The sequence below is a fragment of the Faecalimonas umbilicata genome (assembly GCF_004346095.1).
GTDB lineage: Bacteria > Bacillota > Clostridia > Lachnospirales > Lachnospiraceae > Faecalimonas > Faecalimonas umbilicata.
The window spans coordinates 1-46072 of record NZ_SLZV01000026.1 but is presented as its reverse complement, the minus strand read 5'-3'; the positions used below and the strand labels follow the sequence as shown (position 1 = coordinate 46072).

General features: G+C 40.9%; 47 protein-coding genes. 8 read left to right on the top strand and 39 right to left on the bottom strand.

The annotated features are described in order from the left end of the window. Positions 1-81 precede the first annotated feature (81 nt). On the bottom strand, positions 82-267 hold the full coding sequence (locus EDD74_RS11800; RefSeq protein WP_116440868.1) for a hypothetical protein: 186 nt from the start codon (positions 265-267) through the stop codon (positions 82-84). Positions 268-444: 177 nt separating this feature from the next. Here EDD74_RS11800 and EDD74_RS11795 point away from each other — a divergent pair, with 177 nt between their 5' ends. Then, positions 445-1509: an undecaprenyldiphospho-muramoylpentapeptide beta-N-acetylglucosaminyltransferase gene (locus EDD74_RS11795; RefSeq protein WP_008977145.1), complete on the top strand. Its 1065-nt coding sequence runs from the start codon at positions 445-447 to the stop codon at positions 1507-1509. Between the two features lie 58 nt (positions 1510-1567). Here EDD74_RS11795 and EDD74_RS11790 read toward each other — a convergent pair whose 3' ends face one another. Both EDD74_RS11790 and EDD74_RS11785 read right to left on the bottom strand, forming a co-directional pair. Then, a complete protein-coding gene (locus tag EDD74_RS11790; protein ID WP_116440867.1) occupies positions 1568-2116 on the bottom strand; it encodes an RNA polymerase sigma factor in 549 nt (182 codons plus the stop codon). A 19-nt stretch (positions 2117-2135) separates the two neighbouring features. Then, complete coding sequence (locus tag EDD74_RS11785; protein WP_016439504.1) at positions 2136-2549, bottom strand: HIT family protein; 414 nt, start codon at positions 2547-2549, stop codon at positions 2136-2138. Positions 2550-2684: 135 nt separating this feature from the next. On the opposite strand from EDD74_RS11785, the gene EDD74_RS11780 reads away from it, so the two are divergent. Then, positions 2685-3410: a sensor histidine kinase gene (locus EDD74_RS11780; protein ID WP_116440866.1), complete on the top strand. Its 726-nt coding sequence runs from the start codon at positions 2685-2687 to the stop codon at positions 3408-3410. Here EDD74_RS11780 and EDD74_RS11775 read toward each other — a convergent pair. The 19 genes from EDD74_RS11775 to EDD74_RS11685 form a co-directional block, all read right to left on the bottom strand. Beyond that, entirely contained in the window at positions 3388-4017 is a 630-nt protein-coding gene (locus EDD74_RS11775) for a rhomboid family intramembrane serine protease (RefSeq protein ID WP_116440865.1), read from the bottom strand. The genes EDD74_RS11780 and EDD74_RS11775 overlap by 23 nt on opposite strands. A 214-nt stretch (positions 4018-4231) precedes the next feature. Further along, positions 4232-4609 carry a RidA family protein gene (locus EDD74_RS11770; protein ID WP_008977150.1) on the bottom strand — a complete coding sequence of 126 codons (378 nt, stop codon included), beginning with the start codon at positions 4607-4609 and terminating at the stop codon, positions 4232-4234. Positions 4610-4762: 153 nt separating this feature from the next. Continuing rightward, complete coding sequence (locus EDD74_RS11765) at positions 4763-5518, bottom strand: DUF6382 domain-containing protein (RefSeq protein ID WP_116441044.1); 756 nt, start codon at positions 5516-5518, stop codon at positions 4763-4765. Beyond that, a complete protein-coding gene (locus tag EDD74_RS11760) occupies positions 5502-5906 on the bottom strand; it encodes a TadE family protein (RefSeq protein ID WP_116441043.1) in 405 nt (134 codons plus the stop codon). The genes EDD74_RS11765 and EDD74_RS11760 overlap by 17 nt, the downstream gene beginning before the upstream one ends. Further along, complete coding sequence (locus EDD74_RS11755) at positions 5903-6325, bottom strand: prepilin peptidase (protein WP_116440864.1); 423 nt, start codon at positions 6323-6325, stop codon at positions 5903-5905. Before EDD74_RS11755 ends, EDD74_RS11760 begins: the two co-directional genes overlap by 4 nt. Further along, positions 6313-7134, bottom strand: a complete 822-nt coding sequence (locus EDD74_RS11750; protein WP_242990048.1) for a pilus assembly protein — start codon at positions 7132-7134, stop codon at positions 6313-6315. The genes EDD74_RS11755 and EDD74_RS11750 overlap by 13 nt, the downstream gene beginning before the upstream one ends. Before the next feature lie 176 nt (positions 7135-7310). Then, positions 7311-8675 (bottom strand): DUF5702 domain-containing protein, encoded by a 1365-nt coding sequence (locus tag EDD74_RS11745; RefSeq protein ID WP_116441041.1) that lies wholly within the window; start codon positions 8673-8675, stop codon positions 7311-7313. A 15-nt stretch (positions 8676-8690) separates the two neighbouring features. Then, positions 8691-8867 carry a Flp1 family type IVb pilin gene (locus EDD74_RS11740; protein ID WP_008977156.1) on the bottom strand — a complete coding sequence of 59 codons (177 nt, stop codon included), beginning with the start codon at positions 8865-8867 and terminating at the stop codon, positions 8691-8693. An 81-nt stretch (positions 8868-8948) separates the two neighbouring features. Then, entirely contained in the window at positions 8949-10244 is a 1296-nt protein-coding gene (locus EDD74_RS11735) for a type II secretion system F family protein (RefSeq protein ID WP_116441040.1), read from the bottom strand. 1 nt (position 10245) lies between these two features. Next, a complete protein-coding gene (locus tag EDD74_RS11730; protein WP_116441039.1) occupies positions 10246-11001 on the bottom strand; it encodes a type II secretion system F family protein in 756 nt (251 codons plus the stop codon). Next, positions 10958-12160, bottom strand: coding sequence for a CpaF family protein (locus EDD74_RS11725; protein WP_116441038.1), 1203 nt, complete (start codon positions 12158-12160; stop codon positions 10958-10960). The genes EDD74_RS11730 and EDD74_RS11725 overlap by 44 nt, the downstream gene beginning before the upstream one ends. Then, positions 12157-13065: a P-loop NTPase family protein gene (locus EDD74_RS11720; protein WP_116441037.1), complete on the bottom strand. Its 909-nt coding sequence runs from the start codon at positions 13063-13065 to the stop codon at positions 12157-12159. Before EDD74_RS11720 ends, EDD74_RS11725 begins: the two co-directional genes overlap by 4 nt. A gap of 248 nt (positions 13066-13313) precedes the next feature. Then, positions 13314-13523, bottom strand: coding sequence for a pro-sigmaK processing inhibitor BofA family protein (locus EDD74_RS11715; RefSeq protein ID WP_008977161.1), 210 nt, complete (start codon positions 13521-13523; stop codon positions 13314-13316). 83 nt (positions 13524-13606) lie between these two features. Next, the gene (gene upp / locus EDD74_RS11710; RefSeq protein WP_008977162.1) at positions 13607-14236 is read right to left on the bottom strand and encodes a uracil phosphoribosyltransferase; all 630 of its coding nucleotides are present in this window, start codon (positions 14234-14236) and stop codon (positions 13607-13609) included. A 10-nt stretch (positions 14237-14246) separates the two neighbouring features. Further along, complete coding sequence (gene rpiB / locus EDD74_RS11705) at positions 14247-14672, bottom strand: ribose 5-phosphate isomerase B (protein WP_008977163.1); 426 nt, start codon at positions 14670-14672, stop codon at positions 14247-14249. Then, positions 14669-16192, bottom strand: a complete 1524-nt coding sequence (locus tag EDD74_RS11700) for an L-threonylcarbamoyladenylate synthase (RefSeq protein ID WP_039861707.1) — start codon at positions 16190-16192, stop codon at positions 14669-14671. The genes rpiB and EDD74_RS11700 overlap by 4 nt, the downstream gene beginning before the upstream one ends. A gap of 41 nt (positions 16193-16233) precedes the next feature. Then, a complete protein-coding gene (locus EDD74_RS11695; RefSeq protein ID WP_016441301.1) occupies positions 16234-16917 on the bottom strand; it encodes an N-acetylmuramoyl-L-alanine amidase in 684 nt (227 codons plus the stop codon). Between the two features lie 94 nt (positions 16918-17011). Further along, positions 17012-18829, bottom strand: a complete 1818-nt coding sequence (locus EDD74_RS11690; RefSeq protein ID WP_116441036.1) for a glycosyl hydrolase family 18 protein — start codon at positions 18827-18829, stop codon at positions 17012-17014. Positions 18830-18954: 125 nt separating this feature from the next. Beyond that, positions 18955-19176, bottom strand: a complete 222-nt coding sequence (locus EDD74_RS11685) for a hypothetical protein (RefSeq protein WP_008977190.1) — start codon at positions 19174-19176, stop codon at positions 18955-18957. 452 nt (positions 19177-19628) lie between these two features. Here EDD74_RS11685 and EDD74_RS11680 point away from each other — a divergent pair, with 452 nt between their 5' ends. Continuing rightward, a complete protein-coding gene (locus EDD74_RS11680) occupies positions 19629-20366 on the top strand; it encodes an adaptor protein MecA (RefSeq protein WP_116441035.1) in 738 nt (245 codons plus the stop codon). 148 nt (positions 20367-20514) lie between these two features. Here EDD74_RS11680 and EDD74_RS11675 read toward each other — a convergent pair whose 3' ends face one another. Together EDD74_RS11675 and EDD74_RS11670 are read right to left on the bottom strand one after the other, a co-directional pair. Next, positions 20515-20724 (bottom strand): DUF1858 domain-containing protein, encoded by a 210-nt coding sequence (locus EDD74_RS11675; protein ID WP_008977192.1) that lies wholly within the window; start codon positions 20722-20724, stop codon positions 20515-20517. Between the two features lie 543 nt (positions 20725-21267). Then, positions 21268-22020 (bottom strand): C40 family peptidase, encoded by a 753-nt coding sequence (locus EDD74_RS11670; RefSeq protein ID WP_116441034.1) that lies wholly within the window; start codon positions 22018-22020, stop codon positions 21268-21270. 301 nt (positions 22021-22321) lie between these two features. Here EDD74_RS11670 and EDD74_RS11665 point away from each other — a divergent pair, with 301 nt between their 5' ends. From EDD74_RS11665 to EDD74_RS11655, 3 genes are all read left to right on the top strand, one after another. After that, a complete protein-coding gene (locus EDD74_RS11665; protein WP_009263424.1) occupies positions 22322-22711 on the top strand; it encodes a Fur family transcriptional regulator in 390 nt (129 codons plus the stop codon). A 114-nt stretch (positions 22712-22825) separates the two neighbouring features. After that, entirely contained in the window at positions 22826-23368 is a 543-nt protein-coding gene (locus EDD74_RS11660) for a rubredoxin-like domain-containing protein (protein WP_008977195.1), read from the top strand. A gap of 194 nt (positions 23369-23562) precedes the next feature. Next, on the top strand, positions 23563-24162 hold the full coding sequence (locus tag EDD74_RS11655) for an ECF transporter S component (RefSeq protein WP_008977196.1): 600 nt from the start codon (positions 23563-23565) through the stop codon (positions 24160-24162). A 103-nt stretch (positions 24163-24265) separates the two neighbouring features. On the opposite strand, the gene EDD74_RS11650 is transcribed toward EDD74_RS11655, so the two are convergent. From EDD74_RS11650 to uxuA, 3 genes are all read right to left on the bottom strand, one after another. Then, complete coding sequence (locus EDD74_RS11650; protein ID WP_116441033.1) at positions 24266-24685, bottom strand: HIT family protein; 420 nt, start codon at positions 24683-24685, stop codon at positions 24266-24268. Positions 24686-24814: 129 nt separating this feature from the next. Continuing rightward, positions 24815-26428, bottom strand: a complete 1614-nt coding sequence (locus tag EDD74_RS11645) for a mannitol dehydrogenase family protein (RefSeq protein WP_008977198.1) — start codon at positions 26426-26428, stop codon at positions 24815-24817. A 1-nt stretch (position 26429) separates the two neighbouring features. After that, the gene (gene uxuA / locus EDD74_RS11640; RefSeq protein ID WP_009263429.1) at positions 26430-27497 is read right to left on the bottom strand and encodes a mannonate dehydratase; all 1068 of its coding nucleotides are present in this window, start codon (positions 27495-27497) and stop codon (positions 26430-26432) included. A gap of 177 nt (positions 27498-27674) precedes the next feature. Here uxuA and EDD74_RS11635 point away from each other — a divergent pair, with 177 nt between their 5' ends. Then, entirely contained in the window at positions 27675-28553 is an 879-nt protein-coding gene (locus tag EDD74_RS11635; RefSeq protein ID WP_008977200.1) for a helix-turn-helix transcriptional regulator, read from the top strand. 49 nt (positions 28554-28602) lie between these two features. Here EDD74_RS11635 and EDD74_RS11630 read toward each other — a convergent pair whose 3' ends face one another. After that, on the bottom strand, positions 28603-30192 hold the full coding sequence (locus tag EDD74_RS11630) for a DEAD/DEAH box helicase (RefSeq protein WP_008977201.1): 1590 nt from the start codon (positions 30190-30192) through the stop codon (positions 28603-28605). A 309-nt stretch (positions 30193-30501) separates the two neighbouring features. Here EDD74_RS11630 and trhA point away from each other — a divergent pair, with 309 nt between their 5' ends. Continuing rightward, complete coding sequence (gene trhA / locus EDD74_RS11625) at positions 30502-31158, top strand: PAQR family membrane homeostasis protein TrhA (protein WP_008977202.1); 657 nt, start codon at positions 30502-30504, stop codon at positions 31156-31158. 56 nt (positions 31159-31214) lie between these two features. On the opposite strand, the gene EDD74_RS11620 is transcribed toward trhA, so the two are convergent. The 11 genes from EDD74_RS11620 to ileS all read right to left on the bottom strand — a co-directional run bounded on the left by EDD74_RS11620 (position 31215) and on the right by ileS (position 45459). Next, the gene (locus EDD74_RS11620) at positions 31215-32126 is read right to left on the bottom strand and encodes a DUF4340 domain-containing protein (RefSeq protein ID WP_116441032.1); all 912 of its coding nucleotides are present in this window, start codon (positions 32124-32126) and stop codon (positions 31215-31217) included. 13 nt (positions 32127-32139) lie between these two features. Further along, positions 32140-33519, bottom strand: coding sequence for a DUF7088 domain-containing protein (locus tag EDD74_RS11615; RefSeq protein WP_116441031.1), 1380 nt, complete (start codon positions 33517-33519; stop codon positions 32140-32142). A gap of 12 nt (positions 33520-33531) precedes the next feature. Continuing rightward, positions 33532-34398 (bottom strand): ABC transporter permease, encoded by an 867-nt coding sequence (locus tag EDD74_RS11610; RefSeq protein WP_008977205.1) that lies wholly within the window; start codon positions 34396-34398, stop codon positions 33532-33534. Beyond that, positions 34382-35497, bottom strand: coding sequence for an ABC transporter ATP-binding protein (locus EDD74_RS11605; protein WP_116441030.1), 1116 nt, complete (start codon positions 35495-35497; stop codon positions 34382-34384). The genes EDD74_RS11610 and EDD74_RS11605 overlap by 17 nt, the downstream gene beginning before the upstream one ends. 201 nt (positions 35498-35698) lie before the next feature. Further along, a complete protein-coding gene (locus tag EDD74_RS11600) occupies positions 35699-35935 on the bottom strand; it encodes a GIY-YIG nuclease family protein (protein ID WP_116441389.1) in 237 nt (78 codons plus the stop codon). 59 nt (positions 35936-35994) lie between these two features. Continuing rightward, positions 35995-36501 (bottom strand): hypothetical protein, encoded by a 507-nt coding sequence (locus EDD74_RS11595; RefSeq protein ID WP_116441029.1) that lies wholly within the window; start codon positions 36499-36501, stop codon positions 35995-35997. A gap of 18 nt (positions 36502-36519) precedes the next feature. After that, positions 36520-37683, bottom strand: coding sequence for an AAA family ATPase (locus EDD74_RS11590; RefSeq protein ID WP_242990046.1), 1164 nt, complete (start codon positions 37681-37683; stop codon positions 36520-36522). Between the two features lie 143 nt (positions 37684-37826). After that, positions 37827-38615, bottom strand: a complete 789-nt coding sequence (locus tag EDD74_RS11585) for a M23 family metallopeptidase (RefSeq protein WP_008977210.1) — start codon at positions 38613-38615, stop codon at positions 37827-37829. A gap of 42 nt (positions 38616-38657) precedes the next feature. After that, a complete protein-coding gene (locus tag EDD74_RS11580; protein ID WP_008977211.1) occupies positions 38658-39623 on the bottom strand; it encodes a SpoIID/LytB domain-containing protein in 966 nt (321 codons plus the stop codon). Between the two features lie 156 nt (positions 39624-39779). After that, the gene (locus tag EDD74_RS11575) at positions 39780-42254 is read right to left on the bottom strand and encodes a glycogen/starch/alpha-glucan phosphorylase (protein ID WP_116441028.1); all 2475 of its coding nucleotides are present in this window, start codon (positions 42252-42254) and stop codon (positions 39780-39782) included. Positions 42255-42351: 97 nt separating this feature from the next. Next, positions 42352-45459 (bottom strand): isoleucine--tRNA ligase, encoded by a 3108-nt coding sequence (ileS, locus tag EDD74_RS11570; RefSeq protein ID WP_016441289.1) that lies wholly within the window; start codon positions 45457-45459, stop codon positions 42352-42354. Positions 45460-46072 lie beyond the last annotated feature (613 nt).

Sequence of the window (46072 nt, the reverse complement as noted above, 5' to 3'; positions counted from 1 at the left end):
TTTTTCTCATAGCGATCATCCTTTCTTTGATAACACTATTTTACCATACATCATCTCAAAAATATATAGCAGAAATTTAATTTATTCTATACTAGGAGCATCTGTCCGATTCTTTTCATATTCTTTTATGCTTTTTGCCAATGCTTCCCGCAATGTGTCTGGCGCCTGAACTTCTTTTAAAGATTCATTTGAAAGAACTTCCTTTTCTATTTGTTCCGCCTCTTTTTCCATCTGCTTCTTCAAAAACTGCTTGAATTTTTCTTCCATCTGCCACCTCTCTTTCTCTCAAAAGGAATTTTATTTTTTTATCTCATTTATATACGGCAATAGAATTTTTTACATGCACTCCTCTTTTCTCAACCTTCACTATTTTGTTTTTTCTTGACATTTTCTCAAATCTGTTTAATATGATTCTTAGATATAGAAAAGATTCGGAGGAACATCATGAAACGTATTATTCTTACCGGCGGAGGAACTGCCGGACATGTAACACCTAATATTGCCCTTCTTCCCCGTTTAAAGGAACTCGGGTATGATATTCAATACATCGGCTCTTATAATGGTATGGAAAAAGGGCTGATCGAACCGCTTGGCATCCCATATCATGGAATTTCATCAGGAAAGCTCCGCAGATATTTCAGTTTGCAGAACTTTACAGACCCATTCCGTGTATTAAAAGGATTTGGCGAAGCAAAAAAACTGATCAAAGAACTACAGCCAGATGTCATTTTTTCCAAAGGCGGCTTTGTAACCGTTCCGGTTGTAATGGCTGGAAAAAAATGTAAAGTCCCAACGATCATTCATGAATCTGATATGACCCCGGGACTTGCAAATAAAATTTCGATTCCTGCCGCCACAAAAATCTGCTGTAACTTTCCGGAGACATTAGAACACCTGCCAAAAGAAAAAGCGGTCTTCACCGGCTCTCCGATCCGACAGGAACTCCTCACGGGAAATGCTGATGCCGCATTAAAATTCTGTGGCCTTTCCGCAGGGAAACCAGTCATTCTAATCATTGGAGGAAGCCTCGGCTCCGTTGTCGTCAACAATGCAGTCCGCGAGATTTTGCCTGATCTTCTTAAAGATTTTCATGTGATCCACCTCTGTGGAAAAGGCAAGGTAGACGATTCTCTCAAGTCCTTGGAAGGATATGTTCAGTTTGAATATATTAAATCCGAATTGAAAGATTTGTTTGCCCTGGCTGATGTAGTGATTTCTCGTGCGGGCGCCAATGCCATCTGTGAACTGCTCGCTCTGCATAAACCGAATCTCCTGATTCCACTTTCCGCAAATGCAAGTCGCGGAGACCAGATTTTGAACGCTCGCTCTTTTGAACGGCAAGGATTCAGCAAAGTTCTCGAGGAAGAGGAATTAAATAAATCCACCTTACTTGATTCTTTGCAGACATTGTTCCGCGACAGGGAATCTTATATCAAAGCGATGCAGCAATCCAATCAACAAAATTCCATTGACACAATTATTGAACTGATTGAATCTGTTTGCAAATAGTCGGATGCTTTCTAAAACGTCAGGGGCTGTCACAAAATATTTTCGTGACAGTCCCTTTTTAGATCAGCTTTTCAAATTCCTCTCTATAATTCTTTGTAATCCACTTTCTTGCTCGGTAAAGCATCTGATACAGAGCATTTAGCTCTATTCTCATTTTCACTGCAATGTCTTCCTGCGGTACTTCATAAATATACGCCAGCACCACTGCCTGCCACCATCTCGGATTTTTCTGATATAGCTGAGTAAAAATTTCTTTCCGTAACAATGTATGCTTTTCTTCTTTTGTTTTTATAAACACATTCTCTTCTGTACTGCGGGCAGCTTCCCTCATATCACATAATTCTACGATATTCTCGTCTGTAAGCTCCCATTTTACCTTCTTATTATAGTTTAACACATAATTTTTTGCAGTTGTAATCAGCCATGACTTTATATTTCCTCTTTTTATTTGTTCAAACTGGATATATAACTGCATAAATGTATATTGAGAAGCTTCTTCTGCCACATAGTGATCTCCGGAGTAATTCAACGCTGTTTTGAAAACGAGATTTACATACTTGTCATATGCCGTATTAAAATCTATATTCTCACTTAATTTCTGACTCACTCAGGTACCCCGTTCTATCTTACTGTTCATTCAACTTTGATAAAATTTCCAATTTATCTTCCTCTGTAAGTGTTCCGACATTCCATCCCAGCCCGACATTGTCGTTTTTATATCTTGGAATCAGATGCATATGAAAATGAAAAACAGTTTGTCCTGCCAATTCTCCATTATTCTGCACAATATTATATCCCTCACATCCAAGTACTTCTGTCAGCTTTGTGATCATTCTTTTTGCAAGAACGAGCGCCTTGGCCGCGATCTCATCATCAAGATGATACAAATCTTTATAATGCTCCTTTGGCAAAATCAAAGCATGTCCTTTAGATGCCGGTCCAAGGTCTAAAATAACCCTAAAGTCCTCATCTTCATAAAGTGTTGCCGATGGAATCTCTCCATTTGCTATTTTACAAAAAATACATTTTTCATCTCTCATTATTTTTCCTTCTTTCGTTTTTTCTATGTCATTCCTGTCTGACTTTTCCGACCTCTTTCTGTCGAACTTTGTCGTCGGAATATAGTTGAATCCATGTGACTACAATGTTACACTCGTCTCAGAGAGGTGATTTGTATGCTTAATACAACAGATTCACAAAAGCTAAAGGTTCTTGCAAAACAAAATCCTGAAATACAGATCTTGATTGAAAAACTCATGAAAGAATATGAGTTTATCCTTTCCAAAATGTCGCACGAAATCCGTAACCCACTGACACTTGTGTACAGTTCTCTTCAATTAATGGAGGCGCAACAGCCACAACTTACAAAAATCCAGCACTGGTCAGATACACTTGAGGATGTCAAATATATCTGTGGACTCTTGGACGAACTTTCCTCCTATAATCACGGCGAACATTTGAACCTGTCTGTCTTTCCATTTTCGGTATTTCTCAGACACATCGCACTGTCCTTTGCACTTTCTCTTGAACAGACGAACATCCAATTTTGTTCTGAAATCGCAGACAATCTTCCGGATCTGATCGGAGACCAGCGAAAGCTTCAGGAAGTACTTTTAAATCTTCTTCAGAATGCCAAAGATGCCATCACAGAAAATGGTCTTATAAGACTAAAGGCCTTTTGCAATGACCATCACGTGATTGTCGAAATCACGGATGACGGATGCGGTCTTACTTCCGAACAGATTCCAACCATTTTTTCTCCATTTACCTCCTATAAGACAAATGGAACCGGACTTGGACTGGCAATCTGCAAACGGATCATTGACTCCCACCGCGGTACTCTGACCGTCTCCTCAAAGCCGGGATTGGGAGCTACCTTTACAGTTTCGCTTCCTCTTTAAGCTGACTGTCCCTGCCATTTGGATATTTCTTCTTATGATACAATATAGCTGCCAGCAAAATTCCGCTGATAACTCCACCAATATGAGCCGAATTATCCACACCTTTACTTGTAAAGCCTAAGTAGAGACTACATAGAACCATAAATGCAAGTCCTCTGCTGCTGATGTTTCCAATTCGTCCTCTGTTTCGAAGCGCTACATAGAATAATGCCCCAATCACCCCAAAGATTGCCCCTGACGCCCCTGCAGAAATAGCATATTCCCCTGTCTGTATGTCCATCCACGCAGACAGCAGATTCCCCATAAGTCCACTTAACAGATAGACTGCCAGGTATTTCCATTTTCCGATTTCTAATTCTAGATTCCATCCGATCACACCCAATATGAACATATTGTTCATCAAATGCTCAAATCCAAAGTGTAGAAACATACTTGTAAACAGGCGATAATATTCCCCATCCTCAAGCATGCTGGGTACATACATTGCCCCGTGATGAAACATGAAAATTCCATCTTCTGTCATTCCTTGAAAGGAAAGGACAAGAAATATTGTGATATTGATCACGATCATTGCTATTGTACAGACTGCTTTCTTTTCCTGTTTCACGCTTTACCACCATTTCATTTTATAAAGTCACATTAATTATTAGTATTAAGCAAAAATAAGTGTGTGTCAAGAACCTTTCCGGATTCTTTCCTAAGGACCATATATTCCAACAGCTCCATCACAGCACCCCGCATTCAGTTTCTTTTTTATTTTGCGTACAAAAAGAGTGAGCACATCAACCATAAACTGCTCACTCTTGTAACTATTCTTAAAATTATGCCAATGCAACAATTACTTCCACTTCACAGAGAACATTCTTTGGAAGTGTCTTCACTGCAACACAGGAACGAGCCGGTTTGCCTGTGAAATATTTTCCGTAAACTTCATTAAACGCTGCAAAATCAGACATATCAGCAAGAAAACAAGTTGTCTTCATAACATCTGTATAGTTTGCTCCTGCCTCTTCCAGAACAGCACCGATATTTTTCATTACCTGCTCTGCCTGTTCTTGAATTGTTGTTCCTGCAATTTCACCTGTAGCAGGATCAATTGGAATCTGTCCTGAAGAAATCATCAGATTTCCAAATACCATTGCCTGAGAATATGGTCCGATTGCTGCCGGAGCCTTTTCTGTACTGATTACTTTTAACATAGTTAAACCCTCCTTCATTTCATAGAACTTATTTTCTAATTTTCATAATACCACTTAAGGAATGATTTCTCAACAAAAAATATCCATTTTGCAGTAGCATCCGCTTTGAATCTCCCTTCTCTTTGTCCAAATTTCACAAGCATCTCCTTCCTCCTAGACTGTATCGTCATCCCGAAACATCTCTAATTCGTCCCATTCTCCCCATTTTTTCTTTTTTGAAAAAATCTTTTTTGTATGCTTCTTCCATTCCACAAACCATCCATCCTTTTCCCGCAGCACTATATTTTCTCCGGCTTCCCAACCAGTTTCATCCAATATTCCCTCCTCTGTAACATACCCCTTCTGCTGTGATCTCAGCTGTTCCATCTGCTCTTTCCAGTCTGTTTCCATCAGCATTTGAATCTGTTTCATTGAGTAATTTTCCTGCATGGAAATCTTATGCAGCTCATATGCCAGAAATACACATTCTTTCTCTTGATATTCTGCCCGGCTGACAAAATATTCTGCCAGATGCCGGAACTCGTTCGTCGTCTCTTTTGCATAACGCGGCAAAAAACAGAAAAAGAACACTCCCTTTTCATAATAAATAAACTCTGGATCAAGGATCACCTTGTTTTCACTTAAAAAATACTTTTTCATTTCCTTCATAACGGTCAGAAGCTGATATAAAAATGCTTTCAATTCCTCATACCCAATGGGAATCTTTTCATATTTTGTTTTCATTGAAACTTTACAACTGATATCGTAATAGTACTGACTGTTCTCCCCGGCTCCTCTTCCACGTACCTCAAGCAGACCTGGAATTTTATTTTCCCTTAGCATATGCATTTGATAATCCTCTTCATAAATGCCCTCCTCTTCGATAAGTAAGTATGTCTTGTCAAGATTTCTTTTAACCTCCGTCTTCATGTATTCCTGCCTTTCTCATATTTCTGATAAATTTCTCCGGCTCTGTCACAGCCGCACTCTGGCTCACAGAAATTTTCATTCTCCCTTTCCATGCAATCCCTTGTACAGTAATCTTTTGATCGGTCTCCTCAATCGTCAGATTCACTGCTGAAAATAACAGCATCCTTTTCCTTGCCGCAATTTCAAACGACTGCTCTGCCTCCGCAATAGTACAAGCTTCCGGACTTCTTTTTTTCTGGCTATGCACAACTGCCGCCTCATAGGCAGTTCCCATCAGAATATTTTTATCATGATAATAAAACACTCCTCTGATAACTAAAAAAAAGCTAAGAAAAAATACGGAACACGCAACCGCCGCCTCAATGGTCGCACTTGCTTTCATCCTCATAAAAAAACCACCCCCACATATGCTGCTGTAAGAAAAGGAACAAACGGAATCCTCGTATCCCTCCGGAATTTTTTCCAAACCAGACATCCCACTGCGGCAATACTGCTGAAAAAGAACGCAATGCATACCAAGGTGACGGTATCCCAGATTCCGAGGTAAATCCCCAAAAGAGTGATGATCCATACATCTCCATAGCCCACAGCTTCTCTTGTGATCCAGCTTATTATCCCCAGAACTATTCCCGGAACAGCCCCCTGAAATAGCGAAAATAGATTCAGCCTGGTATTCCACAAACTGATCAAAAGAACTCCGAGACTTCCTGCCCACAGCAGCCACATCGGAAGACTCCTCTTTTTCAAATCTATCGCCGCACAGACTACTAAAAATAAAAAAATACTGATTGTTCCTACCGTCCGCATCTTGAACACGCTCCTCTTCCACCGACCTCTGACAGCTTCACTGCCCGGATATTTCTTTTTAGCCCACTGCACCCAAGGGAAGCATGATAACGATCCCCGGATACTGTGTAATAAATCATCCCGGATGCAGACTTTGCCTTACATTTTTCACATGGATAATATTTCCCTTGATATTCGTTCCTGAGATCTGCAACATCGGATACGTTTCCTGCCCGAATTGCTAATTTCAAATGTGTACATTGATAACTTTTATGGTAGACTGTTCCCGTTTCTGTAATATACACATACCCTTGTTTTTCTATATAACTTCCCTGTTGATAACCATTCCACCCCTTGATCCTGACCCGTTCTGTCTGTGAAATCAAAGGAATCCCAAAAATTCTAACTGGTGGCTGAATTTTATATTCCACGATAATTTCAATGATTCCTGATCCCGGCCACACTCTTGACTTGTGACAGTCAATTCCTCCGGATTTGCCGGCAATCATACTTTGGCTTAACCGTCTCTGCCCAATTGCTCCTACAATATCTGACTCTACTTTTGATGGTAGGAGCACTGGAGCAAGATAGATTCGCTCCGCCGCTTTTTTTGCCGCTGTATCGGCTCCCATTTTTACGCTGATCCTAGTCGCCTGCACTTCCAGTAAATAGATCAGCATCACTCCTGCCAAGAAAAACAAAGGGATTGTAAGTGCAGCTTCAATGGTAATCACCGCATGCAGTTTTCGTTCTTTTTTCTTGTACCTATCTCCCTTCTGAACAAAGAAGCTTTTCACCTTTTTGGAGATGAATGAAAATGCCCTTTCCAAGATTTGTAGTCTGTCCCGGTGAGCATGGGATATGAAAGAGTCTTTCTCCTTTCTTAATTTTATACTGTACTTTTGAATAAAAATTCGTTCTGAATTTGTGAGCCTTTTTGACGGAAAGGGCATTTGCATTCACCTCCTAGTATTATATTCTTTTCTTTTGTTACACAATCTGTTGCTTACTCATATCCGAAGTAAGTTGAAAACTGATAATTCACTCCTCTTCGAATCTTGCACTTACTTTTTACCTGTAATTTTGTCACACAATGATCCACCTGAAAGGTCTCTTCGCCCGGCTTCTTTTTCATTTCCATCTCAATCAGATCAAGGGCGCGCATCGTACAGACTTGTTCTGATTTCAGCAAAAATAAAAACATCAGATATTCCTTATAGCGAAGTCCACCTTCGGCATCCATTCCTTCTTTTTGATCTCCTGCTGTCCCAAGCTTCAGAAGCCCTGAAAGCTGCAACTGCCACGTGTCATGAGTCTTGATCAGAGCAACTCGTTTTCCATCTAGAAGCGCTCGGATATCCATCACTGCTTCGCCAAATGCCCATGCAACGAGTATTGCCTGCTTGACAAGTCCGGTTAACACTGGAAGCGCGATCGCAGTAGACAATGATACTGCAAGTGTTTCTGCCTCTGCCTGTTTTCCCGCATCGGTCAGAAGATACAGATAATTAGCCCCACTTCTCATCAACAGCAGCTTCTTCACAACCGCTTCTAAATTTTGCTGGTCACTCTCTTTTCCTTCCAAAATATATTCCATTTCATAAGAAAGTGTATTTTCCTTCTTCTGATCCACTGCATTTCCAAAATGCTCCAGAAGATACTGACAGAAAAAGAGAGAAGAAATCTTACCTTGTGCATCACTTTTTGTCGGGAATCTTCCAATTCCTTTTTGTAAGTTGCGATGAGACGGAAGTCCCCCTAACGATATTTGTTTCTGTGATAACTGTTCCGGATTTGAAATAACGACCTGTAAAAGATTTGATTTTTTGATATTAGAAATGTTTTCCAGCGGATTGTTTTCCGAAGGAAGTTCACTTTCTCCTTCCTGAAGTTTTGAATCCAACTCTTGTGAGATATCACTTCCCTGTTCTTCATAAGATCCACTTTGCTGACTCTGCTCTTCCCATACCGCACAGTTTCCAGTCAGTTCCTCTACAAGATCAACACCCATTCTACTTTTCATATATTTGACTGCCTGCTCCTTGAAAGGTTGTCCATCATCATCTGTCAGAAACTGTAGCTTTTCTGGTTCCTGCGTCATTCCCGCCGCCTCATAAAATTCCAGCCGGTTTACAATATTTTCAAAAGAAAATGTCCCGGTCTCATAGCCGGCCGCTATTCCAAAAATATCATATTCTGCCAGAAGCTCTCTGTGATACTCTGCAAATACTGACTGCAGCGCTCGATCCATATCCGCTCTGCGATAGTTCTTTGCAGTCTGTACCGATGCACTCTCGATCACCGCCCCGATCAATCCAACCAACAACACAAAGACCAGACTGATAAAAGCTGTCATTTCTCCTCTCTTCATCTTCTCTGTCACTCCTTAAATCCCTGAGCTTTCACTCGTGATCTTCTGAAAGATTGAGTTTACCAAACTTGTCAGCTGTGACTTAAAAATAATTACAAGTCCGATCAACACGACAAGGATCAGTATAACTTCCACAACACCAATTCCTTTTTCATCTTTCAAACATGCAAAAAATTGTCGGATCCGCCACATAATTTCACCCCCTTTCCCGCAAAATGTTTCTCGAAATATCTCTGCTCCATCCCGTCCACTCTCCTCTTTTCTTTCTCTTTTTTAAAACTGCATAGACAAAAATGCCGGCACGATTACAATAACCAGAACCACTGTCAACATGAAAAACATCGGTGCCAGAAGCTTTGTCCCCACTTCTTCCCCTGCTTTTTTTGCCGCACGCTTTCGCTCCTCAAATGCATTGACTGCTTCCAGCCTAAGAAGATCGGCTAACCCTTTTGATCCTCTTTTCAGATTTTGGGAAAGCAAAGCTCCAAAGCGCATGTAACACACAGCCTCACACCGTTTTCCAAAATGCTCATAACATTCTTTCTCGGAACCCCCTGCCTGCATTTCTCTAAGCGTATATGCCATTTCCTCATATGCAAACCGCTCCTTTCCCATTATTTTCCCTTTTTCATAATCAGAAGAGATTTTCTGCCATGCAGCTTTTACTGTCATTCCGGCTCCAAGAAACAACACAAATTTGTTTAGAATTTCCGGATAATCTATCATCATCTGCTTTTTCTTCTTTTTCATTTCTTCCTTCTGCGTTTCTTTCTCCAGTAGAATCAGAAGAATACTTCCAACCAATCCAAGTCCTAAAATGACATATCCTCTGTTTTCCTCCGGACGTCGCCAGCTGACCGGTTTTCCCTCTAAAGTCTCTGGTAATTCTACCTGTTTTTGTTCCGGATGTTCCTTTTCTTTCTCTGCAACCTGCCCTGCAAGCTGAGCTGCGATCTTCTCATCGCCTTTTAATTTAGGTGGAAACAGATTGGCGCTTCTCATATAGATCCGCTCCTCTTCTCCATATTTCAGTTTCCCTGTAATCTGAACGATTGTCCCCTCTTCTCTGAGTGCCTCTGTCTGCAACTCTCCGAGAACATTGATCACCTCATAGTTGTCTACTTCCCAGGAAACGGTAATCGGCATATCCAGAATCCTGGATGGGAAATTCAAATCTTTCCGCACCTCATCAAATGTCTTATTTTTGTCCAAAATAATACCATCCAACTCTTTCATCGCTGTTTCAAATGCTTTCTCCAACTCCTTTCCATTGTACTGCCTCTCAGGAAGTTCTATCGTAATCGGAATCTCTCTTCCACCTGTCTTTGCGATCAACTTCTCTGTTCGCACTCCTTCCCCACAGTTATTTCGCTCCAGTCTTGCATGTTCTCCCATAAATTCCGCCTGTTGATCCACATAAAACAGATACGCGGCAAGTGAATTCACACCGAGCAGCATCAGAAAAATATTTCTGCTGTTCTTTCTCATACACCATTCCGGAAGCTTTCTCTTTTGATACAAAATAACGGCGATTGCCAATGCTATAAATATTCCTATCGAAACAATCATCTCACACCTCGATTTCAATCATCTTTTTTCCCATATAAAATGCCCCTGCATAAACAGCCAGACAGACAGTCATCACAAAAATCCCAAGAAAATTTCTATAAAGTACCTCTACAAAATCCGGAAATGCTATCCTCATATAGAAAATAATTCCAAAGGGAACCACCGACATTACTTGAAATTCTAACTTTTTTGCTGACATTGTCATCTCAATCTCACGTTTCACCTCAATTTTCTCACAGATTTGCTTTACCGCATTTCGGATCATCTCAATGCTGTCCCCTCCTGCTCTCTTTGCTGCCACAAAGACAGATACAAAATTCGAGACATCCTCCTGTCCTACCCTGTCTGCAAACTCTTTCCAGATCTGCTCCAAAGGTACATTCATATTGAGCTGATGAATCATATAAGTATATTCTCTCATGATCCGTGTATCTTTTTTATAGATCAATGACAGATCCTTTGCCGTCTCCTTCAGTGCATTTTCTGCCGAATATCCGACATTGAGCGCCGAGGACATCGACTGCAGACTCATTTTAAACTGAACACAAAATTCCTGCTGCTGTTTCTTTATATATTGTTTTTCCCAAATACGAAGATAGATCACCAGAAATGGTGAGAACATCAGACCCCCTAAAAAGAAGTCATAAAATAGATATGCAATCCCTGATAACAACGCTAATCCTTTGAACGCTGCCTTTCCATACTCTGCCTTTTTAATATCCTGCTGCCAGTAGCTTTTCTTTCTTTTGTAATTCATGAACCCATTTTAGCCTCCCTTGCACCTTTCCATCTTTTCTTCCAGTCTCTTCAAATCGATACAGACTCTGTACCTTTATCTCCCCCTCTTCATAAGCAAGCACCTCTGAGATTTCCAACACCTTCCTGCTCTTATCGCGCAGTCTTCCCAGATGGACAACAAGATCAATTGCGGAAGCAATCTGCCTCTGTACTGCGCTCAATGGAAGATCCACACCCATAAGCACCATTGTTTCCAGTCTACTGAACATATCCTTTGTACTGTTGGCATGTCCCGTGCTGAGTGAGCCGTCGTGCCCGGTGTTCATCGCCTGCAGCATGTCAATTGCCTCACTTCCCCGGACCTCCCCGACAACAATCCGGTCAGGTCGCATGCGAAGCGCTGACTTGATCAGATCCCGGATTGAGATTTCACCAGTTCCCTCCACATTTGCATTACGAGCCTCAAGCCTTACAAGATTTTCAATTCCCCGGATCTGAAGTTCGGCATTATCCTCAATTGTGATGACACGCTCCCCAGCAGGTATATGCTGTGCAAGCGCATTTAGCATTGACGTCTTTCCTGATCCGGTCCCTCCACTGATAAAGATGTTATATCTTGCTTTCACTGCCTGCTCCAGAAAATCAGCCGCCTCCTCTGAGATTGCCTCAAACTTCTTCAAACGTTCCATCGTCATTGCCTCTTTCGGAAACTTTCTGATCGTCACAATCGGTCCGTTCAGCGCGATCGGAGCAAGTACGACATTGACACGGGAACCATCTGGAAGCCTTGCATCCACAATCGGATTTGCCTCATTCACAATTCGATTGGATCCTGCAACAATCTGCTGCACAACATCTTCCAACTTTTGTCTCGATGCAAACCGCTTCTCCAGTCTTGTCACAACTCCTGCTTTTTCCATAAAGATATGCTGCGCACCATTGATCATAATCTCCGTGATCTCCTCATCCTCGATCAAATCCTGAAGGATGTCCAGCTTTCGGAATGCATTAAACAACTCCTTCCCAAGCATATTCATCTCCTGAAGTGACATATAGTGTTCTCTTCGTTCTTCCGATAATACGGTATAGATTAACTCCATCAGCGCTTCGTCTTCTATCTCTCTGGACAGATCCAACTCCTCCATGATTTTCTGATATAAATGCTCTGTATCTCTCATAACAATTCCCTCACCTCCACAAAAATTGTTCTCTCAAGCACACAATCCAAACCCATTGCAGTCAGATTGTCCCGATATTGCTCCAGTTTTCTCTGTGCCGTTTCCTCTTGCACAACTGGTGTATAAATGCAGGAACACAATTCTAATATTCCATACGTTCCCCGAATTGCATCCCCGATATCAAGCACTACTGTCTCATAAATACTTTTCTCAGCAATCTCGGTCAAAAGCTGCTTCCACTCTTCTTCTGTGACCGATTTCAGATCCTGATACATTTCTATCGGTACCAGATAGTCAACTGCCTCCTCATGCTTCACCAATGTCTCCAGCCGGATTCCCATATTTTTACAGCCCTGCCTGAGATAATACAAAATTTCTGTAAGCCCTCCTGTCTCCTCTTCTCCCTCCTGTCTGCCGGCATACGCCTCCAAGTTCAGATAAAGTGTATTCCCTTTCTTTGCAAATTCTTTTGCAAGCTGCAGTGCATACTGTGTCTTTCCGATTCGATGTATCGGCGAGTAAACACCGATCACCTCCACATCTGCCTTCTGTATCCTCAGAATTGTCTCACTTCCCTCCTCCTCTGCACAGCAGCTTAGAATTTCTGCAATAATCTTCTCTCCACTTTGATATTTATAGATTGGATGATAGCAATCTGTTTCTTTGTAATTCCGATCATCACACAACATAAATACCTGTTTAACATCCATCGTTTCTGTATCAGCATAAATATCATCCAGAAGCAGTAGGTCTACTCTATGTTCATTTATAAACTGTCTTAGTTTCTCCAGATCTAAAAAGACCATCACTTGAAACAACAGTTCTCTTCTTCCCAAAATGTACTCCGACAGACCTCTTGCATACTCTGGCTCTTGTGTACAGATTGCAAGTATTTTTCCTTTCAATGCATCACTTCCATTTCTGTTTATGTGTTTTGAAGTTTCCTTTTTGAATTTTTGTGTTTTGGATTTTTCCTTTTGAATTTGTAATGGAATCTGGCTGTACTTACTGCCAGCCTCTTTTGATATGTAATGGTCCCTTGACCATAGAATGATATTTCATTTAGAAATGTTCTGTTTGTATGTTGTATTATATCGACATCTTTTCCTTTTGTCTATATGCATTTTTAGATTTGACGCTTTTTGTGAAATACTCACAAGTTTTGGTAGAAAAGAATCCCGTAAAGTAAGCAGACCCCCGGCAATCCAAGGGTTCCCGATGTCAAAAGGGAAAGGCCATTCAGCCCCACCGCCACTGAAATTCCTCTGGATGCGAGGATTTCATTTGTAAAGAAAATAACTCCCAGACCAATGACTGCCCGGACAATAAAATTTACAACGATGCTTGAACGATTTTCATCCATCTTTTCCTTCTCCAGTTGTTCTTATCTCATATATATGGACTTGTCTGGGAGTTTATGCTCTCTTTATTTTTTGGCTCTTGTTTCTATTTTGTTCCGAAAATACGATCTCCCGCATCCCCGAGTCCCGGAACAATATATCCATGATCATTTAACTTCTCATCTAAAGCCCCAATATAGACATCCACGTCCGGATGTGCTTCCTGAAGCTTCTTCACACCTTCCGGTGCCGCAATGATACACATGAAACGAATATTTTTCACACCTTTATCCTTCAGCATCTGAATCGCTGCAACGCAGGATCCTCCTGTCGCAAGCATCGGATCTACGACAAATACTTCTCTCTCCCCGCAGTCTGCCGGAAGCTTGCAGTAATATTCTACCGGTTCCAATGTGTCCGGATCACGATAAAGTCCGATATGACCTACCTTTGCCGCCGGAATCATCGTAAGCATCCCTTCTACCATTCCAAGACCAGCTCTTAAGATTGGCACAACAGCCAGTTTCTTTCCTGCCAGTTCCTTAACAGTTGTCTTACAGATTGGTGTCTCAATCTCGACATCCTGTAATTTCAGATCTCTTGTCGCCTCATAGCACATATACATTGCAATCTCGCTGATGATCTCTCTGAAATCTTTTGATCCGACTTCTTTTCTTCGGATAATTCCTACTTTATGCTGGATCAGCGGATGTTCCATTACCAGTACTTTTCCCATTGTTTTTCTCCTATTCTTCAATTAATGCAATACGTCTCTTATGTCTTTCATCTTCGGAAAACGGTGTGTTTAAAAATGTATCGACAATCTTCACACCAAGTCCCGGTCCTACCACACGTCCTCCTAAAGCGACAATATTCGTATCATTGTGTAATCTTGTCGCCTCTGCTGAAAAGCAGTCTGAACAGAGCGCACAGCGGATCCCTTTCATTTTGTTTGCTGCGATGGAAATCCCAATTCCTGTTCCGCAGATCAGAATCCCCTTCTCACATTCTCCGTCTATAATTGCCTGTCCTACTTTTTTGGCATAAATTGGATAATCCACAGATTCCCCGTCACATCCAAAATCTTTGTACTCCAGACCTTTTTCCTCTAAATATTTGATAATCTCCAGTTTCAATTCATATCCACCGTGATCACATCCGATTGCTATCATGCTTTTGTTACCTCCTCGTTCAGCTTTTGTGCCAGTTTCTCGATAAATTCTTTCATCATCTCGTATACACTACCATACTCCGTCAATGGCTGTCCATATGCAGATGGGATTTTCCTGTCATCATCTATATATTCTCCCAGTGTATATACATTTTTGATATTCTCATAATCTGCCACTGCACTCCATTTATGCCTGTCATCAATGGCAAGCACCAGTGTCTCCTCGTCAAGATCTTCCTCCGTAAACTGCCTTGACTTATAATCTGCGATCGACATGCCCTGACTCTTCATGATCGCTTCTGCCTTCTGATTGACCGGCTCTGGAAGTGGTACGACAAGTCCTCTTGACTCAATATCATACTCCTGCAAAAGTTCCTGATTTCTTAGAAGCTCTGCTGCCATCGGCCCTCTGCTGCTGTCTGTATTGCTCAGGAAAAGGATCCGTCTGTATTTTTGTAGCCTTGTGATCTCTTCTGCCCGAAGCATATGATGCCCCGCAGCTTTTTTGAGACGGTTCATAACCGCCGAGCCAATCCCATCCATCGCAAAAGCTTCACTGTAAATATAATCGACATCTTCCTCGTCAAACTCTCTGAGGACACGATACAAATTCTGAGCGATCGTATATTCATTTTCCCGTGTCCCGATATTTTTTACAATACCTCTTTTATACTTTTCTGCCGTCTCGTCTGTAGCAATGATTCCAACTTTATAACCAAGTCTTTCCTGCTCAAACGCAACCTGCCGGATTGCCTTGACCGCCTCTTTTGTATCTCCTTCAATAATCATCAGCTTTGCCTTCGGCGCATAATGTCGATACTTCATGCCCGGTGCCTTCGGAGCTTCCTTGCTCTTATCACTGACAATTGCCTGATCTTCTGTGACCTCACCGATCACCTCCTCAAGCATCTCCTTTGTGATCGCTCCCGGCCGAAGGATCATCGGAGGTGTCACAGTCATATCAAGGATCGTCGATTCCACTCCGATCTCCACACTTCCTCCATCGATGATCATATCAATCTTGCCATCCAGATCTTCCTTCACATGCATCGCAGTTGTCGGACTCGGGCGCCCGGATGTATTTGCACTCGGAGCAGACACATAACCTCCGCCTGCCAAAATGATCGCACGCGCAACCTCATCCGCCGGCATTCTGACTGCTACAGTATCCAGTCCTCCGGTTGTTCCATATGGTACCAATGCACTTTTCTCAAAAATCATCGTAAGCGGTCCTGGCCAGAAGTGATTCGCCAGCAGTGCAGTCTTATCTGGTATATTCACCGCAATCTCTTCCAATGCCCGGTATTCTGCAATGTGAACGATCAATGGATTATCAGAAGGTCTTCCCTTCGCCGCATATGTTTTTTTTGCCGCCTCTTCCTTCAGCGCATGTGCTCCGAGTCCATATACAGTCTCTGTCGGGAAAGCTACAAGCCCTCCCTCCTTCAGGATGACCCCTGCCATTCCGATCACATCTTCGTCAATATTTGTTCTTTGTATTTCTTTTATTATCGTTTCCATGCCCCCTATTATAGCATTCTTTTGTTAAAAAATAAACCTCTTTACAAGTTTAAATATTCCTTCAATCCTTCCCAGACTGCCTGTGCGATTTTCTCCTGATATGCCTCATCTTGAAGTTTTGCAGCTTCCTCTGGATTTGTCAAAAATCCCGCTTCTACAATCACAGTTGGTATTTCTGTCTTTTTCAATATGTAATAAGTATCATTAGGTTTTGCCTCTCTCCTGTTTGTCTCATCTACCGTTTTTAAATGCTTCTGCAAAATTTCTGCTGCCTTCTTTCCCTCTACGGAATGTGTAAAATAAAATACCTGCGCCCCTTTCACATCACTTGTCTGGTAACTGTTCTGGTGAATACTGACAGCGATAGACGCTTTGCTATGATTGATCAATTCTGTTCTTTTTTTCATATCGCGAATCTTTTTATTCGGAGCTGTTTCCTCACAAAGTGCAGTGTCTTCTTCACGGCTCATCACAACATGCACACCATTCTTTGTCAAAATCTTCTGAAGCTTCTTGGCAACCGCCAGATTCAAATCCTTTTCAGCCAAACCATCTACCCCGACTTTTCCAGGATCAAAACCTCCGTGCCCTGGATCGATCATCACAATCGCCTGTTCTTTTTGTTCTGAAATTTTCCCGGAAACTGCGTTCGTCAGTGTCTTCCCCCCGATCAAGGCTGCCATGATCAGCAGAATTCCCATCATCAGCTCTATCTTTTTCTGCAAAAAAATCCCCCCTCTTCCTATATCATTACAATATATGAGAGGGGGAAATAAAATATCATTTCTCTTTCTCTATGAAATTTTCTGTAATCTGACGCTATTTTATATATTTTTCAATCACAGACCAGATTTCAGGCTTTTCAAATCCCAGCTTCCATGCAGCAACACCACCAAGCTGATACTTCTCCATCAATTTTAATTTTGCCTCAATAGAAGAACTATCTTCCAGCCATATTTTATATGTGGCACCGTCCGACTCCCATTGCGCATAATTCTGCTGTGTCTCTTCATCCCATGTGACGGCTGCTCCAGCCTGTGCCACACACGCCTCGGCTTCCTGCATTCCAAGAGCCTCACTTGTAACATTCATCTTATACTGCGCCTGCTCTGTTCCAGCCTGCGCGGCAAGTTCCTGCTCTGTCTTTGGCACTTCTTCCCACAATCTTGTATAAAATGGGACTGCATTGATTACTTTCTCTGCTGACACATCCTTTGTCGCCTGCCGGATTCCATTTTCCACATAGTCAATAGAAGCCACTGAACCGCTCTCCCACGAGCCGGCATAATGTTCATCATATCCCATAATGATGACATAATCTGCAACCTTCCCCTGTTCCTCCAGTTCATAATGACTATTAAATCCCATCGGCACATAGTTATCTACCGACAGAACTTTTTGATTTCTTCGACATTCTATAGAAAGTTCGCGGATAAACTCAATAAAATGTTCTCCACATTCCTCAGAAACTTTCTCAAAATCCACGTTGATTCCATCAATATTATACTGCTGTACCTGCATCATCAGATTATCGATCAGAGTCTTTCTGGCCAAAGAAGAACTTAACAACTGGTATGTCTCTTCCGGCGAGTCGATGCCACCGTCAAAATCCCTCACAAGTGCCCATACCTCCAGATTCGCTGCATGAGCCGTATCCACATAAGCTGAACTTGCGATAGAATTCAGATTTCCCACTGTATCGGCAACTGTAAACCATGTAGGTGAAATTGTTGTCAATCCCTGTGTCGATGCAATCGTTTCGCTTAACGTTTCATTTGCTATTTCATTCGTAACCTGATGCCAGGCAAGATTAATCTTATAATCTTTTGTCATACTTGTATATTCCGGGGCTTTGGAAGAAGAGGTGATTGTTTCTGTCTTCACAGACTTTAATGCACTGCTCTTTATATATCCGATAATACCATCCTCTGTGCGGACTTTCTTCCAGTCACCTTCCTCTTCTATAAAATATACACGGTCACCCTTCTTAACTTCCGTCAGAATATCACTCTTAACACCTGCAAGCCAGCGCATCTGCGTATCCTTCTTTGCAGTTGTCGTCTTCACCTTGCCCCAATCATCAAAGAGAACTACTCTGTTCGGACTCTTATAAGTCTTTGCAGTGACATTCCCAAACTCCAGAATAAAATCCACTGCGATATAAGTCTGGTCCCCGATATTTTTTACGATTACATAGTCCTTGGATTCCCTCTGACCTGCATTCGTATATTCCTTGCTTTCTGCCGGTACTTCCACAAGATCTAACGGCAACGTATAGCGCAGTGTGCCTTCGGCTGCGTTCCAGTAAAATCCACCGTCAATCTCTTGACGTACCGCCTCATATGGTAAATAAAACTGTCCGTCAGACACAATCCCTTTCTGTTCCAGAATCGTATTGTTCACAATAACTGCAGCTTGCTCTGCGGCATCTACACCATAATATTCATTCAAATCAGCTTTCACCTTCGATGGACCATATTTTTTCCATACAAATATACCTGCCACAGCGACAACTACAATGATAAAAAATAATACGATCAAAAGCTCAATCAGACATGTCCGCTTTCTTCTTCGTCTTCGGTCACGCAGCATTTCCGCCCGGCTTCTATATCTTCGATCATTTTCTCTTCTATCCATAGCCTACCTCCTACCTGACCTATTATACCATATGCATTTTCTTTTTTCGACAGATTACTACATACTTTCCTCGTTTTCAAAAAATAATAAGAATTTCTTAATACTCTACATTGAGGGGATTCGTATTATTTTGCTGCTATTTTTTGAAAATGAAGTTCTTTTAGGCTTCCAGTCTCATCATCCATCACATAGTCCCGCATATATGCATTGCTTTCTTTTGCCATATGTGCATTGACAATCTGTAACGGACTTGCCGGTTCTCCGTCCATAGACATTGGAATCCCGCATTTTTCATATGCTTCCAGCTCTATGAAAAATTGTCTGTATTTTTCTTCTGTACTATTCACTTCGTTCCTTCCCGTCCAAACGGTAATTATGGCTTCCTCCGCTTTTTGCTAAGACCTGGGTGCATGTGATATATTCTTCGCAAAACAGATTTCTGCTGAAAAAAGAAGACAGCAAATGGACATTTTAATTATTATGTGCATTTTATAAAATGATTATTTGTAATTGTAACTGCTTTAGTTTTGAAATTTAGCTGAATCACTTAGAAAATCGAATTAATTTAGAATAAATAGAATTGTTGAAAGATTTTCCTGAGAATGTTTTCACCAACATAAGATATTGCTTCTGTATCCCTCCTTTTCTCTTATACATAATTACCGGGACACTGTCTTCTCATACCCGCATTATAAATAATTTCTCCTGACTTTGCAAGTATTTTCTTTACATATTTTTTTTTTTTGTTTATACTATTATAAAGTAAGTATTCAGGTTTACGAAAAGGAAGTGATTATGTATGAAGATCGAAAAAATAAATGACAACCAGATTCGGTGTACTCTGACACGTGCAGATCTTGCTGCCAGACATTTGAAATTAAGCGAACTTGCCTATGGTACCGAGAAAGCAAAGATGCTGTTTCATGACATGATGCAACAAGCTTCCAGTGAATTTGGATTTGAAGCAGATGATATTCCACTCATGATTGAAGCAATTCCTGCTTCTCCAGATTCTATCGTTCTGATCATTACAAAGGTGGATAATCCGGAAGAGCTCGACACGCGCTTCTCCAAATTTGCACCACTGGAAGATTCCGATACAAAACAGGCTATGCTTGAGAAATTAGAAGGCGCTGACGAGTTTCTCGATTTACTTGATAAAGTAAAATCTGCAGTTGCAGAACCAGCTCCTGAAAAAGAAGCTGCTGAAAAAGAAGATACAAAAAAAGACATCCCTGCAAAACCAGCGATCCGTCTGTTTTCTTTTTCTAATTTAGACAGCGTGATCCATGCAGCCAGATTGCTGCACCCAATGTACCACGGAGCGAATACACTCTACAAAAATGAAACAAACGGTATTTTCATTTTAGCCTTAGCACAATCTGCTCACACCAACAGTGAGTTTAGTAAAATCTGTAATATGTTATCCGAATACGGTTCTTTTGAAAAAGCCTCCGGTGCTGTTCTTGCTTACTTGGAAGAGCACTGTCAGACTATTATTTCTGCAGATGCAGTCAGACATCTTGCAGAGATTTAAGGTGATATCTCATCCCCTTTCATCATAGAGCGACATCATTGATCATCGGCCGCAGATTGGATAAAAAATGAAAAGCGCCTTGAGCCAGACTTTCTCAAATATACTGTCTGCTTGCTCAAGACGCTTTTTCTATTTGCAAAATCTTCGATTAGTTGTTTGCTGCTAAGAAAGCATTGATCTTTTCTTCTAACAGATCTGCATCAAGTCCATGTACCATAGCTGCCTCTGCAAGAGTTTCAGCCTGTGAAGCAGGACATCCAAGACAGTGCATTCCTACTTCCATAAGGATTGGTGCTACTTCTGGATTTGTTCTGATCAGTTCACCGATTGTCATATCTTTTGTCACTTTCGCTGCCATATTTATTTCCTCCTTTATTTCTCTAATCGCGAAACATATTTGAACATTTATCCTTCCTTTTTCAAATATGTCATACTCTCTCTTCGATTATAATACTACTCCTTGAAATTATCAACTCTTACTTAATTGTTTATACATTTTAATACAATTTTAGAATTTTCAAAAGTCAACAAGTTTTTTATTTTTTTTCGACAAATGAAGATTTTTATTATAACTGACCAAAACATTCGTTCTTTTCTTAACAATAATAATCCACACAATTCACATTCATTCATGTGGATAATGTGGATAACTTGGTGTAAAACTTTTATTTTTAACCATTTTAGCCAGTTTCCTGTGTGGAAAACTTGTGGACAGTATTTTGATAGTATTTTTCATAATTCTCTTGTCCTCGACAACTTTGTGCACTTTGCATATGATTATTTTTCCACTATTTTCCTATGTCTATACAATTTAAAGTTTTGCATAGGAAAATAGGGCACAGTATGCTGAATCGCTTCACACATACTGCACCCATTTTTCCTCATTTCATCATCATTTTTCTTATTCCAGCACTCTTCGTATTGTAATAATATCTGTGAAAAATGCCGGACTGATCCCAATCCCGTTCTCCTCATCAATTGCATTAATAATCTGATTCTCTTCTATATAAATACCAACATGTCCCTCATATAAAATTAAATCTCCCGGAAGAATTTCATCATAAGTAACTTCTATTCCCGCATTTTCCATATCCCACGTTGTCCGCGGAAGTTTCACTCCGAATTTTCTATACACGGACTGAACAAACCCCGAACAATCTGCTCCCTCGGTCAGACTTGTGCCTCCCCAGACATATGGATTCCCAAGAAACTGCTTTGCATAGGCGACTACCCTTTTTCCTCTTTCTTCTACTGTCCCTTTCTTTTCTTCTGATTCTACAGTATCATATTTTTCTTTTATCGTAACATAATCATCGGATATATATGCTCTTCCCCCATAATATTCGATTGGAATCCACCCATTTTGAGGCTTCTCTTCTATTTTCTTTTTGGCACCTTGTTCCAACTGTCCGATAATCTGTGTGTCTGTCCCCTGACCTTGCCGCACGTTGAGACAATCTGCTGTAACTTCAGCAATCTGTATGGCAGTTTTCTCTGTTTTTTTTAACTCTTTCTCATAATACTGCTCCTTTAACAATCCAGCCCCCGCACTTGGTAAGTGTTCTGCCGCCATAGATATACAGGGAATACTTTGCGACAAAATCTCTGCTGCAATCAGACCTGCCATTATTTTCTTTCTACTTCTATCCCTCATAGTTTCCTCCTCTTTTCGCTTTTTAGTATTCCCGGTTTCCCTGAAATCATGCTTTTGTTGCCAACTTGTGAAATCTCCCTTTCAAAATTCTAAATATAAAATTTTTATGATTCCTTTCAAACATATTGTGTCAGACATTTTATCGTGTTATACTTCAAGAGTAAGTGAGTTCTATTATTTTTATAATTAAAATTAGATAATATAGCTTTACTTGCCTAAAATTTTTACTTGACAAATCCCCTTTGAATAATTTATATTATAATCATAATAACTATTACTATTATTGAAAGTGGGATTCCCATTGGCAACACTAAAATATAGTAGACAACGAGAATCCATCAAAAATTATCTGTTACACACAGAAGAACATCCCACCGCTGACACCGTCTATATGCATGTGCGGGAAGAATTCCCTAACATCAGTCTTGGGACAGTATATAGAAATCTGAACTTACTTGCAGAGACCGGAGATGCTCTGAAGATTCCCACCCCTTCCGGTGGTGACAGATTTGATGGTAAAACGACTCCACACTATCATTTTATATGTACTTGTTGTGGAAAAGTAATGGATCTGGATATGGAAAGCATTGATCATATCAATGAGATTGCCGGTAAAAACTTTGCCGGGCAGATTGAGTCTCATACGACAATGTTTTATGGAAAATGTGAAGATTGTATTTTAAAGTCTTAGCAAAAGAATTTTTCAAATATCCATTGACAAAAGAAACTAATTATGCTTAAATTAATATCAGTAACTATTACTGATATTGAAAAATAAAAAGTAAAAGAAAAGGAGATCTTAACTATGAAAAAATTTGTATGTACAGTATGCGGATATGTTTATGAAGGAGAAGCTGCACCAGCTGAATGTCCACAGTGCCACGTAGGAGCTGATAAATTCAAAGAAATGACAGGAGAAAGAGAATGGGCTGCTGAGCACGTTGTAGGTGTTGCTCAGGGTGTAAGCGAAGACATTCTTGCAGATTTAAGAGCAAACTTTGAAGGAGAATGTTCAGAAGTTGGTATGTACCTTGCTATGTCAAGAGTAGCTCACAGAGAAGGATACCCAGAGATCGGTTTATACTGGGAAAAAGCTGCATGGGAAGAAGCAGAACACGCTGCTAAATTCGCTGAATTATTAGGTGAAGTTGTTACAGACAGCACAAAGAAAAACCTTGAAATGAGAGTAGAAGCTGAAAACGGAGCTACTGCTGGAAAATTTGATCTTGCAAAACGTGCAAAAGCTGCTAACCTTGATGCTATTCATGATACAGTTCATGAAATGGCAAGAGACGAAGCTCGTCACGGAAAAGCATTCGAAGGATTATTAAAGAGATACTTCGCATAATCATCCCTATCTTATATAATATAGAAAGAGGCCAGAAAGTTTCTGGTCTTTTTCTTTTGTTTTCATCTGGACTGGTCGTTTTTTGCAAAACTGGCTATTTTTACATGACCACTCTTGTGCTAGGATAGATTTACAAAGAAATAAAAACGCCATATCGATATCGAATATGGCAAATACATGAGAGGATGAGACATATGAAAACAAAAAATCAAACTGTTATGAAATTAGCACAAACCGCATTACTGGCGGCTCTCTGCTTCGTATCATTTACTTTTTTACAGATTAAGATTCCAATGCCTGGCGGTGATGCGACATCCCTTCACATCGGAAATGCATTCTGTGTGCTTGGTGCACTGTTACTCGGAGGCTGGTATGGCGGGCTGGCTGGCGCAATTGGTATGACCATCGCCGATTTAATGGATCCAATCTATATCACTGGTGCACCAAAGACCTTTTTCCTGAAATTATGTATTGGGCTTATCGTTGGTCTTGTAGCTCACCATATTGCAAAGATCAACGACAGCACTGACAAGAAATACGTCTTTAAGTGGAGTCTGATCGCCTCGATCGCCGGTCTTAGCTTCAATGTCATCGCCGATCCGATCGTTGGATATTTTTATAAGCAATATATCCTCGGACAGCCTCAGAAAATGGCAGAAGTTCTTGCAAAATGGAGCGCAGCAACTACATTTGTTAATGCTGTTGTCTCTGTCATCCTTGTAGTATTTATCTACAACGCAGTCAGACCGATACTACTTCGCAGCGGGCTTCTTGTATCCCAACCAAAAAACTAAATAAAATATGCTCCCTCCCAGGAAACAAGTATTTATTATTACACTTGTCTTCCTCGAAGGGAGCATATCATTTGCAGATCTTCTGCAAGTTGATACCACTATTTTATAATTCGTTCTTAATCTTTTCTACTAATTCTGTGTATTCTTGTTCTGTGAGATACTTTTCTCCCGGATTCATTGCGAATACACCGCCCCACTCATATCCATCTTTATATTTCGGAACCAGATGGAAGTGCAGATGATGTCCAGTATCTCCATATGCTCCATAGTTCACTTTCTCCGGCTGAAATAATTTGTGAAGCACATTGGCAACTTTAGCCACTTCATCAAAATATAAATGAAGTTCTTCCTGAGATAATTCTACCAGTTCACTTACATGTTTCTTATGAGCAACGATCACACGTCCTAAGTGGCTCTGTTCTTTAAATAAGTAAACTTTTGAGCTTTCCAATTCACAAATCTTAATTCCAAATGCATCTAATAATTCGCCTTCTACGCAGTATGCACAATTCTGATCTTTCATTCTTTTATCCTCCTGAATCTGTTCTATCTTCTTTTATACACTACCACATTTAAAAAATATTTACAATCGTATTCCTTACCTCTTAACAAAGGACTTGAAAGGGTAACCCCCTTCCAAGTCCTCTTTCTTTTATCTTACATATTTTTCCAATGTGTTTCTCACTGCACCGGTTCCTGCAAGCATTTCTTTCAAGTAACCACATACAGTTTCTGCCATGTTCACTTCGTACAAGTTCACACCAAAAATTGCTTTATTTTCTAAGATCGGTCTTACAGAAGCTTCCACATCTGTCTCTTCTCCGAGTTTGAATCCTGCTACGTATGGACAAACTGTCTCAAGAAGCGGATCTGGGCTTAAGTCAAATGTTTTTCCATTGTCATCCACACCCATCAGATAACGGAGCCATCCTGCAAATACAAGTGGAATCAGTTTCAGATCTGCTGTATTTAAGCTCTCATCTGCCTCATATGCTTTGATCGTCTCACCGAAACGGATCGCAAGCTTCTGGGAAGTATCTGTTGCGATTCTCTGTGGAGTATCCGGCATAAACGGATTTGGAATACGCACATTTAAAACCGTATCGATAAATTCTTTCGGGTCAAGGATCCCCGGATTTACTACAACCGGAAGTCCTTCCACATATCCGATTCCCTCTACAAGTTTCTTTAATACTTCATCTTTCATTTCTTTAGAAATCAAGTCATATCCGAGCAGACATCCAAACACTGCCAGTGTTGTGTGAAGCGGATTTAAACAAGTGCAGACTTTCATCTTTTCTACCTTGTCTACAGTCTCGCGTGTTGTAAACATCAGTCCGCCTTTTTCCAGTTCCGGTCTTCCATTCGGGAATCTGTCTTCAATGACAAGGTACTCACACTCTTCCGCATTGACAAACGGCGCCACATAGGAATTCTTGGAAGTGATCACCGGCTCGAGTTCTTCCACCCCATCATTTTTTAAGATTTCTTCCACAGAACTGTCCGGACGAGGAGTAATCTTATCAATCATAGTCCACGGGAAAGAAACTTTGTCAGGATTTTCGATGTAAGCTACAAATCCAGCCTCAGCAACTCCATTTTTTACCCATGTCTCTGCAAATGTGTGGACTGCATCGTATAACTTCGTTCCGTTGTGGGAACAGTTGTCCATACTTACCATTGCCACCGGCTTTTCTCCTGCCTGGTATCTTGCATATAAAAGTGCAGATACTTTTCCGATATAACTTCTTGCCTTCTCAGGTCCTGCCACAAAATCCTCTGCGACATCTGCAAGTGTTTCCCCTTTTCCATTTACAAGGCTGTATCCCTTCTCTGTAATTGTAAAACTTGCCATCTGAAGAGAATCTGTCGTGAAGATTTCTTTAAGTCTTCCAAAATCTGTCTCATTCTCAGAATCCAATGCAAGAGATTCTGCAACACTTCCTACTACAGTTTTCTCTACACTGCCGTCTGCTTTTAATGTCACAAGAATGCTGTAATCATCGTGTGGGCGGTTCATTTTTTCTACGATTTCATAATCATATCCTTCCGCCACAACAATTCCTCTGTCAAGCACTCCTTCATTTAAGAGATTCTGTGCCACATTTGCCTGAAATGCACGGAAAAGATTCCCTGCTCCAAAGTGTACCCAATATGGTGCTTCTTTTGTGGCAGCCACCATTTGCTCACGGTCAAACTGCGGAAGTCGGTATCCTTTTTCCTCCCACTGTTTTCTATCTGCCAATCCAGCTTTGCTTAACTGCATCCTATTTTGCCCCTTTCTCAATTGCTTCCCAAAGTCCGTTTAAGTAAGTTGCTCCAAGTGCTCTGTCATACAGTCCGTATCCAGGCATTGCCACTTCTCCCCAGATCATACGACCGTGATCTGGTCTGATCGGTCCTGTAAATCCGATTTCATAGAGTGCTTTCATAATTTCATACATATCAAATGTTCCGTCAGAAGAAAGGTGTGCAGCCTCCTCAAAATCTGTCGGAGAGTTGAATTTTAAGTTACGCACATGTGCAAAATGGATTCTTCCTTTCAGAGAGCGGATCATATCCGGAAGATCATTTTTTAAGTTTGTTCCATAAGATCCTGAGCAGAATGTCACACCATTGTGCGGGTTGTCTACCATACTCATCAGTCTTAAGATATTTGTCTTATTGATGATAATTCTAGGAAGTCCAAATACGCTCCATGCAGGATCGTCCGGATGAATTGCCATGTTAATGTCGTATTTGTCACATACCGGCATAATTCTCTCCAGGAAATATTTGAGATTTTCAAATAACTTTTCATCATCAATATCTTTATACATCTCAAACAGTTCTTTTACTTTCTCCATACGTTCTGGTTCCCATCCCGGCATCACTGTTCCGTTCATATCCCCGGCAATTGACTCAAACATGTTTTCCGGATTGATTGCATCTACTGCTTCCTGTGTATATGCAAGTACTGTAGATCCATCTGGTCTCATTCTTGCAAGCTCTGTTCTTGTCCAGTCAAATACCGGCATGAAGTTATAACATACAAGATGAATATCTTCCTGTCCGAGATTTTCCAGTGTCTCAATGTAATTATCGATGTATTTATCTCTGTCTGCCGCACCTGTCTTGATTGCATCGTGTACGTTGACACTTTCAATACCTGCTACATGAAGACCTGCTGCTTCTACTTCTGCCTTCATCTCGCGGATTCTCTCTCTGCTCCACACTTCTCCCGGTGTTGTGTCATATAATGTTGTGATAACTCCTGTCACACCCGGAATCTGGCGGATCTGCTGTAATGTTACTGTATCAAATTTTGAACCATACCATCTTAATGTCATTTCCATGATTTTCTTGTTTCCTTTCATTACCTCTTTTATTTGCGTTTCTTCTTTTCATCTTACAAAAAAACAACAAAAAGCACCATTGGCGTATTTGTTGTATACATTGCATTTCTTGTTGTTTTATAGTATTATAGCAAAATAAAACCAAAAAATCTCACCGAAAAGCAGAAAGGACGCCCTATGAAGAAAGAACTCCGCACACAGTTTCTTACACGCCAGCATATGGTATCAAAAGATTTTGAGATTTACTATTACAGTGACACAACTCTCTTAAAAGTAGAAAATCATGCTCACAATTACTATGAATTCTATTTTTTTCTGGAAGGTGATGTCAGTATCCAGATTGGTTCTGATATTTATCCAGTTCAATTTGGTGACATTATGCTGATTCCCCCGCACATTTACCACCACTCGATCATCCATAGTTCTAAAGTTCCTTACCGGAGATTTATCTTCTGGATCAGTCAGGAATATTGTAATTATCTTGCCCAGATTTCGCCGGATTATGTATATCTTATGCACCATGTGCAGGCAACACACACTTATCTGTACCACAACGACCGGGTATCCTTCAATGCGGTGCAGTCCAAAGCACTTCGCCTGATTGAGGAAATGCAATCGGATAAATTCGGAAAAGAAGCACAGATTCCGCTCTCCGTCAACGATTTGATCCTTCATCTGAACCGAATGATCTACGAACGTCTGCATCCTGCAAGACAACATGAAGGACTTGCCCTGTACCAGAACATCTCGCAGTATATCGAAGAGCATCTCAATGAAGACCTGTCGCTGGATCGCCTTGCGAGAGAATTTTATGTGAGTAAGTATCATATCGCCCATATCTTTAAAGACAGTATCGGAATCTCCGTGCACCAGTACATCACCAAAAAACGGTTAGACCAGTGCCGGGAGGCAATTCTTGGAAATATGAGCATTACTGAAATCTACCAGTTGTTCGGATTTCGGGATTACTCTAGCTTTTACCGGGCATTTAAAAAAGAATACGGAATCTCCCCGAAAGATTACCGGGATATGAATTCATTAATTCTGAATCATTAGATTTCCGCATTCTTCTTAATTTTTTCCTATTACTTTTTGTTCTTATTTTTTACTTTTGATTTGCCGGCTCGATTGCAATGGATTTTCCTTTGATCTTCACATTCTGCATTGCGTGAAGAACATCTCTTGCATACTCTCTCGGCACTTCTACAAATGTATATTTATCAAACATATCGATCGTTCCGATCAGTTTTCCAGGCATTCCACTTTCTCCTGCAAGCGCTCCAAGAATGTCTCCCGGTCTTGCTTTCTGCTTCTTCCCAATATTGATGAACAGTCGGACCATTCCCGGCTCTTCCGCTCCGGTATCTCCGAAGTCAAATTCATCTTCCGATTCATTTTCATCTTTCATTCCGGTGTACAATTTCAAAAATGCGGCTGCCATATCCATTGCTGTATAGTCAGAATCATTGACTTTCTCCTCAATTGCATTGATCATCATGGTCAGATCTTCTTTTTCGATCATCTTCTCAATCTCTTCCAATACATTGTCAATCTTTGTATTTGCGACATCGTTCAATGACGGTACTTTCTGCGCGTAGATCTTTGTCTTGCAGTAACGCTGGATTTCTTTCAATTTATATACTTCTTTTCCGGAGACAAAAGAAAAAGAACGTCCAACTCTTCCTGCTCGTCCGGTTCTTCCGATCCGGTGTACATAATACTCTTCATCCTGTGGCAGATCATAGTTAAATACTGCCTCCACTTCATCGACATCAATTCCTCTTGCAGCCACATCTGTCGCTACAAGGATATCTGTCTTTCCACTTCTAAATCCCTGCATTACACGGTCTCTCTGTGCCTGCTTCATATCTCCGTGAAGTCCTGCTGCAAAGTATCCGCGCCCTAAAAGTGCAGTTACAAGCAGATCTACCTGCTTCTTCGTATTACAGAAGATCACAGAAAGTTTCGGTGTATAAATGTCAAGCAGACGTGTCAGCACTTCTTCCTTATTCTTCGGTTTTACCTCATAGTAGAACTGTTCAATATTCGGCACAGTCAGTTCCTTTTTCGTCACTTTGATCACTTCCGCATTCTTCTGGAATTTCTTCGTAATCTCCATAATTGCCTTCGGCATCGTTGCGGAAAATAATACGGTCTGCCGCTCCTCTGGAACTCCTTCCAGAATCGTCTCGATATCCTCTCGGAATCCCATATTCAGCATCTCATCCGCCTCATCTAAGATAACCGTATGCACCTGCTCCATTTTAATTGTCTTTCTTCTCATGTGGTCCATCACACGTCCCGGTGTTCCGATGATCAGCTGTGTTCCACTCTTCAAGGAACGAATCTGTTTTACAATTTCCTGCCCTCCATAAATTGGAAGTACTTTGATTCCATGCATATACTTTGCCAGATTCCGGATTTCCTCCGCCACCTGAATTGCAAGTTCTCTTGTCGGGCAGAGAACGATTCCCTGTAATTTCTTGTTCTTCGGATCAATTTTTTCCAGCATCGGAATTCCAAATGCGGCTGTCTTTCCTGTTCCTGTCTGTGCCTGTCCGATGATATCTTTTCCTGTCATCATAACCGGGATGGCTTTACTCTGAATCGGAGATGCCTCCTCAAATCCCATATGTTTTACTGCTTTTTGAATCTCCGGGCAGATTCCAAGCTCTTCAAATCTTAATGTTTCCATTATTTGTTTCCTTTCCGTTCTTTCTGTATTTATCTATCCTGTCATTCATACTTTATTGGAAAGTAATTTATGACTAATATTTCCTACATGCTATTTCTGTCCATAAAAATGAGGCTGGTGCAAAATGAACTTTGCAGCAACCCCACTCATAAAGTACACGTCTTTCATCATAACAGATGCCCTGAATTTTGTCTATCTTTTTCTTTTCCTCTTGCATTTTTGTAATAGAAGTAGTAATATCAACATATACTTAATGTAGTATTGAAAACTACTTATCGTTTTATTCATCATTGTTCAGGAGGCATTCTTATGAAACAAAAACATTTAAAAGATCCCGGAAGCGCGATTACCCATTTTATCGCAATGCTGATGGCTATCTTTTCCGCAACACCATTGTTGATAAAAGCAGCTCACAAAGGAGATCCCATCTATGTGATTTCCCTCGCAATCTTCATTGGAAGTATGATCTTATTATACACTGCAAGCACCTTATATCACTCCCTTGATATTTCCGAGAAAGTGAATAAGCGTCTGAAAAAATTTGACCATATGATGATCTCTGTGCTGATTGCAGGAAGCTACACACCCATCTGCCTGATCACCTTAAAAGGACCTGTCGGCTATACCATGCTTACAATCGTGTGGGGCATTGCAATTCTCGGAATCCTTGTGAAAGCGTTTTGGGTAAACTGTCCGAAATGGTTCTCCTCGGTTCTTTATATCGGAATGGGATGGACCTGCGTTTTGGCATTCACAAAACTGCTTGACACAATGTCCCCAGGTGGATTTGGATGGCTTTTAGCCGGCGGAATCGTCTATACCATCGGAGGAATTATTTACGCACTGAAACTTCCAATCTTCAACAACAAGCATAAGAACTTCGGAAGTCATGAGATCTTTCATCTATTTGTGATGGGCGGAAGTGTCTGCCACTTTATCGTGATGTATGTGTTCCTATTAAGATAATCCATAAAAAGAAGACCGGAAACTTTCTTCCAAGCTTTCAGTCTTCTTTTCATCTTTTATTCTCCTTTGTTCAGCATATTCTCTACGACTTCTTTTCCCATCTGGTAAACCATCTTAGATCCATCTAGCTGCACATAGTAATATGATCCGCTCTCATCCAACTTACCAATATTCAATGTAAGTGTCTGCTCTTTCTTATCATCGTCTTCATACACTGCCTCAATTTTGATCTTTTCATTTTCCTCTAATCCATACGATGCCAATTTTTCATCTTTCACCGCATATTCCACACAAGTTCCAAATGATGCTGCTCCGAATCCTCCGGCAATCGCTGCCAAATCTTCTTTCTGGCTCTCCTCTTTGGAATCGTATACGGTCTGATTGCCATTTTCTGTGATCGTCACTTGCTTCAAGTTTGCACTTCCAATACTTGGCAGTGTTTCTTTCTGAAGGAAGTCATTCAGTTCATAAGAAATTGTGTCCAAACTCGTCCCGGAGACGGTGTACACTTTTTCTTTATCATTCAGGGTCATATAATAATTTTCCTCCACTGCATTTCCAAAGTAAAGTGTAGTCTCTGTCCCTTCACTATCTTTCAAATGGATTGTGTATTTCGGGTTTTCCAGACCGTAATCGGAAAGCTGATCTGTCTCTTTTAGTTCCCTCACTGCTGTAAGATTTCCAAAGGCTGTTGCCATCGCATCAATATAGCTTTGTGCAACTGGAAACTCCTTGTCTTTTGTGTAATACCACACATCTTCATTCTTTGCAAATGCAAAATCATTTCCCTCATACTGATAAGAAATCTCCTGGAGATCCGAAATATCTGTCACGGTAACGGTATTTTCCTCAGCGGTCTCTGCTTCCTTCTGTTCCTGCTTTCGATTGTAACTTCCAAGTCCCAGATAAACAATGACAAGCACTGCCAGGGCGCCAGTCAAAATCAGTAGTGATCTATGTTTCTTCATATACGCCCTCCTGCTATGCCTTTCTTCGTTTCATCCATCTTGCAAATCCAGAGATCAGAATGATCGCCGGCACTCCAAAGATCATCAGCAGGCTGAATCCTCCGGCATACTGTACGGTATTATAGGTAACTGCAAGACTCTTTGGCTCGATCGCTGTATTTTCTACATCATCAAAATTACTTGTCACTGCATTCATAAACAATTTGAGGTTTTCTACCGTTGTAAAAGCATCTGTCAGCTGGCTATCGATCATCATCGGCGCTGAGATCACCGTCAGTCTTCCCTCATCCTCTGTCGCCACTGCACCAAGAATATATTCTCCCTGCTCCTGTTTATCCTCTGTTACTGCAAATCCATTCTCAGAAGTTGTCATAAATGGCGTAACACTGATCGTATCTCTTGCCGGATCTGTCTCAACCATTCCACGTGCATTCAAAAGCAGCACCATATTGCTTGACATTCCTTCCCCAAGTTCTCCAGAAGCATTGATTTCCGGGAAGAATGAATATGGATTTCCCTGGTACGCACGCTCCGTATCTGCAATATACCCATCTGCCATCTGAAGTCCGTATTCTTCCATAAATGCATCAAGAATTGGTGTCTCCTGATCTTCTGCACCAGAGATCAACATCATTTTTCCACCGTTTTTCAAATACTCAGAAAGTGTATTTTTTTCATCTTCTGTAATATCCGTGGTCGGTGCATACATAAACAAAAGATCACAGTCTTCCGGAATCTCATTGTTCATCAGCAGGTTTAGCTCTTCCATCGATAAATTTGCCTTCTCAAACAGTTCTGACAGGCTGGTAGATACTGTACTTTCTCCATGTCCACTCGTCCGGTAAATTTTCTTTGTCTCTTCACTTGTCACATAATTAACTGCGCTTGTGAGCTGTCCCTCCGCATCAAATTGTGACTCCTGCATCTGACCAGTCATATAGTAAGAAGACTGATCATAGACGATGATGTCTGTAAATGAAATCGTTGTTGTCTTTTCTGTATCCGGACAGGATACCACGATTGTATTTGAAGATGTATCATACTCAGTCAGTGCCGCAGGATGAAGCACCGGATCGATCCACTCAACAGAAATTTTCCCCGACAATGCGGCATATTTACTTAAAAATGTTTTGATTCTTTCATCTGTCGAAGATTTCTCCGCCAATACTTTTATTTCTACTTTTTTATCCAGTTTTTTCAGCATCTTTTTCGATGTATCTGTGATTTCATAGATTTGATTATCACTGATGTCAATATTTCTCACAGACTCCGGGAGTCTTCCTGCAACGAGATTGATCACGATCACCACGGCAACTGCAACCGCTGTCAGCCCCAGACTGTACGCACCTTGTTTCGTATGAATCGTTCCAAATAGTTTTTTCAATTTTTCCACAATACTGCCCTCCTAACTCCAACGCCTTTTCTGAATTGTCTGCACGGTCAGAAAGACACATAGGAAAATCAAAGAAAAATAGAGTATCATTCCGCTGATATCAACAATATGAGTAAATGCAATGTTTGTAAACGGCTCTGTCAGAATAAATTTTCCAAACAGATCTGGAAGCAGGTTATCAAACAGACTGGATTTTGCAAAATATGTTCCAATTGCTGCGGCAGCGCCTAACACTTCCACGCCTGCTGCAATCACCCAGTTTTTCGTCATCTGATAAATACCGATGACCAGAACTGTCAGAATCGCGAGAATCCCCATCAAACCTCCCATCGCCGACGTCGGCAGGAAGTCAACAAGTCCTTCCCACAAATACAGAACGAGAAGTACCCCAAATGTGCTGATTGCAGCAATGATCTGGCTCTCTGTGAGCGCAGATAAAAACATTCCAATTGCAATATAGACACATCCAAGAAGGAAAAATGCCAGAATTGCCATGTAATCAATGCCGATATGTGCTTCTCCCTGGCTTTCGATGATCAGTGGAAATACCGCATAGATTGCACATGGAACCGCAAAAACTGTAACCATTGCAAAATATTTTCCAAGCACGATCTGACTAAGACTTACCGGAGCTGTCAAAAGAAGTTGATCTGTTCTGCTTTTCTTCTCCTCCGCAAAGCATTTCATCGTAAGTACCGGGACTGCCACCAGCATAATAAAAAGTATAGAGTTTAGCGCATAAGAAAAATATGGATATCCCATATTCAGATTATACACCATGAAATAAATTCCGGTGATCGCTACAAGAAATGCTATAAATACATACCCGATCATAGAATCGAAATAGGATTTTAATTCTCTCTTATAAATCGCTTTCATCATCTTCTCCTCCTTCCTCATTCGTAGAAACGCTCGGCTCTTCCGGAATCTCTATATCAGATTCCGTGTCGGGCTCGCTGTCAAACTTCCCGGTATGAAAGCCCGATTTTTTCTGCTCGGGGTCTCCTGTTTCCTCCTGCGTCAGTTTTAAGAAGACATCTTCCAATGTGATTCTTGACAGATTCAACTTCAGTAGTGCACAATGTTCCTCTGCAAATGTGTGAAAGAGTTTCTCCCTAATATCCTTCTGATCTACGGTCTTGATAAAAATATCCGTCGTTCCATCTTGTTGTTCCTTATAGTCTACCGTTTCAATCTCCTCTATTTTGCTAAGAATCTCTCTTACTCTTGTCTCTTCTGCTTTGGCTGTCAGTTCAATCGTTTCAGAACCATTTAAAAGCCGCTCCAGATTCTCAGGAGTGTCACTTGCTACCAGCTTTCCATGCGCAATGATCATGACATAATCACAGACCGCCTGTACTTCCGCCAGAATATGAGAACTCAGAATGATCGTATGATTTTTGGAAAGTTCCTTGATCAGTTCCCGTATCTCGATAATCTGTTTCGGATCCAGTCCGACCGTAGGTTCGTCTAAGATGATCACTTCCGGGAAGCCAAGAACTGCCTGTGCAAGCCCGACTCTCTGCTTGTATCCTTTTGACAGATTTTTAATCAGACGTCCTTCTACCTCCTCCAGCTTAACAAGCTTCAAGACGTGATCCACTTCTGATTTTCTATCTTTTTTCTTTACCTTTTTCAATTCTGCTGCAAAGTCAAGATATTCTTTTACAGTCATATCCAGATACAGCGGCGGAATCTCAGGGAGATACCCAATGCTTTTCTTTGCTGCTTCCGGCTCCTCAAGAATGTTATGCCCGTTGATGAGCACTTCTCCTTCCGTGGCGCCTAGATATCCCGTCATAATATTCATAGTTGTAGATTTTCCTGCACCATTTGGTCCGAGAAATCCATAGATCTGACCACTCTCCACTGTAAAGTTGAGATGGTCTACCGCCAGATGACTGCCATAGCGTTTTACCAGATTTTTAACTTCTATCAACTTTTTACCCTCCCGACAAAATGTGTTTCTCTGGATCATGCTTTCGACTTTCCTGAATGATTTCCGCATCCATTACGGAATACTTTTTACACTGCTGCCAAAAACACGCTCTGATTTTTTTATTCTATAAAAGAAACTCGTTGATTCTGTGACAGTTATGTGTTCATTCTGTGAAAAGCTCCGACATCTTTCAGCATCTTTTGTCTTTTTCCATTGGAAAATAAGAAAGAACCAACCCTCTCATCGGATCAGTTCTTCTTTTTCCTTCCGGCTCAGCTGCTTTATCGCATATTCTCTTTTCATCGCTTCTTCTTTTGTTTCAAATGTCTCATAATAGATGAGTGTGACCGGTCGTCTCGCCTTTGTATACTTCGCACCCCTGCCCTGATTATGTGCCTCCATGCGGCGGGTAAGATCGTTTGTCCAGCCGGTATAAAAGGTTCCGTCACTGCATTTTACAATGTATGTATAATTCATGGATCCTCTGCTCATTTCCTTTATCTTTTCCTATTTCTACATTCTTCTTTAAAAACAGATTATTTTTTTATTTTAATCTGAGCGGAATCATTACAGATACTTTCGTATACTTTATCAGAAGAATTCCAAAATTTTTCAAATTGGAACTGATGTTTTTTTAACTTGTCTGCCAAATTACTTTGTCTGAGTAAATCACGTTTATAATCGCTGTTGGATTTACTTCCCGTCAGTTCTTTTATCTGGCTGATTGCACAACTTCTCAAAAATTCATCTTCTAAATTTTTCACCTGCATAATACACAATACCTGTTTTACATTAGAATCTTTTTGTAAAAAACGAATATTTTTTAACAAAGTATTCTTTTTACCAGTGTCTGTGTCAAATACCAGAACAACGATTGTTCCCGGTTTCAAAGTTCTTGTAATCAAACTTGTCAGTTCTTCTTCAATAACATTAAAAACTTGAACTTTACCGGGCTTGATCCATTGCAAATCTGTTTTGAGTGTATTAACAACTTTTCTGTCATCTTCTCCTTCAACAAAATAATGATATTGTTCCCTCTTCATATGTACTGATTACCCTTTTTAATTCATCTGACAAAGATTAGCAATTTCATATACAAATTCAACATTTGGTGCAGATGAAAACAAATCATTTTCTACTGCATTTCTCAGAGAATCTGTATTTCTTTTCAAATAGTCAGAAGCACTAATACATTTTATTGGCTCCTGCTCGTCATAGATATCTTTCTTCAAAAAGGCAAAGGTATGTTTTGGTAAATGTAAATCTAAAATATCTGTATTGTGTGTTGTAAAAAATAACTGATCGTTGTCTTTCAAACATTCAATCATCACAGATAAAAATGCCTTCTCAATATCACTGTGTATAAATGAAAATTTCTCATCACAATAGTAAAATCCATGATCTCCATTGATAATCGATGCCACTACCATTGCTAATGCAATCCCTGCTTTCGTGCCACTGGATAATATTTCCTGATCAACTACCTTTCCATCCTGCATAATCACATTTCTGTTTTTCATCCGAATCACAAATGCATTGTCAACACTTTGTATTCTTTCCACTTTTTTAATAGATGGATCAAGCGCTTTCAATGTTTTTTCTAAGATGTTCGTATATCTCTCAACGTGATTCTCTGGTATTTGATATCTTGTCAAAGAATCTGAAGGGTACTCAAACAGCCATGATAATCCTCTTATTTTCTCCAACTCTTCGACAAAATTATTCCCTTTTTGTAATTGTATCTCTTTAAATTTTTTACAACAACTCTCGTAACTGTCCTTTTTACTGATTTCTACTTTTTGCACATCCACTGCAATATCTGCCATCTCGTATCTTTCACTTATTCCAGGAGAAATTCTTGTGGCAATCCTATACATTGCATATTCATTTGTAATAAAATCCATTGTAAAAAAAGCATCCTGAGTTGTATCGTCAATGACTTTTGTGATTTTTTCGAACTGTTTTGTATCCATAAAATTAAACACAGCCATCAGGAATCGTCCAAAAGATGTCTTTCCTGTTGCATTTGCTCCCATCAAAATATTTACTTTTTTATAACGAAAATTTGAACGTCCCTGTAAAAACTCTCCTTTAATGGAAGAATCTACAATTTTCTTTGGATACGACATGTTCATCCTAAAATTCCTAAATGCAAAAAAATTATCCATTTCCACATTCATCACAATCATTTTTCTTCCCTCCCATACTATTTCTTCGTAATACACGAATTAATCCTCCTTTATTATACTCTTTTTCCCACCTCGATACAATCATATAGGATGTTTTTCTCTTCTGTTAACAAAAAAAGAAAAGATCCCAAAGCAGTTTTGCAAAACTTTCTCTTCAGGATCTTTTCTTTTTCTGTTTTCTATTCGTATGCGATATGGTCCATCGGGTTGACTGGCTGTCCATCTTTTAACAGCTGGAAATATAAGTTTGGACCTTCTACACTGTAATACTTTGTCGGTTCGCTCACATAGCCGATCACACTGTTTTCTGTCACATACTCTCCTGGCTGTACCGGTACTTCTTTGAGTTGTCCGTAAATGGCTGCATAACCATTCCCCATATCAATACTTACGGTTGTTCCGGTCTGCGCATTTGTATCGACCGCTGAGACTGTTCCTGCGGCTGCCGCTTTTACTTCTGCACCGACTTGCCCACTGATCACTACGGCTGGATTATACTTATACTGATCAAGTGTGGCAAAATAAATGCTCTGATCCATGCTGTAATTCATAATCACATTTCCGTCTACCGGCCACAGAAGGGTGTCTTCCTCACTGAAATAAGCTGCTGTTCCCGCAGCTGCCGTCTGCTCTGCCCCTGCATCCGGCTGTGCCGGAGTTTCCTTCGCATGTTCCGTGGCTTCTCCTTCTTCCTGTTGTTCTTCTCCGTCGGAATTTTGCGCTGCTTCTTCCTGCTCTGGAAGTACGATTCTATCTGTGTTGGCGGCTTCCGACTGTTCTTTTTCTTCTGCCTCTCGCTCTTTTTCTTTCTGTTCTTCTTCGGCCTTGGCAAGCTGCTCTTTCATCTCACGTTTGTAGCTGCTGAATGTATAAGCCCCTACCAGTGCGACAACTGCGATAAAACATATTGCGATTGCTGCTGCCATGCCTTTTCCCTTCATTTGGAATGGCTCTTCATTTTTCTTCATCTTCATCACCTCTGACTTTATTTTTGCCAGAAAGCGATGTGCTTATTCCAATTTTAAAAATATTTCCCCGCCATCTTTTAACTGCGCACCTTCATAAAAATATTGAAGGATTTCTTCGTATCCTTTTCCTTCTTTTGCCATCTGATTTGCTGTATACTGACTCATACCGACTCCGTGCCCGATTCCACCGGAAGTAATTTGCAGTTTTCCTTTCTGCTCCTGAAAAGAAAAATGACTGGAAGGTAATTCCAATGCTTCCCGAAATTCTTCTCCGGTGCAGGTTGCCTGACCAATCCGCACAGTTGTCACATATCCCGCCGCATCCGTTCCCTGTATTTCAAAATCATCAAATGTTGCTTTTTTGTCTTCTTTTGTCTCTTCGGGATTTTCTACTGCGGTTAAAAACTTGCGGCATTTTTCTTTTACTTTATGATATGGCAGCACACACTCCTGCAGCTGTTCTTTCGCCTCCAAATCCTTTGGACAATCCCTTGCCGGAAGATATGGATACGACTCGCTTCCAAATGCTTCCTGCCCGCTTCTCGTCTTTCCTGCACTCAGTTTGTGATATGGCAGCATTACATATTGATCCTGATACTGCAAAATCATTTGATCTGTTTCCTGCACTGCTCTTTTCAAATTCTCCTTGCAGGTTTCTGTCTCTTCCCCCCACTCCTGCTCCAACTCTTCCATGCTATAAAAATCATCGGTGAAAATAGTCTTTCTGTCATGGTCTAATTTCTCATAAAAACCAGATCGAAGAATCACCGCCTGCGCCTTCAGCGCTTCCAGTTCCGAATCGGCTGCCATCTCTTTTGCAAGAACTCCTGCGAGATATTTCTCCCACACGATCTCCTCGACTCTCGTCCCTACCTGCACCTTTACATAGTCTTCTTTTACGCGGCTGCTTGTTTTGATGTGGGCGCCATTCATAAAAAGTGTCACCACATATGGCAACAAAAATATAATGACCAACAGTGAAAATAATTCTCTGGCTTTTCTTCGCATCTCTTCGTCCCTCCTCTACAATGTATGGAGAGATTATGGAAACTATACCGTCATCTTTTATGAAATATGGAAAAAAGGAAGCTGCCGCTTCACGATTTATTAATCGCCAAAGCAGCAGCACCAAAAAATTACTCTATTCTGATTTTCAATCCATTTTTACAGCCTTGGATCCGGCTTCACTGTCACTTTTTTCAATTTCCATATATCTGCAACGTACTCTTCGATCGTTCTGTCAGACGTAAACTTACCGCAGGATGCTGTGTTTAACAATGCCATCTTTGCCCACCTGTCCTGATCGCGGTATGCCGCTTCCACACGCTTCTGGGCTTCTGCATAAGAACGGAAGTCTTTGAGGATAAAGTAGGTATCTGCTCTGTCGCTGCTCTTTGTATTTAGTAATGAATTGTACAGATCACGGTACAGTTCATGATCTCCATTTGCATAAGTTCCGTCCACAAGCTGGTCAACAACTCTTTTTAACTCCCAGTCACTGTTGTAAATATCCATTGGTTGATAACCGCCATTGTTCTCGTAATTAATGACTTCGTCTGAACTGAGACCAAAGATAAATGCATTTTCCATTCCAACTTCATCCACGATCTCTACATTGGCACCGTCCATGGTTCCAAGTGTCGGGGCACCATTTAACATAAATTTCATATTTCCGGTTCCCGATGCTTCTTTCGAAGCGGTAGAAATCTGCTCGCTGACATCCGCAGCTGCAAAGATCAGTTCCGCATTTGAGACACGGTAATCTTCGATAAAGACAACTTTAATCTTTCCATTGATACTTCTGTCATTGTTGATCACATCCGCCACAGAGTTGATCAGTTTGATCGTCTGTTTTGCACGCTTATATCCGGCTGCCGCCTTTGCCCCAAAAATAAAAGTTCTTGGATAGAAAGTAATCTCCGGATGCTCTTTCATCTGATTGTACAGATACATTACATGAAGAATATTCAACAGCTGACGTTTGTACTCATGAAGTCTCTTAACCTGTACATCAAAGATTGATTCCGGATCCACTTCAATCCCATTATGCTCTTTGATATATTTTGCAAGACGGATTTTATTTTGATATTTGATCTCCATAAATTCTTTTCTTGCTTTCGGGTCATCTGCCAGCGGTTTTAATTTTGCCATCTCGGAGAGATCTGTGATCCACTTATCTCCGATATGCTTTGTCACCCAGTCTGCAAGCAGTGGGTTTCCATGAAGTAAGAATCGTCTCTGTGTGATTCCGTTTGTTTTATTATTAAATTTCTCAGGCATCATCTCGTAGAAATCTTTCAGCTCTTCGTGTTTTAAGATCTCTGTATGAAGCTTTGCAACACCATTGACAGAAAATCCTGCAACAATTGCAAGGTGTGCCATTTTTACCTGTCCATCGTAGAGAATTGCCATTTTTCTGACTTTCTCTTCATTTCCCGGATACATCTGGCGCACTTTTTCTACGAAACGGCGGTTGATCTCTTCTACAATCTGATATACTCGCGGAAGCAATCTGGAGAACAGATCGATCGGCCATTTTTCAAGCGCCTCAGACATGATCGTATGGTTTGTGTATGCACAACATTTTGTTGTAACATTCCATGCATCATCCCAGCTTAATCCTTCCTCGTCCATCAGAAGACGCATTAACTCTGCAACCGCTACAGTCGGATGAGTGTCGTTCATCTGGAAGATCACTTTCTCATGCAGACGGCGAATATCATCGTTGGAGCGTTTGTATTTATCAATGGCTTCCTGAAGACTTGCAGAGATGAAGAAATACTGCTGTTTCAAACGTAATTCTTTTCCCGCATAATGATTATCGTTTGGATAAAGCACCTCCACAATTGTTTTTGCAAGATTTTCCTGCTCCACAGCTTTGTGGTATTCCCCACGATCAAAAGAATCTAAACGGAAAGAGGTGATTGCTTTCGCATCCCAGATCCGCAGTGTATTTACTACATTATTTCCATAACCGACGATTGGCATGTCATATGGAATTGCAAGCACGGACTCAAAATTCTCCTGGATAAATTCATCTCTTCCAGTCTCGTAATTGTGCTGCATACGGATCGTACCGCCGAAGCGGACTTCCTTTGCATATTCGTCCCTGCGAACTTCGAATGGGTTCCCGTTTTTCAACCAATTATCTGGTGTCTCTACCTGATACCCATTTTTAATTTTTTGTTTGAACATTCCGTAATGATAACGGATCCCGCATCCATATGCAGGATAGCCAAGAGAAGTAAGAGAGTCTAGAAAGCAAGCTGCAAGACGTCCCAATCCACCATTTCCAAGGGCCGCATCCGGCTCCTGATCTTCCACTGCATTCAAATCAATTCCCATTTCTTCCAGAGCCTCTTTCACATCCTGATAAGCAGTTAAATTGATCAGGTTATTTCCGAGTGCCCTTCCCATCAAAAATTCCATCGACAGATAATACACTGTCTTTGGTGATTCCTTTTCGTATACTTCCTGAGTCGCAAGCCAGTTGTCAATAATATATTCTTTTACAGCATAAGACACCGCCTGAAATGTCTGCTGCGGTGTTGCCTCATCTATCGTTCTTCTATATAAAGTCTTCACATTGTTCTTGACTTCTTTTTTAAACGCTTCTTTATCAAACTTAAAATCCGACACTTTCTCTCTCCTCTCTCTTTTATCCCCGCACCTCTTTCTGACGTGCGGGGATCATGCTCGTGTACCGTCTCTTTAATCTGTGTAACTCTCTCTTAAATTAACGCTGTACACCCATATTTACTTTTTCACCATTGATGTTCCACTCTTTGACATATCCTGCCGGAGTCTCCTGCTTCATCTCTGTCGCAAGCACTTCGCCCATGATCTCTGTCTGATATTTTGCGAACACTTCATTGGCCTTCTCTGTTCCTTCGTAATATACTGTGATCTTGTCTGTCACTTCAAAGTCTGCTTCTTTTCTCATTGTCTGGATCTTACTGATGATCTCTCTGACAAATCCTTCTTCCAAAAGCTCTTCTGTCAGGTTTGTATCCAACACAACTGTCACACCGTTGTCGCTCTCAGAAACATATCCTTCCATCTGTGCCATATCGATCAGCAAGTCCTCTTTAAATAATGTCACTTCCTGTCCATTCACATCCAGTTTCAGGGATCCTGTCTCATTCAGCTCATCCATTGCCTTATTTCCATCCAGATTTTCAAGGGCAGCTTTGATTCCACCTAACATTTTACCATATTTTGGTCCAACAGTCTTCAACTGCGGTTTAAATGTATATGAAGTAAATGCGCGAACATCATCTGTAAATTCCATTTCTTTTACATTTAACTCTTCTTCTACAATCTCCTGGTAAAATTCTGGTAAAGTTACAGAAGACTTCACAAACATTTTTCCGATTGGCTGACGGTTCTTAATGTTTGCAGTATTTCTGCATGCACGTCCCATCACAACTAATTTCAGAACTTCATCCATGTTCTCTTCTAACTCACGGTCGATCAACGCTTCATCTGCAACCGGGAAGTCACATAAGTGGATACTTTCCGGAGCTTCTTTGTCGATGCTTCTGACAAGATTCTGATAGATATCTTCTGTCATAAACGGAATCATTGGCGCAGCTACTTTTGCCACAGTCACAAGTGCTGTGTAAAGTGTCATATACGCATTGATCTTATCCTGCGGCATTCCTTTTGCCCAGAAACGCTCACGGCTTCTTCTGACATACCAGTTACTCATATCATCCACAAATTCCTGAAGTGCTCTTGCACTTTCCGGAATCCGGTAATTTTCCAGATTTGTATCTACAGTCTTGATCAATGTATTCAACTTGGACAACAGCCATTTATCCATAACCGGAAGTTTCTCGTATTCCAGCTGATATTTTGTCGCGTCAAACTGATCGATCTCCGCATATAATACGAAGAATGCGTAAGTGTTCCAAAGTGTTCCCATGAATTTACGCTGTCCTTCTGTCACGATCTTGCCGTGGAAACGGTTTGGAAGCCACGGTGCACTGTTGATATAGAAATACCAGCGGATCGCATCTGCTCCGTACTGCTCTAATGCTTCAAACGGATCGACTGCATTTCCTTTGGATTTACTCATCTTCTGTCCTTTTTCATCCTGCACATGTCCAAGCACGATAACATTCTTATATGGCGCTTTGTTAAATACAAGTGTCGAGATTGCAAGCAGAGAATAGAACCATCCTCTTGTCTGGTCTACCGCCTCGGAAATAAAGTCTGCCGGGAACTGCTGCTCAAATAAATCTTTATTTTCAAATGGATAATGGTGCTGTGCAAACGGCATCGCCCCACTGTCAAACCAGCAGTCGATAACTTCCGGCACACGGTGCATCTCCTTTCCACAGTGCGGACACTTGATCGTCACTGCATCGATAAATGGGCGGTGCAGTTCGATATCATCCGGACAGTTGTCTGACATTGATTTCAGTTCTTCAATGCTTCCGATGGAATGCATATGTCCACATTCACATTCCCAAACATTAAGAGGAGTTCCCCAGTATCTGTTACGGCTGATTCCCCAGTCCTGTACATTCTCAAGCCAGTCTCCGAAACGTCCTTTTCCGATGCTTTCCGGAATCCAGTTGATCGTATTGTTGTTTCTGATCAGATCTTCTTTTACTTCTGTCATCTTGATGAACCATGACTCACGCGCATAATAGATCAATGGAGTATCACATCTCCAGCAGTGTGGATAGCTGTGTTCAAAATTCGGAGCAGCAAAGAGAAGTCCTCTCTTCTCCAGATCTTCTAATACCATCGGATCTGCTTTCTTACAGAATGTTCCTGCCCATGGAGTTTCCTCTGTCATCTCACCCTTTTCATCTACTAACTGAAGGAATGGAAGGTCATATCTGCGTCCAACCTGCGCATCATCCTCACCAAATGCAGGTGCAATATGAACGACACCAGTACCATCTGTAAGTGTAACGTAATCAGCACATGTCACATAGTATGCCCGCTTATTTAACTCTACAAACGGGAATAACGGCTCATACTCTTTATTTTCCAAATCTTTTCCGACATAAGTCTCTACGACTTCCACATCACCTTCCAACACGGTATCCACAAGTGCCTGTGCCATATAGTATGTGTAACCGTCATTTTTTACTTTTACATAAGTTTCATTCGGGTTGACACAAAGTGCAACGTTAGAAGGAAGTGTCCATGGCGTTGTCGTCCATGCAAGGAAGTAAGCATCTTCTCCCTTTACTTTAAATCTTACGATTGCGGAACGCTCTTTGACATCTTTATATCCCTGTGCGACTTCGTGGCTGGAAAGCGGAGTTCCACAACGAGGGCAGTAAGGTACGATCTTATATCCTTTGTATAACAGTCCTTTGTCCCAGATCTGTTTTAATGCCCACCACTCAGACTCAATAAAGTTATTGTCGTAAGTAACATATGGGTTATCCATGTCTGCCCAGAATCCAACTGTCGCAGAGAAATCTTCCCACATTCCTTTATATTTCCATACACTGTCTTTACAATGTTTGATAAATGGCTCTAATCCATATTCCTCAATCTGCTCTTTTCCATCCAGTCCAAGTAATTTTTCCACTTCCAGTTCCACCGGAAGTCCGTGTGTATCCCACCCGGCTTTTCTTGGTACCATATATCCCTTCATGGTACGGTATCTTGGAATCATATCCTTGATGACACGAGTCAGCACATGTCCGATGTGCGGTTTTCCATTGGCAGTCGGAGGTCCATCGTAAAATGTATATGTCTCCCCTTCTTTTCGGTTTTCCATACTTTTCCGGAAGATATCATTCTCTTCCCAGAATTTTTCTGTTTTCTTCTCACGGTCAACAAATTTTAAGTCCGTAGATACTTTCTGATACATACTGATTCTCCTTTACTTTCTATATTTCATAAATGCGGTCCTGCCGGCCCGGTTGCAAAGTAATCTTAAAAATAGAACATAAGATTTTCCTATGTAATAAAAAAACTCCCGCCCTGTAAAAGGACGGAAGCATAATCTTTCGTTTTACCACCTGTTACAACATACCAGCATATGCGCTCCCGATAACGGCGGAATCCCGTCAGTGCTTACTTATTTTTCCAAAAAAATGTTCAGCCCCTGCAACTCAGAAGTGATATTCAAATATACTTTACTCCTACCAGGCTTCCACCATCCCCGGCTCGCTTTGATTTTCCGGTATATTCTACTGTCTTCGTCAACGTCTTTACCTATACAAATTCCATTATAGAAACATTTCACGCCGCCGTCAAGAGTTGTTTGTGATGTTTTTCCCAACTTTTCTTTACCATTTTTTCATACTCTATTTATGGATTGTGTGACGTTTTCATGGTAGAATCAGAATAACTTAAAAACTTGCGGAAGTTAACTCCATTTGGATCTGTGTCAACTACCCACGACCTAAAGGTCATGGGCTTGTAACTGCCCAGTCGTACGAACGACATACGTCTCCGACTTTTAACCCCAAAAGATATTG

Bases quoted from the DNA above. Each gene is read 5' to 3' on its own strand.
- EDD74_RS11800 (WP_116440868.1), bottom strand. From the start codon at position 267: ATGGAAGAAAAATTCAAGCAGTTTTTGAAGAAGCAGATGGAAAAAGAG.
- EDD74_RS11795 (WP_008977145.1), top strand. From the start codon at position 445: ATGAAACGTATTATTCTTACCGGCGGAGGAACTGCCGGACATGTAACA.
- EDD74_RS11785 (WP_016439504.1), bottom strand. From the start codon at position 2,549: ATGAGAGATGAAAAATGTATTTTTTGTAAAATAGCAAATGGAGAGATT.
- EDD74_RS11780 (WP_116440866.1), top strand. From the start codon at position 2,685: ATGCTTAATACAACAGATTCACAAAAGCTAAAGGTTCTTGCAAAACAA.
- EDD74_RS11770 (WP_008977150.1), bottom strand. From the start codon at position 4,609: ATGTTAAAAGTAATCAGTACAGAAAAGGCTCCGGCAGCAATCGGACCA.
- EDD74_RS11765 (WP_116441044.1), bottom strand. From the start codon at position 5,518: ATGAAGACGGAGGTTAAAAGAAATCTTGACAAGACATACTTACTTATC.
- EDD74_RS11760 (WP_116441043.1), bottom strand. From the start codon at position 5,906: ATGAGGATGAAAGCAAGTGCGACCATTGAGGCGGCGGTTGCGTGTTCC.
- EDD74_RS11755 (WP_116440864.1), bottom strand. From the start codon at position 6,325: ATGCGGACGGTAGGAACAATCAGTATTTTTTTATTTTTAGTAGTCTGT.
- EDD74_RS11745 (WP_116441041.1), bottom strand. From the start codon at position 8,675: ATGAAGAGAGGAGAAATGACAGCTTTTATCAGTCTGGTCTTTGTGTTG.
- EDD74_RS11740 (WP_008977156.1), bottom strand. From the start codon at position 8,867: ATGTGGCGGATCCGACAATTTTTTGCATGTTTGAAAGATGAAAAAGGA.
- EDD74_RS11735 (WP_116441040.1), bottom strand. From the start codon at position 10,244: ATGATTGTTTCGATAGGAATATTTATAGCATTGGCAATCGCCGTTATT.
- EDD74_RS11730 (WP_116441039.1), bottom strand. From the start codon at position 11,001: ATGAATTACAAAAGAAAGAAAAGCTACTGGCAGCAGGATATTAAAAAG.
- EDD74_RS11725 (WP_116441038.1), bottom strand. From the start codon at position 12,160: ATGAGAGATACAGAGCATTTATATCAGAAAATCATGGAGGAGTTGGAT.
- EDD74_RS11715 (WP_008977161.1), bottom strand. From the start codon at position 13,523: ATGGATGAAAATCGTTCAAGCATCGTTGTAAATTTTATTGTCCGGGCA.
- upp (WP_008977162.1), bottom strand. From the start codon at position 14,236: ATGGGAAAAGTACTGGTAATGGAACATCCGCTGATCCAGCATAAAGTA.
- rpiB (WP_008977163.1), bottom strand. From the start codon at position 14,672: ATGATAGCAATCGGATGTGATCACGGTGGATATGAATTGAAACTGGAG.
- EDD74_RS11700 (WP_039861707.1), bottom strand. From the start codon at position 16,192: ATGGAAACGATAATAAAAGAAATACAAAGAACAAATATTGACGAAGAT.
- EDD74_RS11690 (WP_116441036.1), bottom strand. From the start codon at position 18,829: ATGGATAGAAGAGAAAATGATCGAAGATATAGAAGCCGGGCGGAAATG.
- EDD74_RS11680 (WP_116441035.1), top strand. From the start codon at position 19,629: ATGAAGATCGAAAAAATAAATGACAACCAGATTCGGTGTACTCTGACA.
- EDD74_RS11675 (WP_008977192.1), bottom strand. From the start codon at position 20,724: ATGGCAGCGAAAGTGACAAAAGATATGACAATCGGTGAACTGATCAGA.
- EDD74_RS11670 (WP_116441034.1), bottom strand. From the start codon at position 22,020: ATGAGGGATAGAAGTAGAAAGAAAATAATGGCAGGTCTGATTGCAGCA.
- EDD74_RS11660 (WP_008977195.1), top strand. From the start codon at position 22,826: ATGAAAAAATTTGTATGTACAGTATGCGGATATGTTTATGAAGGAGAA.
- EDD74_RS11655 (WP_008977196.1), top strand. From the start codon at position 23,563: ATGAAAACAAAAAATCAAACTGTTATGAAATTAGCACAAACCGCATTA.
- EDD74_RS11650 (WP_116441033.1), bottom strand. From the start codon at position 24,685: ATGAAAGATCAGAATTGTGCATACTGCGTAGAAGGCGAATTATTAGAT.
- EDD74_RS11645 (WP_008977198.1), bottom strand. From the start codon at position 26,428: ATGCAGTTAAGCAAAGCTGGATTGGCAGATAGAAAACAGTGGGAGGAA.
- uxuA (WP_009263429.1), bottom strand. From the start codon at position 27,497: ATGGAAATGACATTAAGATGGTATGGTTCAAAATTTGATACAGTAACA.
- EDD74_RS11635 (WP_008977200.1), top strand. From the start codon at position 27,675: ATGAAGAAAGAACTCCGCACACAGTTTCTTACACGCCAGCATATGGTA.
- EDD74_RS11630 (WP_008977201.1), bottom strand. From the start codon at position 30,192: ATGGAAACATTAAGATTTGAAGAGCTTGGAATCTGCCCGGAGATTCAA.
- trhA (WP_008977202.1), top strand. From the start codon at position 30,502: ATGAAACAAAAACATTTAAAAGATCCCGGAAGCGCGATTACCCATTTT.
- EDD74_RS11620 (WP_116441032.1), bottom strand. From the start codon at position 32,126: ATGAAGAAACATAGATCACTACTGATTTTGACTGGCGCCCTGGCAGTG.
- EDD74_RS11610 (WP_008977205.1), bottom strand. From the start codon at position 34,398: ATGAAAGCGATTTATAAGAGAGAATTAAAATCCTATTTCGATTCTATG.
- EDD74_RS11605 (WP_116441030.1), bottom strand. From the start codon at position 35,497: ATGATCCAGAGAAACACATTTTGTCGGGAGGGTAAAAAGTTGATAGAA.
- EDD74_RS11600 (WP_116441389.1), bottom strand. From the start codon at position 35,935: ATGAATTATACATACATTGTAAAATGCAGTGACGGAACCTTTTATACC.
- EDD74_RS11595 (WP_116441029.1), bottom strand. From the start codon at position 36,501: ATGAAGAGGGAACAATATCATTATTTTGTTGAAGGAGAAGATGACAGA.
- EDD74_RS11585 (WP_008977210.1), bottom strand. From the start codon at position 38,615: ATGAAGAAAAATGAAGAGCCATTCCAAATGAAGGGAAAAGGCATGGCA.
- EDD74_RS11580 (WP_008977211.1), bottom strand. From the start codon at position 39,623: ATGCGAAGAAAAGCCAGAGAATTATTTTCACTGTTGGTCATTATATTT.
- ileS (WP_016441289.1), bottom strand. From the start codon at position 45,459: ATGTATCAGAAAGTATCTACGGACTTAAAATTTGTTGACCGTGAGAAG.